Genomic DNA, 46,442 nt, shown 5'->3' with positions numbered 1-46,442 from the left:
GGCAGGTCGTCGCCTGGGAATTCGTATTTGGAGAGCAGCTCGCGCACTTCCATTTCCACCAGTTCCAGCAGCTCGGCGTCGTCCACCAGGTCGCACTTGTTCAGGAACACGATGATGTAAGGAACGCCAACCTGACGGGCCAGCAGGATGTGTTCGCGGGTCTGCGGCATTGGGCCGTCAGCAGCGGAGCACACCAGGATCGCGCCGTCCATCTGGGCAGCACCGGTAATCATGTTTTTGATGTAGTCGGCGTGGCCTGGGCAGTCAACGTGAGCGTAGTGACGGCCAGAGGTTTCGTACTCGACGTGCGCGGTGTTGATGGTAATGCCGCGTGCTTTTTCTTCTGGAGCAGCGTCGATCTGGTCGTAGGCTTTAGCTTCGCCGCCGAATTTTTTCGACAGAACGGTTGCGATAGCCGCGGTCAGGGTGGTTTTGCCGTGGTCAACGTGACCGATGGTGCCTACGTTCACGTGCGGTTTAGTCCGCTCGAACTTTTCTTTTGCCATTTTAATTCTTCCTTAGAACTATGATTTAAGGTCTGTCCGGCCCGGAGGATTGCCCCGGGCCGGTCAATAAACAAGATTACTTCGCTTTGGCGGTGACGATTGCGTCGATCACGTGCTTAGGCGCTTCGGAGTAGTGCTTGAATTCCATCGTGTAGGTTGCACGACCCTGGGTTGCGGAACGCAGCGAGGTCGAGTAACCGAACATTTCCGACAGCGGTACTTCGGCTTTGATGATCTTGCCGCCGCCGCCTGGGATTTCGTCCATGCCCTGCACCATACCACGACGGGACGACAGGTCGCCCATCACGGTACCGGCGTAGTCTTCCGGCGTTTCCACTTCCACAGCCATCATCGGCTCCAGAATCACTGGCTGGGCCTTGCGGCAGCCGTCTTTGAAGGCCATCGAAGCGGCCATGCGGAACGCGTTTTCGTTCGAGTCCACATCGTGGTACGAACCGAAGAACAGGGTCACTTTCACGTCCACCACTGGGTAGCCGGCCAGAACACCGGTGTTCAGGGTTTCGCGCACACCCTTCTCAACTGCAGGGATGTATTCGCGAGGAACGGTACCGCCCTTGATCGCGTCGACGAACTCGAAGCCCTTGCCTGGCTCTTGCGGTTCGATCTTCAGCACCACGTGACCGTACTGACCACGGCCGCCGGACTGCTTGACGAACTTGCCTTCGATCTCTTCGCAGGTCTTGCGAATGGTTTCACGGTAAGCCACCTGTGGTTTGCCGACGGTCGCTTCCACGCCGAATTCGCGCTTCATACGGTCAACGATAATTTCCAGGTGCAGCTCGCCCATACCACCGATGATGGTCTGGCCGGATTCTTCGTCGGTCTTGACGCGGAACGATGGGTCTTCCTGAGCCAGACGGTTCAGGGCCAGGCCCATTTTTTCCTGGTCGGACTTGGTTTTCGGCTCAACGGCCTGCTGAATCACCGGCTCCGGGAACTCCATGCGTTCCAGGATGATCGGGGATGCTGGATCGCACAGGGTCTCGCCGGTGGTCACGTCTTTCAGGCCCACGGCAGCGGCGATGTCGCCGGCGCGCACTTCTTTGATCTCTTCGCGCTGGTTGGCGTGCATCTGCAGAATACGGCCCAGACGCTCTTTACGGTTTTTCACCGAGTTCAGCACGGTGTCGCCGGAGTTGATGGCGCCCGAGTACACGCGGAAGAAGGCCAGCTGGCCGACGAATGGGTCGGTCATGATCTTGAAGGCCAGCGCCGAGAATTTCTCGTCGTCGGCGGCTTTACGGGAAGCCGGCTGGTCGTCGTCGTCGGTGCCGTTGACCGGTGGGATGTCCACTGGGGATGGCAGGAACTCGATGACCGCGTCCAGCATCGCTTGCACGCCCTTGTTTTTGAACGCGGTACCGCACATCATCGGCACGATTTCGGAAGCGATGGTACGCTCGCGCAGTGCTTTCTTGATTTCGGCTTCGGACAGGTCGCCCTCTTCCAGGTACTTGTTCATCAGGTCTTCGGACGCTTCGGCGGCCGCTTCAACCATCTTCTCGCGCCACTCGGCTGCGGACTCGGCCAGTTCAGCCGGGATGTCGCGGTAGTCGAATTTCATGCCCTGGGACGCGTCGTCCCAGATGATGGCTTTCATCTTGACCAGGTCGATCACGCCCTTGAAGTTTTCTTCCGCGCCGATCGGGATCTGGATCAGGATCGGGTTGGCCTTCAGGCGGTTGCGCATCTGCTCGTACACTTTGAAGAAGTTGGCGCCGGTACGGTCCATCTTGTTCACGAAGGCCAGACGTGGCACTTTGTACTTGTTAGCCTGACGCCACACGGTTTCCGACTGAGGCTGCACGCCGCCCACTGCGCAGTAAACCATGCAAGCACCGTCCAGCACGCGCATCGAGCGCTCAACTTCAATGGTGAAGTCAACGTGGCCCGGAGTGTCGATGATGTTGATGTGGTGTTCGGGGAAGTTGTTGGCCATGCCTTTCCAGAAGCAGGTGGTCGCCGCGGAGGTAATGGTGATGCCGCGCTCTTGTTCCTGCTCCATCCAGTCCATGGTGGCTGCGCCGTCGTGCACTTCACCAATTTTGTGGTTCACGCCGGTGTAGAACAGCACGCGCTCGGTAGTGGTCGTCTTACCGGCGTCGATGTGAGCGGAGATACCGATATTGCGGTAGCGCTCAATGGGGGTCTTGCGGGCCATAGTTAATCCTAAATCTTTTAATGGACAAAACCGAGCAGCATTTTTCGATCAAAAAATGTGCCCGGCTTGAACAACAGATAAGCGGCCGGCACTGCCGGCCGAAGTTTTTAGAAGCGGAAGTGCGAGAACGCTTTGTTCGCTTCAGCCATGCGGTGCACCTCGTCACGACGCTTCATCGCGCCGCCGCGGCCTTCCGCAGCTTCCATCAGCTCACCGCCCAGGCGTTGTGGCATGGATTTTTCGCTGCGCTTGTTGGCAGCTTCACGCAGCCAGCGCATGGACAGGGCCAGACGGCGTACTGGACGCACTTCCACAGGCACCTGGTAGTTGGCGCCACCGACGCGGCGGGATTTCACTTCCACCAGCGGCTTGGCGTTGTTGATTGCGGCGGCGAACACTTCCAGCGGGTCCTTGCCCGATTTTTGCTGGATATGGTCGAACGCACCGTAGATGATGTTTTCTGCGACCGATTTTTTACCGGACAGCATCAGAACGTTCACGAATTTGGCGACTTCGGTGTTGCCGAATTTTGGATCCGGCAGAATCTCGCGCTTGGGTACTTCACGACGACGTGGCATTGTATTTCCTTCCTGTCTTCAGTTGAGCGCCTCTGATTTGGCACTCGCGGAGGCCATCAAAGCCTTCCACTTACTCGGTCTCGCGACCGCCTCAACTCATTAAAATGCAAGAAAATTACTTCTTGGCTTGCTTAGCGCGCTTCGCACCGTACTTCGAGCGAGCTTGCTTACGGTCTTTAACACCCTGGGTATCCAGCGCGCCGCGAACCATGTGGTAACGCACACCTGGCAAGTCTTTTACACGACCGCCGCGCAGCAGAACAACGCTGTGTTCCTGCAGGTTGTGGCCTTCACCGCCGATGTACGAAATCACTTCGAAACCGTTGGTCAGACGCACTTTGGCAACTTTACGCAGTGCCGAGTTAGGCTTCTTAGGAGTGGTGGTGTACACGCGGGTGCACACGCCACGCTTTTGCGGGCAGTTTTCAAGTGCCGGCGATTTGCTCTTCACGACCAGTGCGGTACGTGGTTTGCGAATCAATTGATTGATGGTTGGCATCGTTCTTAATCCAACAAAGTTACTACGTTAATAACCCGGACAGCCGTCCGGGGACTAAAACCGTGTCCCGATTCCTTCCGCACATGGGGCGCAAAAAGCCACTCTCGGGGAGCAGCTGTCGAACGCGTATACGATGCGCAGAATAAATTGAGAACTCGCGAGTATATACCTGGCAAGCCCCCCAGTCAACTTCTGTTGCTGAATAATGTGGCAGGCGCCGGCCCTGCACGGGTTTATACTGGATGCAAGTCCACCGTCCGAAGCCGCCCTGCCATGCCGACCACCATTACCCTGAGCGCAGCCGACGAAAAGTTGCTTCAAGAGCAGCTTTCCACCGGCCGCTATAAGGACGCCAATGCCTTGGTGGCGGCCGGCCTGCAACTGCTTGCAGAACAAGACCGCCAGTTGCGCGACTTCATCCAGGAAGGCCTGGAAGGGGAGATGCTGGATGGCGATGCCGTGTTCGCCGCGCTGGAAGCGAAATACGGCAAGCCGCAGCCGGCCGGCTCAGGCAGCTGATGCGTCTGCTCATCTCCCGGCGCGCCGCGTGCGATCTGGATGAGATAGCAGGATATATTGCCCGTCACAACCTGCAGCGTGCGGCCAGCTTCGTTGTCGAGCTGCGCCAGCAATGCCAGGCGCTCACCCGCATGCCGCTGGCGTTCCGGGCGCGCAGCGATGTATTCCCCGGACTGCGCATTTGCTCCTACCAGCGCTACTTGATTCTGTACCGCGCCGAAGGGGGCGCCGTGCACGTGCTGAGGATCGCCCACAGTGCGCGCGACCTGCGCGCCCTGCTTCAATAATTCCTTGTCTCAAGGCCATCGATTGCGCGGATAATAGCTAGCATTTTTCCTCCTCTTGTCTGTATGCAAGCCTTGCTGCGCCCGGCCAATGCCCTCGTTCTGCTGACTTATCTGGCCCTGTCGGCCGTGCCCTTCGTGCCCCTGCTGCTGGGCAAGCCGGTGGAGGGGCCGTGGCAGATCGTCGGCATCGAATTCACGGCCTGGGCGGCGGCCTGGGCGCTGTTCCGCCGTCCGGCGTATTTCCACTGGCTGCTGCTGCCGGCCTTTCTCGCGCTGCCGACCGAGATTTACCTGATCGTCTTTTACGGCCAGGGCATTTCCACCCACCACCTGGGCATCATCGCCGAAACCAGCCCGAAAGAGTCGCTGGAATTCCTCGGCCAGAAAGTGTGGCTGATGCTGGCCGTGATGATTGCGGTGGCGGCATGGTGGGTCTTGAGCTTCCGCGCCGCGCGCAAGACGCGCGATCTGGACTGGAACGATGCCTCGCGCAAGCTGGTCCTGGGCATGCTGGCCGTGCTGACGGCCGTGGCGGCCTATGGCTGGGAATTTGGCGTGGCGCCAGCCAAGCCGGCCTCGGCCAGCGTGGCGGCCGCCTCGGCGCCCCCAGCCAGCGGGTCCGACAGCGAGGAAGAGGAGGAGGAAGAGGAAGCCTCGGCCGCCAGCGCCGGTCTGGACTACACCGGCTGGCAATTGCCCGCCCTGCCCCACTGGGCCAAGGTACCGGTCGATGTCGACGCCTTCATCAATTCCTGGCCCTTCGGCCTGGTCGCGCGCGGCTGGGACTTCTATAAGGAACGGCGCTATCTGGCCGACCTGGACGAGCGCAGCCGCCGCTTCAGCTTCGGCGCGCAGCAGCGCGAGCGCGACAGCGTGGCCGAGGTGGTGGTGGTGGTGCTGGGCGAATCCTCGCGCTACGACCGCTGGAGCCTGAACGGCTATCAGCGCGAAACCAATCCCCTGCTCGGCAAGGAAGCCAATCTGGTGACGCTGAGCGATGTCATCACGCCGGTGTCGGCCACGCGCCTGTCGGTGCCGGTCATCATTTCGCGCAAGCCGGCCGTGCAAAGCCTGAAGGACGGCTTCACTGAAAAATCCTTCATCACCGCCTACAAGGAAGCGGGCTTCAAGACCTGGTGGTTGTCGAACCAGATCTCCTTCGGCAAATTCGACACCCCCGTTTCGGTCTTCGCCAAGGAAGCCAATGTGGTGCAGTTCATGAACCTGGGCGGCTTCACCAACGGCTCGAACTTCGACCAGATCCTGTTCGACCCGCTCAAAATCGCGCTGGCCGATCCGGCGCCGAAAAAGCTGATCGTGCTGCACACCCTGGGCAGCCACTGGAACTACAGCCAGCGCCACCCGCAAGCCTTCGACAAATGGCAGCCTTCGCTGTACGGCGTGGACAAGCCGGTCTACACCGACCTGAAGATCAAGCCCCAGCTGAATAACAGCTACGACAACTCCATCCTCTACACCGACTGGTTCCTGGCGCAGACCATCGGCCAGTTGAAGGTCGCGGCGCCGATGGCCGCGCTGCTGTATGTGGCCGACCACGGCCAGACCCTGTACGACAACAGCTGCCGCCTGGCCTTCCACGGCCACAACACCCAGTACGAATTCCACGTCCCGGCCTTCGTCTGGTACTCGCACCAATACCAGGACCGCTACCCCGACAAGGTGCAACAGTTGCAGCGCCACCGCAAAGCACCGCTCGCCACAGAGAACATGTTCCACACCCTGCTCGACCTGGCCGACATCCGCTACCCCGGCGACAAGCTCGAATGGAGCTTCCTCAGCAGCCAATTCAAAGCCCACAAGCGCGTCGTCGACAGCTACGGCTGGACCGACTACGACAACGCCAGCCTCAAAGGCGACTGTCGCGAAATCATCGCCGGCAAACCCAAGGCCAGCAAGCGCGGCAAAAAGTAAGACAGCCGAGCCCGTGTCCACCCTGGTGCCAGGCACCAAGGGGACACAGGCTCAGCAGTATTGCGGCCTGTTTTGCAGATGGGCCCGTGTCCGATCGGTGCCTGGCACCAAGGTGGACACGGGCCGGACTGTTGCCCTATTCGAAGCGCAGGCAGTCGACGGGTTGCAGGCGGGAGGCGCGGCGGGCGGGGTAGTAGCCGAAGAAGATGCCGACCAGGCTGGCGAAGCCGCAGGCGACCAGCGCGGCCTGCAGATTGATGATGACTTCGAACTTGCCGGTGGCGGTGATGGCCGCCGCCGCTCCCGCTGCCAGACCGACACCGACCAGGCCGCCGACCAGACAGATCACCACGGCCTCGGTCAGGAATTGCAGTAGCAGGTCACGCGGCCGGGCGCCGATCGCCATGCGGATGCCGATCTCGCGCGTGCGTTCCGTCACCGACACCAGCATGATGTTCATGATGCCGATGCCGCCCACCAGCAGCGAGATGGCGCCGATCAGCCCCAGCATCGTCGCCAGCGCGGCGCTGATGGTGCGCGCCGTCTCGGCGAAGGAGGCCAGATTTTCGATGCGGAAGTCGTCCGGGTCTTCGGCGCGGATGCGGTGGCGGTCGCGCAGGATTTCGCTGATGTCTTCGATGCCTTCGCTTAGATTGCCGCCCGATTTCCCTTGCGCCATGATGTAGTGCACATTGTTGGGGAATTGCGAGCGCACCAGGTGGGCGCTGGCGGCGGTGATCGGCACCAGTACGTATTCGCTGAGGTCGCCGCCATCGACCTGCCGTCCTTCGCCATACAGCACGCCGACCACCTGGAAGGCGACGTTCTCGATACGGATGAACTGGCCGAGCGGGTCTTGCTTGTAGAAGAACTGGTCGGCCAGCTTGCGGCCGATGACGGCCATGCGCGCGCCGGAACGCACGTCGGCATCGCTCAAGGCGCTGCCTTTATCGATGCGCCAGTTGCGCATGCTGAACATGGCCGGGGTCACGCCGAACACGGTCTTGGCCGTGCTCTCGTTGCCGGCGGTGAGCTTGAAACTGCCTTGCAGCACGGGCGCGGCGCCGGACAGCGAGGTCAGGGTGTTGAGCGATTCGGCATCTTGCATGGTCAGCGAGGGCATGGCGCCGTTGCGCATGCGCTGGGCCTGGGCGCGGTCGCCACCGGGCGCGATGAAGACCAGATTGGTGCCCAACTGTTCCAGCTCCTTGCCGATGAAGCGCTGCATGCTGTCGCCCACGGCCAGCAGCAGCGCGACCGATGTGATGCCGATGACGATGCCGAGCATGGTCAGGATGGTGCGCAGGCGGTTGGCCCGCATCGAGCGGAAGGCTTCGATCACTACTTGAAAAAGAATCATCTTGCGTATGCTTTCAGGAGACGGCCAGCATTTGCTGGGCGTGGCTGGCGGCCAGCTGTTCCAGCCCGGGCGCGGCCGGACCGTCGTACAGCACGCGGCCGTCGGAAACGCGCACCAGGCGGCGCGCATAGGCCGCCACGTCCGGCTCGTGCGTCACCAGCAGGATGGTGATGCCGGTTTCCTCATTCAGGCGCTGCAGCGAGCGCATGATTTCGACGCTGGTCTGGGTGTCCAGATTGCCGGTCGGTTCGTCGGCCAGCAGCAGCGGCGGATCGGCCACCAGGGCGCGCGCGATCGCCACGCGCTGCTGCTGGCCACCGGAGAGCTGGCTGGGCGTGCGCTTGGCCAGATCCTTGAGCCCCACTTTTTCCAGCTCGACCAGGGCCTTGGCTTGGGCCTTGCCACGCGCGACGCCGGCATAGATCAGCGGCAGCGCCACATTCTCGGCCACGCTCATGCGCTTGATCAGGTTAAAGCTTTGGAACACGAAGCCGATGGTGCGGTTGCGGATGACCGCCAGCTCGGCGCGCGACAGGCTGCGCACGTCGACGCCATTGAGCAGATAATTGCCGTCGCTGGCCAGGTCGAGGCAGCCGAGGATATTCATCAGCGTCGATTTGCCGGAACCGGACTGGCCCATCACGGCCAGGAAATCGCCGCGCGGCACCTGCAGATCGATGCCGTGCAGGACGGGCGTCTCCACGCTGCCCGAGAAGTAGCTCTTGCGCACGGCGCGGATATCGATCAGCGGCTGGTTGCCGCCTACCAGATGGGGCGCCATTACGGGTTGCCTTCGCCGTTGTCCTTGCCTTCGCCCGCCAGCTTGCGGGTGATGACCTTGTCGCCCTTTTTCAGGCCGCCGTCCAGGATTTCCGTATAGCGGAAGTTGGACAGGCCGATGCGCACATCGACCGGCTTGGCCTCGTTATGCTCGTCCAGCCGGTAGACCTTGAAGGTGCGCGCGATATCGCCCTTGCTGCGGAAAGAGATGCTGTCTTCTTCCGGCGCCGCCACCGGCGCGGCCGCCTTGGCCGAGGCGCTGGCGGCCTTGCCGTCCTTGGCCGCCGCCTTGGCCTGCTTCTTCTGTTCGGCCGCCAGCTCTTCGTCGCTGAGACGGAAGCGCAGAGCGGCGGTGGGGATGCGCAGCACGTTCTGGCGGTCGCCCACCACCAGGCGCACCTGGGCCGTCATGCCGGGCTTCAGCAGCTCGTCCTTATTGTCCACGTCCAGCACCACGTTGTAGGTGACGACGTTCTGCACCACGTTCGGCGCCAGGCGGAACTGGCGCATGCGCGCATCGAACTCCTTGTCCGGGTAGGCGTCGACCACGAAGCGCGCCGGCTGGCCTTCCTTGAGCATGCCGACGTCCGCTTCCGAGACATTGGTGTCGATCTGCATCTTGGTCAGGTCGCGCGCGATCTGGAACAGATTGGGCGTGTTGAAGGAAGCCGCCACCGTCTGCCCCAGATCGATGGTGCGCTTGATGATCACGCCGTCGATGGGGGCGCGGATCACGCTGTTATTCAGGTCGGCGCGGGCGCGCGCCAACTGGGCCTTGGCCAGTTCGATATTGGCCTTGGCCACATCGACTTCACGCTTGGACTGGTCGAGCGCCAAGGTCGACACATAGTTCTGCGACACCAGGGTCTGGTTGCGCGTGAAGGTGGCCTGGGCCAGGCGCATCGAGGCTTCGGCCGAGGCCAGGCTGGCTTCGGCCTGGCGGATCTGGGCTTCGAAAATGGTCGGCTCCAGCTTGAGCAGGATCTGGCCTTTTTTCACGCGGTCGTTGAAGTCGGCATTGAGTTCGCTGACCGTGCCCGACACCTGGGAACCCACATTCACCAGCGCCACCGGATTGATGGTGCCGCTGGCCGTCACCAGCTGGGCGATATTGCCGCTGTCCACGGCCGCCGTGCGGTAACGTTGCGGCGCCTCCGCCGGTTTGTTTTGAAACAACACCGCACTCGCGCCACCGACCACCACCAAGGCGGTAATCAGGACGGCCAAACGCTTCTTCGTGAATATTTTCATGGGTATCTATGGGATGATGATGGGCGCAAAACCGCCAGTTTCCGCGCTCCGCCGGCGTTGCGGCTTAAGAACGGATGAAGATGGGCGTGCGGAAGTCTCGTGTATGAATGAAATTGTTATTGCAGCAAAACTCAACTTAGCACTACCATAATATTTCCGCAAGAAAATTAAAAGAAAAACCATGGCGCCAAGGCGCTGTTCTGGAGGAGATGATGGACAAACCTGCGAGGCTGGCCTCCATCGACGTCTTGCGCGGCATTGTGATCGCGCTGATGGCGCTCGACCATACGCGCGATTTTTTCGGTCCCACCAGTTTCAATCCGGAAGACCTCGACAGCACTACGCCGGCCTGGTTCTGGACCCGCTGGATCACCCACTTATGCGCCACCACCTTCGTGCTGCTGGCGGGCAGCTCGGCCTTCCTGCGCGGCCAGGCTTGCGGCACGGCGGCGCTGTCGCGCTACCTGGCCAGCCGCGGCGCCCTGCTGCTCGTGCTGGAGGCGAGCTGGATCAGCTTCAGCTGGCAATTCGGCTTCAACGTCATCATTCTGCAAGTACTATGGGCCTTGGGCGCCGGCATGCTTCTGCTGGCCCTGCTGGTCTGGCTGCCGCGGCCGGCGGTGGCGGCCATCGCCGTCCTGCTCATCCTGCCGCACAATCTGCTCGACGGCGTGAAGCTGGAATCGGTGCTGTGGCTGGCCTGGCACCAGGGCGGCTTCGTGCCGCTGACCAGGCAGTTCGGCATCGTCATTATTTATCCGCTGATGCCCTGGCTGGGACTGATCGCGGCCGGCTATGCGCTGGGACCGGTCTTCCACTGGGCGGCGGCGCGGCGCCAGCGCTGGCTGCTGCTGGCGGGCGCGGTGCTGCTGCTGGTGTTTATCGCCCTGCGCGCCGGCAATCTGTATGGCGATCCCGATCCCTGGTCGCCACAGGGCAAGGGCTGGATGTTCGACCTGATGTCCTTCCTTCGCGTGCACAAATATCCGCCGTCCCTGCTCTATCTCTGCGTCACGCTGGGCATCGCGCTGCCGCTGCTGGCCCTATGCGAACGCCTTCAGCCGCCGCGCGTACTGCTGCTGTTCGGCCGCACGCCGCTGTTTTTCTATGTGATCCATATCGCGCTGATCCACTTCCTGGCTGGCCTGTATATGCTGGCGCGCTATGGCGGCTTGCCGCAGGGCGGACCGGTGGCCGCGCAACTCCCGCCCGGCTATCAGCCCTCGCTGCCGGTGGTGTACGCCAGCTGGCTGGGCGTGCTCTTGCTGATATATGGATTGACCCTGCTATGGCGCCGCCGGCGTCCCGCTCCTCAAACCTGATGACCAAGGATTGCAATTGCTGAAGAAAGCCCTGCTGGCCAGCGTGTTCGCGCTGGCCGCCCTGCCCCATGCCCGCGCGGCCGATAGCGCCGCCCCCTGGTCCGCGCTGGCCAAAGCCGATCTCGATTTTGTACAGCAAAGCATCCGCGACAACCATCCCGGTCCGCTCGACAAGGAAAACGCTTACTTCAAGGCCTGGCTGGAACGCGGCTATGCCGAAGCCAGCGCGCAGGCGGCGCAGGCGCGCTCGCTGGGCGATGTACAGAAAATGCTGGCGCGCTATATCGCCGGCTTTGCCGACGGCCATATGGCGCTGGGTTTCTACCACCAGAGCCGCAGCATGCGCTGGGCGAATCTGATCGTACTGCGTCAGGGTGGCCGCTACCGCGTCGTGCACAGCGGACAGGCCGATGTGCCGGTGAGTGCGGAGCTGCTGTCCTGCGACGGGCGCGCCATCAATGCCATCGTCAAGGACGACCTGGCGCCGGCCTTCCTGAATAATCCTGAACTGGACTGGATCAAGACGGAGCTGGCGCCGTCCGTGCTGCTGAACGAGGAAGTGCATCCGCATGCGGAATACGCAACCTGCCAGATCGCGGTAAACGGCCAGGCGCGCAGCGTGGCGCTGCAATGGAGCGACATCGCGCGCAACGCCTTCTACGACCAGCTCGATCGCGTGCGGCCGGCAATGGACAAGAAAAGCAGCATCACCCAAGTGGGTCCGAAACAATATTGGGTGCGCCTGCCGCAGTTCCAGCCCAAGGCGGCCGAGATCGAGGAACTCAAGGAACTGACGAAGCAAGTGGCCGGCCTGCGCGACGCGGAGCTGGTGGTCTTCGACACGCGCGGCAACAACGGCGGCAATTCCGCCTGGGGCAACGATATCCTGGCCGCGCTGTATGGCGAGGCGTATATCAATCAGCTGCGCAGTCGCGACCATGGTTACGCCGAATGGCGGGTCAGCGCCGACAATCTGGAACATATCCGCAAGCTCATCCTGCCGATGCTGCGCAAGCAGTATGACGAGCAGAATCCGGTCTACCGGGTCTGGGCGGGCATGGCGGAGCGCATGCAAGCCGCCCTGGAGCAGGGCCAGCCCTTCCTGCGGCAAAGCGACGAGGATGGAATTCTGAGCGCGCCCGATGACAAGGCCGCGCCGCTGTCGAAGGCGCGCGCCGCCCTCGTCACCAAGTCGGGCTGCGGCAGCGCCTGTCTCGATTTCGCGGATGTGGTGCTGACCCTGCCGGGCGCTGTCCACCTCGGCGAAACCACGGGCGCCGATACCGTGTATATGGAGGTGCGTCCGCTGGTGCTGCCCAGCGGCCTGGCGCGGCTGGTTGTGGCGCAGAAGGTCTACCGCGACCGGCTGCGCGCCCACAATGCAGCGTATGTCCCCAGCCTGCCATTCGATGGGCCGATCCACGACGACGCGCTGCTCAAGCCCTGGGTGTTGAAGCAGCTTACGCAGTATGGTGCCGGCGGCGGCAAGGCTTCACAGTAAGGCCAGCGCCGGCGCGGACGGCGGCGCTTCGGCGTCCGCCAGCACGCCGCTGCAATCGCCGGGATGGGCCATATAGTCGCTGAGCCAGTCGAATACGCGCGCGGCGCGGGCTTCGATGTCCGCGCCGAAGTTGCGCTCGGACAGCAGGCGCAGTCCATTGGTCTGGTTCAGCAGACCGCCGCGCAACCGCAGGCCATGCTCGCCATCGCGCTGCACGCACAGGGGCTGCAACCGCGCCTGCAGCAAGGGACCGAGCACCAGATTGTGCGAGGAGACGACGACCGTGCCGCGCGCCGTCAACTCATGCAGCACGGCAGCTGCGGCGGAAATCGATTCCAGGTGGTTGGTGCCGCGGAAGATTTCGTCGATGATGAAGAAGACAGGCTGGCCTTGTCCGCCCAGGGCCAGCAGCTCCTGGGCGCGGCGCAATTCGGCCTGGTACAGGCTTTCGCCGCCGCCCAGCGAATCTTCGCCCTGCATGCTGGAATACAGCGCCACCCGCGGCAAGGACGCCGCCGCCGCGTAGCAAAAGCCGAAGGCGCGGCCGGCGATCAGATTCAGGCCGATCGAGCGCAACAGCGTGCTCTTGCCCACGCCGTTCTGGCCGGAGATAAAGGCGCCGCGCCCTTCGTCCAATTGCAGCGACAGCGGCGCCGCCTCGTCCAGCAGCGGATGATACAGCGCTTCCAGTGCCAGCGCGCCGGGCGCTGCCTGCTGCACCCAGCAATGGCGCGGCGTTTGCGCCAGGTGGCGCGCCAGGGCCAGGTCGGCATCCAGATCGGCCACCAGCGCAAAGCTTTCGCGCAGCAAGGCGCGCTGCCGCATCACGGTGGCGCGCGTGGCGTAGTAGTGGCGCACATTGCGCAGCATCAGCCAGTTGGCATACTCGCTCGCCAGCGGCAAGCGCTCCAGCACGGAGCGCACCAGGCGATGGCGCAGACGGTTGATCTGGGCGACGGCGGGGACGAAGGCCGCCAGGCCGGCGCTGTCCGCACTGTCCGCCCCGGACGGGACGAGCTGCGGAGCGGCGGCGCCCACTTCGGCATGCACCTGCAACATCAGGCGCAGGCTATACAGCACGCGGTTCCATTCCTGCACGCGCTCGTGGTGGACGGCCTGCACTGCCATCAGCAGCAGCCAGCCAGCCACCACGACGATCCACGCCGGTACCCAGAAAAAAGCCAGCGCCACGCTGCCGAGAAACGCGTAGGGCAGCACGCCCAGCCAGCGCGCCCAAAGCGGCGTGGCGGGCAGCTCGGGGCCGAACAAGGCGGTGCTGGGTTCCGCGTCGGCCTGGCGCAGCGGTTGGCAATGCTCTTGCAAGCGCTCGCGCAAGCCCGGCTCCGCGCCGAAGCGGTGCAAGCGCTGCAAGGACTGGGGCGAGGCCTGTTGGCGGCGCAGGCGCGCATGCAGCATCTGGCGGCCGAAGATGCTGGCGCCGGATGCCAGCCGTTCGCTATACGCGGGCAACAGCATTTCGCGCCAGGTCTGCTGGTCCAGCATGGCCGGCTGCGCGTCCTCGGTGAGGACGTGGTAGCGCGCCACGTCATGCTCAATAAAGGGGTAATCGACGACCTCGCTGCGCCCCCACAGCCAACCGGCCAGTTTATTCAGCATCCGCGCTCCAGAAAAAAATGTTGCCAACAAGATAGGGGGTGATTGCCAGAAAATCAAGCTATCCGTCCGGACAACGGACGCGGCGGTGCTGTCCGGACAGTGGGCGGACAAGGCGGACTCTGAATAAAATCAAACACTTAAGACATGGCACATTTTGTGCATCAGCAAGTATCATCTTTTTACAACACTTAGCTGCCATGATCCGCGATACATCCCGACAAGATACCGTCATCGCCGCCCCCAGCGGCCAGAAAACGCGCCGCCGCGCCCTGCTGCTGGGCGGCGCCGTCCTGCTGCTTGTTGCCAGCGCCGGCCTGCTCAAGACCTGGCGCGGCAGCGAGCATTCCGTCAGCGCCGCCCGCCTGCGCATCGCCGAGGTGGGCCGCGGCACCCTGGTGCGCGACGCCGCCGTCAACGGCCGCATCGTAGCCGCCGTCAGCCCCACCCTATTCTCCACCGCGCCAGCCACCGTCACGCTGAAAGTGCACGCGGGCGACACCGTGAAGAAGGGCGATGTGCTGGCCGTGCTGGAGTCGCCCGACCTGAGCGACGCGCTGAAGAAGGAGCAGGCCAGCTACCAGGAACTGGTGGCCGAAGTGGAACGCCAGCAGATCCTGGCGCGCAAGCAGAAGCTGCTGGCCCAGCGCGAGGCGGACACCGCCGAGATCGACCGCATCTCGGCCAACCGCACGCTGGAACGCTATAACAGCGTGTCCAACGAAGGCGTGGTGGCCAAGATCGATTACCAGAAGGCCAAGGACGCCGTGGTGGCGGCCGATATCCGCGCCAAGCATACGGCGCAGGCGGCCGAGCTGGAAAAGGACAATGTCTCGCTCGAACTGAAAACCAAGAGCGCCCAGCTGGAACGCCAGAAGCTGTCGCTGGCGAACGCCCAGCGCCGCGTCGACGAGCTGACCGTGCGCGCGCCGGTCGATGGCTTCATCGGCACGCTGTCGGTGCCCAACCGCAGCGTGGTGCAGGCCAATGCGGCGCTGATGACCCTGGTCGACCTGTCGCAGCTCGAAGTCGAGCTGGAAGTGCCGGAAACCTATGTCAACGATCTGGGCCTGGGCATGGGCGCCGAAATCGCGGTGGCCGGCGTGCAGACCACCGGCAAGCTCTCGGCCCTGTCGCCGGAGGTCGTGAAGAACCAGGTGCTGGCGCGCGTGCGTTTCAACGGCAGGCAGCCGGACGGCCTGCGCCAGAACCAGCGCGTGACGGCGCGCCTGCTGATCGACGAAAAGCCGAATGTGCTGATGCTGCAGCGCGGTCCCTTCGTGGAGTCGGAAGGCGGACGCTTTGCCTATCTGGTGCGCGACGGCGTGGCCGTGCGCACGCCGATCAAGATGGGCGCCACCAGCGTCTCTTCCGTGGAAATCCTGGGCGGCCTGAAGCAGGGCGACAAGGTCGTGATCTCCGGCACCGAAACCTTCGAGAACGCGGCCCGCGTCTCGATCAATCAATGAACATTGAAACAGCACTGAAAGGAAACGCCATGCTGCGCATGCAAAACCTGAGCAAAGTCTACCGCACCCATATGATCGAAACCCACGCCCTGCGCGGCTTCGAGATCGAAGTCAGGCAAGGGGAATTCGTCACCGTGACCGGTCCTTCCGGCTCCGGCAAGACCAGCTTCCTGAACATCGCCGGCTTGCTGGAGGAATTCAACGACGGCGAATACATCCTCGACGGCGTCAACGTCAAAGGGCTGGACGACAATGCCCGTTCGCGCCTGCGCAACGAGAAGCTGGGCTTCATCTTCCAGGGCTTCAACCTGATTCCCGACCTCTCGCTGTACGACAATGTGGACGTGCCGCTGCGCTACCGCGGCTTCAACGCGGCCGAGCGCAAGCTGCGCATCGAGGAAGCCCTGTCCAAGGTCGGCCTGGCCTCGCGCATGAAGCATTATCCGGCCGAGCTGTCGGGCGGCCAGCAACAACGCGTGGCGATCGCGCGCGCGCTGGCCGGCGCGCCCAAGCTGTTGCTGGCCGACGAACCGACCGGCAACCTGGATACGCAGATGGCGCGCGGCGTGATGGAACTGCTGGAAGAGATCAATGCCGAAGGTACGACCATCCTCATGGTGACGCACGATCCGGAACTGGCCACGCGCTCGCAGCGCAATGTACACATCATCGACGGTCAGGTGTCGGACCTGGTGCGCAAATCGGCCTCGCTGGTGGCTTGAGGGGATGGGCATGCTGCAATACTACTTCCTGCTTGGCGTGCGCAATCTGCGCCGCAATCCGGCCCTGACGGCGCTGATGGTGCTGATCCTGGCCGTCGGCGTGGCGGCCAGCGTTTCCACCCTGACCATCTTGCATATGATGTCCGGCAATCCGATTCCGCACAAGAGCGAACGCCTGCTGGTGCCGATGGTCGACAACGCGCCCACCGAGGGCTATACCGCTGGCGACGAGCGCAACGACGACCAGCTCAGCTACCGCGATGCCGCCAACTTCCTGGCCAGCAAGCTCGGCGACCGCCGCACCGCCATCTTTGGCGTGGGCGGCACGGTGGAGCCGGCGCGCAAGGACATGAATGTGTTCAATGTGGGGGGGCTGGCCAACACCCATGACTTCTTCACCATGTTCGAGGTGCCCTTCCTGCACGGCCAGCCTTGGAGCGAGAAGGAAGACGCGGCCAACGCCGACGTCGTGGTGCTGAGCCGCCAACTGGCCGAAAAGCTGTACGGCGAGGCCAACCCGGTGGGCCAGCGCCTGATGCTGCTGGGCTTCCCCTACCAGATCGTGGGCGTGGCCGACACCTGGAATCCGGTGCCGCGCTACCACCGCCTGGTCGGCGGCAGCGGCGCCTTCGGCGAAGCCGACGAATTCTTCATCCCCGTCGCCAGCGCGATCCGGCATGAGGCCTCGTTCAATGGCAGCATGAATTGCAGCAAGGGACGCGATCCCGGTTTCCAGGCGCTGCTCGATTCCGAATGCACCTGGATCCAGTTCTGGTTCGAAATGCACGATGCCGGCGGCCGCGCCGACCTGCAGAACTATCTGGACGCCTACGCCGCCGAACAGCGCAAGCTGGGGCGCCTGCAACGCGCCGCGCCGAACACTGTGTACAACGTGATGGAGTGGCTGGAACAGCAAAAGGTGGTGGGCAACGACAGCCGCGTGTCGGTCTGGCTGGCCTTCGGTTTCCTGCTGCTATGCCTAGTCAACACCATCGGCCTGCTGCTGGCCAAGTTCTCGGTGCGCGCCGCCGAGGTGGGCGTCCGCCGCGCCCTGGGCGCCTCGCGCCGCGAAATCTTCCACCAGTTCCTGATCGAGAGCGCCGTGGTGGGCCTGGCCGGCGGCGTGCTCGGCCTGCTGCTCTCGCTCGGCGCCCTGACCCTGATCGGCCAGAGTTCGGACCAGCTGAAGGTGGTCGCGCACATGGATTGGTCCATGCTGCTCACCACTTTCGCCATGGCCGTCGGCGCCGCCATCCTGGCCGGCCTGCTGCCGACCTGGCGCGCCTGCCTGGTCACGCCCGCCCTGCAGCTCAAATCCCAATAAGGTTGACATGGAAATCCGTCCCATCTTCTCCGCGCTGATGCGCAACAAGACCGGCCCGCTGCTGGTGGCGATCCAGGTCGCCCTCAGTCTGGCCATCCTGGCCAACGCCCTGCATATCGTGAACGTGCGCCAGGCCGTATCGGCGCGCCCCAGCGGCATCGTTGCCGAAAACGATGTGCTCAATCTCTTTGCGCTCAGCCTGAAAATTGGCGGCCACGAAGAACAGCTGGCCTTGCAGCAGGCCCAGGCCGCCGCGCTGCGCGCCGTGCCCGGCGTGCTGTCGGTGGCGCGCGTGAACCAGTATCCGATGTCGCAGTCCGGCAATTACAACAGCATCACCAACAGCCGCAGCCAGCTCAAAAAAACCGCGATCACCAGCCTGTATCTCTCCGGCGACTCCCTGGTCAAGACCTGGGGTCTGAAACTGGTGGAGGGGCGCGACTTCACGCCGGCCGATGTCTGGAATGTCGATGAAACGGCCAGCAAGGACTATCCCGACACCATCATCATCACGCGCGCCCTGGGCCAGAAGCTGTGGCCCGAGGCCAGCAGCTATACCGGCAAGACCTTCTACTTCGGCAAAGGGGAAACCGCGCGCGCCGTCACCGTGGTGGGTGTGGTGGAGCGCCTGCAGACGCCGAACGCGCAGGTCGGCATCGAGGCCGACTATTCCAGCATCGCGCCGGTGCGCAATACCGGCTGGGGTAGATCGCGCTTCACCATCCGCGCCGAGCCGGGCCAGCGCGAGCGCGTACTCATGGAGGCGGAGGAAGCCCTGCTCAAGCTGGAGAACAAGCAGGTGGTAGTCGAGAGCACGACAATGGAGGGGCATCGCGCCAACCGCTACCGCGCCGACCATGCGCTGGCGTGGATGCTGATCACGGTCAGCGTGCTGCTGCTGCTGGTGACGGCCAGCGGCGTGGTGGGCATGGCCAGCCTGTGGGTGACGCAGCGGCGCAAGCAGATCGGCGTGCGGCGCGCGCTCGGTGCGCGCCGCATCGACATCCTGCGCTATTTCATCACCGAGAATGTGATGATCACCAGCGCCGGCGTCGCCAGCGGCCTGCTGGGCGCACTCGCGCTCAACCATCTGCTGGTCAGCAAATTCGAGATGGAACGTCTGCCGGCCGGCTATCTGCTGGCGGGGGCTGGCCTGTTCTGGCTGCTGGGCATTGCCGCCGTGTATGGACCGGCCTGGCGCGCGGCCTCGATTTCGCCGGCGCTGGCCACCCGCAGCGCCTGATGTGATGCTATGCTGCCGCCATGCCTACCGTACTGATTATTGACGACAATGCCGCCGTCGGCGTGGCGCTCGAAGTCCTGTTTTCCCTGCATGACATCGCGGCGCTGCACGCGGCCTCGCCGGCCGAAGGCCTGGCCGTGCTGGAGCAGCGCGGCGCCAGCATCGACCTGGTGCTGCAGGATATGAACTTCACGGCCGACACCACCTCGGGCGAGGAGGGCGTGGCCCTGTTCCGCGCCATCCGCCGCCTGCATCCGGACCTGCCGGTGATCCTGCTCACCGCCTGGACCCATCTGGACGCGGCGGTGGACCTGATCAAGGCCGGCGCCGCCGATTACCTGGCCAAGCCCTGGGACGACCAGCGCCTGATCGCCACGGTGCAGAACCTGCTCGAACTGGGACAGGCCAACCGCGCCTTGCAGCAGTTGCGCCAGGGCGAGCTGCGCCAGCGCCGCGAACTGGAACGCTACGATCTGCGCGGCATGGTGTTCCAGGACGCGGCCACCGAGCGCGTGGTCAGCCTGGCCTGCCAGGTGGCGCGCGCCGACGTGCCGGTGCTGATCGCCGGGCCGAACGGCGCGGGCAAGGAACGCATCGCGGAAATCATCCAGGCCAATTCGGCGGTGCGCGACGGCCCCTTCGTGGTGCTCAATTGCGGCGCCCTGCCGTCCGAGCTGATCGAAGCGGAACTGTTCGGCGCCGAAGCCGGCGCCTACACCGGCGCCTCCAAGGCGCGCGAGGGCAAGTTCGAGGCCGCCGATGGCGGCACCCTCTTCCTCGATGAAATCGGCAATCTGCCGCTGGCCGGGCAGATGAAGCTGTTGCGCGTGCTGGAGACGGGACGCTTCGAGCGCCTCGGTTCCAACCGCGAGCGCCAAGTCAAAGTGCGCGTGATCAGCGCCACCAACGCCGATCTGCCGGCGATGATACGTCAAGGCAGCTTCCGCGAGGACTTGTTCTACCGCCTGAACCTGATCGAGCTGCGCCTGCCGCCGCTGGCCGAACGTCCGGCCGACATCCTGCCGCTGGCGCGCCACTTCCTCGGCGCGGACAAGCACCTGCAACCGGCCGCCGAAGCGGCCCTGCTGGCGCATGGCTGGCCGGGTAATGTGCGCGAGCTGAAAAACGTGATGGCGCGCGCCAGCCTGCTGGCCAGCGGCGACAGCATCAAGGCCGCCGACCTGGGACTGCCAGCCGCCACGGCGAGCCAGGCGTCCAGCATGCCGGGCAGCGCCGCCAGCGAGGCGGAGCCGAGCCGCGAAGACATCGTGGCCGCCCTGGGCCGCGCCGGCGGCGTGGTGGCGCAGGCCGCCGCCGAGCTGGGACTGTCGCGCCAGGCGCTATACCGCCGCCTCGAACGCCTGGGCATCGCCCGCGCCTGATGCCGATGCCAGAGAACACGGAGACGCCACAGCCGGCCGCGCCGGGCGCCGGGCGCGCGGCGGCAGCGGACGGGAAGGCGGTCGCGCCGGCAAGGCGCCGTATGCGCCTGTCGCTGCTGACGCGCTGGACGGCCTTGGTCGCCACCCTGCTGACGGTGGGCATCCTGATCGCGCTCGGGCTGATGCGGCTCTTGCCGGACAATCCCGGCATGGTGCTGGCCATCTGCCTGCTGTGCGTGCTGCCGCTGTCGATCATCACGATTCGCGCCCAGTTGCAGCATATGCTGTCGCTGTTCCGCGCACTGACCGGGACGGTGACCGCCTACCGCGACGGCGACTTTTCCTTCAGCCTGCACTGGCAGCAGAACGATGAGCTGAGCGATCTGGTCACGGCCCATAATGCGCTGGGCGATGTGTTGCGCGAGCAGCGTCTGGCCCTGGTGCAGCGCGAGCTCCTGCTCGACACCATGGTGCAGAACACGCCGGTCGCCATGCTGCTGCTGCGCGAGGCGCAGCAGGTGGTGTTCGCCAATATCGCGGCGCGCCAGTTGCTGAACGAGGGCAAGCGGCTGGAAGGCCACCGCTTGGCCGACATCCTGGCGCGCAGCGCGCCCGCCCTGGGCGACGCGCTGGCGCGCGGCGGCGACGGCCTGTTTACCAGCGGCGAAGGCGAGGAGGAGGAAGTATTCCACCTGGCGCGGCGCGGCTTCAGCCTGAATGGACGCAAGCACGAACTGCTGCTGGTGCGCCAGCTGACGTCCGAGCTGCGGCGTCAGGAAGTGCAGACGTGGAAAAAGGTGATCCGCGTGATCAGCCATGAACTGAACAATTCGCTGGCGCCATTGACCTCGCTGGCCAACTCCGGGGCCGAGCTGGTACGGCGCGGGCAGACCGAGCGCCTGCCGCAAATCCTCGGCACCATCGAGGAGCGCACGCGCCATCTGGAAAGCTTCATCCTCGGTTATGCGCGCTTTGCCAAGCTGCCGGCGCCGCGCCTGGAGTCGCAGGATTGGTCCCATTTCATGGCGCGCCTGGGCCAGCAGGTGCAATTCCAGCTGCTGGGCGAATTGCCCGCCGAGCCTTGCTGCTTCGATGCGGCGCAGCTGGAACAGGCGCTCTTGAATCTGCTGAAGAACGCCCATGAATCGGGTTCCGCGCCAGACGCCGTCGCGCTGGACCTGCGCCGCGTACAGGGGCTGGTCCGCATCGAGGTGCTGGACCGCGGGCCGGGCATGAGCGAGGCGGTGCTGACCAATGCCCTGGTGCCCTTCTATTCGACCAAGCGCAGCGGCACGGGCCTGGGCCTGGCGCTGGCGCGCGAGATCGCCGAAGCCCATGGCGGGCGCATCGCGCTGGCCAACCGCGAGGGCGGCGGCCTGGCCGTCACCTTGATTTTGCCGCTGCCGCCAGCCTGATTTGCCACCAGGAAATACCATTCCTATTGGAATCAATAGTCAATAAAATATTGACAATATCACGGTGATAGCGTACCTTTGCGCCTCGAAAGTAGTATTGCAACAATAAATCATTTCTGTTAGGAAATTAAATGAACTTCAAAGCAATTGCAGTCGCAGCCGCTCTGCTGGCTTCCGTGGGCGCAGCCCAAGCGGACAACATCAACAAAGACGTCAACCTGACCGGCGGCCCAGTCAAGTTCACCACCGACTTCGGCACCTCCCACGTGAACGGCCTGTTCACCGACACCTTCACCTTCAAAGGCTACAACGGTAAAGGTCTGGCAGCTGGCTTCTTCACCAACTTCACCGCCTTCGGCACCGACATCGACTTCACCAGCGCCACGCTGAACGGCATCTCCCTGGATGTGGAAAACATCAAGAAGTACTCGGGCGCCAGCTTCGACAACGTCGGCTTCGACGGCGTGCTGACCCTGGTGGTTTCCGGTGTTTCGAAAGGCGCCGCCAGCTACTCCGGCACCCTGGACCTGGTCGCCGCACCAGTACCAGAGCCAACCACCTACGGCATGATGCTGGGTGGCATGGGCGTGCTGGCCTTCCTGGCACGCCGCCGCAAGCAAGGCTAATCCAGCCTGACGGCACGGGGCGCTGCGGCGCCTCTCCCAAAAAAGGGACGCTACGGCGTCCCTTTTTTTCGCCCCAACAGCCCAGCCCGTGTCCACCTTGGTGCCAGGCACCACGGTGGACCCGGACTCGGCTCTTAGCTGGTAAACTGCCGGCCATGCAGAAACTCCGCTTCGACCAGCCCGGCCACCCTCCCGCCACCATCACCGAATTCGAGGGCGTGCGCTCGCTCCACCTGGGCACCTCCTGGGTGCAGGGCGCGATGCGCCTGGCGCGGCCCGACGCCATCGAACTCGAATACGTGCAGATGATGATGATGTGGATGCTGTTCCTGCCGCAGCCGCGCCATATCGTGCAACTTGGCCTGGGCAGCTCGGCCCTGACCAAGTTCTGCTACCACCGCTTCCCGCAGGCGCGCGTGACGGCCGTGGAGCTCAATCCGAACGTGATCGCCATCTGCGGCGCCCTGTTCGGCCTGCCGCCCAATGACGATCGCCTGAACGTGCTGGAAATGAATGCGCTGGACTTCGTCATGAATCCGGCCAACCGCAATAGCGTCGACGTGCTGCAGGTCGACCTGTACGACGAGGAAGCGCGCGGCCCGGTGCTCGACACGCCCGAGTTCTACCAGGCCTGCTACGACAGCCTGACGGCTGACGGCATCATGACCACCAATGTGTTCGGCGACTTCCCCAACTACGATAAGAACCTGCAGGCCATGGAGCTGGTGTTCGACGCGGTGGTGTGGCTGCCCGAGGTGCACGACGCGAATATCGTGGTGATCGCCTTCAAGCAAGCGCCCTCGCTCGATTTCAGCGTGCTGTACGAGCGCGCCGGCGCCATTAAGAAGAGCATGAACCTGCCCGCCAAGTCCTGGGTCAACGGCTTGAAAGAGTGGATGCTGGACCAAGAGTAACAAAAATTTCCGCCGATCTAAGACCGGCGGCATTTCTCAGCTCAGCCATGGTTTGTCGCGTAAACGCCGCAAACAGCAGACCGTTTTGACGAGGATCATGGCGATCCGCCGTTGAGAATACGGCATTTCTTCGTATAAATCACGAAATATTGCGTAAAGTGCATATAACGCAACAGCACTGTTGCGCGCGCCTTCTCGCCCTCCCATCCCCCACTGTAGTATTTCCTCGGCACTGACAGTCGATCAGTCCACCGCTTGCTTCCCCTTGTTCAATAAAACCATGAGAGAACGGTCCATGAAGAAAGCACCAACGCCCCAGCTGTCCGCCCCCTTCCAACGCACCCTTCTGGCCAGCGCCCTGCTGCTGGCCTGTAGCCAGGCCTTCGCCCAGTCCCAGCCGCCCGCGTCCGGCGACAATCAGACCGTGGTCGTGCTGGGTTCGCGCTCGACCGCCAAGACCGCGCTCGATACCTCGTCCCCGGTTGGCCTGATCAATATGAAGGATATGCAGACGGCCGGGCCGCTGGAGCTGGGCAAGCTGCTGCAGACGCTGGACCCTTCTTTCAACTTCTCCTCGACCTTCATCAGCGACGGCACCGACATCATCCGTCCCGCCACCCTGCGCTCGCTCGGCCCCGACCAGCTGCTGGTGCTGGTGAACGGCAAGCGCCGCCACCAGCAGGCGCTGGTCAATGTGCAGCAGACCGTGGGCCGCGGTTCGGCCGGCACCGACATCAACGCCATCCCGCTGTCGGCCATCCACCATATCGAGGTGCTGCGCGACGGCGCCGCCGCCCAATACGGCTCGGACGCCATCGCCGGCGTGATCAATATCGTGCTGAAATCGAATGTCGGCGAAACCGCCGTCAGCGCCACCATCGGCACCACCAAGGAAGGCGACGGCGACCTGTATTCGGGCAGCGTGAACCGCGGCTTTGCCCTGGGCCAGGACGGCGGCTTTATCAATCTGACGGCCGAGGGCCGCAAGCGCGGCGAAACCAACCGCGCCGGCATCGACATCCTGCGCGCCGATCCGCCACGCGTGACCCAGCGCATCGGCGACAGCGACGCCAAGGACGCGTACCTGTGGTGGAATGCCGGCCTGCCCATCGACAAGGAGAGCGAGTTCTACGCCTTCGGCGGCGTCTCCAAGCGCAAGGGCGATTCGGCCGGCTTCTATCGCGGCATCCTCGACAAGAGCGACAACCGCATGGTGCCGGAAGTCTATCCGAACGGCTATCTGCCGAATATCCGCACCACGGTCAAGGATCTGTCCTTCGCCTTCGGCTACCGGCGCGACCTGCCCAAGGACTGGAAGCTCGACCTGAGCATCAACCATGGCCGCAGCGAGCTGGGTTTCCATGAAAAGCAAACCATCAACGTCAGCTACTTCTATGAACCGCTGCCCGGGGCGAATATACCGCCCGGCACGTTCGACCGCAGCAAGGTGTATGGCGCGTCGCCGCTGGAAGCCGATACCGGCACGCTGAAGTTCGACCAGACCACGCTGAACCTCGATATCAAAGGTCCGGTGCACGTGGGCGGCGCGGAAATCTTCCTTGCCTCCGGCTTCGAGTACCGCCAGGATAACTACCAGATCGTCGCCGGCGATCCGGTGTCCTACCAGTTCGGCCGCAGCAACGATCCGAAGAAGGAAATCCTCACGCCGAGCGGCTCCATGGCGCCGCCGGGCACCCAGGGCTTCCCCGGCTACACCCCGGCCACCGCTGTCGATAATGGCCGCCACAATATCGCCCTGTACCTGGACGCCGAATACCGTCCGGTGCCGAATCTGCTGCTGGCCGGCGCCGTGCGCTACGAAAAATATTCGGACTTCGGCAACACCACTACCGGCAAGATCAGCGCGCGCTGGGACCCCTCCAAGCAGTTCGGCCTGCGCGCCAGCGCTTCCACCGGCTTCCGCGCGCCGGGCGTGCAGCAGGAGTTCTACAGCTCCGTCTCGACCAACCTGAATGTGGATGGCTCGCTGACCGAAACCCTGACCGCGCGCCAGAACAGCGCCGTCACCAACGCGCTCGGCATCAAGCCGCTGAAAGAGGAAACCTCGCGCAACGCCAGCGTCGGCATGGTGCTGCGCCCGGCGCAGAACATGTCGCTGACGGCCGACCTGTACCAGATCAAGATCAAGGACCGCATCGTGTTCTCCAGCGTGATCGAGCCGGAGAAAGGCGGCGGCCCGATCGCCAATGTGCTGATCCCGCTCAAAGTCGGCCAGGCCCAGTTCTTCACCAACGCCATCGACACCACCACGCGCGGCCTGGACATCGTGGCCGACCACACCACGAAATTCAGCGGCTCGACCCTGGTGCTGTCCGGCCAGCTGGGCTTCAACAAGACGGAAGTGAGCAAGCGCCATTCGCCATCCAGCCTGCTGAGCGGCGACCTGCTGTTCGACAAGGCGCAAGTGACGCTGCTGGAACACGGCCAGCCGCGCCGCCACCATGTGCTGGCCGCCGACTACAGCACCGGCCCCTGGAACTTCAATGCGCGCGCCAACTACTACGGTTCGGTGCAGGCCGAGTTCTTCAGCCCGCTGCAGACCTGGGAAGCCAAATGGCTGCTCGATGTCACCGGCCGCTACAACTTCAGCAAGAAAACCAGCCTGACGGTCGGCGTCAACAATGTGTTCGACACCTACCCGTCGGAATGGACCAATGGCGGCAACTTCCCTAAACTGGGCTTCAAGTATTGCTGGGAAACCTGTCCGTTCGGCGTGAACGGACGCTCGATGTACGCCCGTTTCGACACCGTGTTCTAAGCAGCGTTCAAGCCTTGCGGTTGGCGGCGTAGGCCGCCATGTGGACGATCGCCGCCAACCGCTTCACCAGCCCTTCCATCGCCTCGGCCGGCACCTGGGCGTAGCCCAGCATCAAGCCATTCCATTCCGTCCTGCCGCCGATCGCATGGCGGCTCAAGGCATTCACGCAAATCCCCTCTTCCATCGCGCGGCGCGTGATTTCCACGTCGGATAAGGCCGCGTCGCGGAAACGCAGCGACAAGTGCATGCCGCTCGATGCGCCATGCACTTCGGCGATCTTGCCCAAATGAGTTTGCAGGGCCGCCACCAGTGCGTCGCAGCGCTGGCGGTACAGGCGGCGCATGCGGCGCAGGTGCAGGGCAAATTGGCCGCTGCGGATGAATTCCGCCAGCGCCAGCTGTTCCACGCCGCGGCCGCGCAGCGATGATTGCGCGCGCAGCATCGCCATCGCCACGCTCAGCCTCTTGGGCACCACGATGTAGGCGATGCGCAGGGCCGGGAACATGGTCTTGCTGAAGGTGCCAAGATAGATCACCGGCGCGTCAGGCGCCAGTCCCTGCATGGCCGACAGCGGCGCGCCGTCGTGGCGGAATTCGCTGTCGTAATCATCCTCCAGGATCAGGGCGCCGGCACGGCGCGCGCCTTCGATCAGGGCCAGGCGGCGCGGCAGCGAGAGCACGCTGCCGATCGGATACTGGTGCGAAGGCGTGACATAGACCAGGCGCGGCGGCCGTTCGCGCCAGTCGCGCGCTGTGGGGGCGATGCCTTCCTGGTCGACGGCAATGCCTTCGATCTTGAGCGTGGCGGAACGGAAGGAAGCCAGCGCGCCGCTATAGCCTGGGTTCTCGATCCACACCGTGTCGCCGGCGTCGGCGCAGGCCTGGGCGCACAAGTCCATCGAGCTCTGGCTGCCGTCCGTGATGAAGACCTGGCTGGCGTCGCACACCACGCCGCGCGAAGCGCGCAGGTGGTCGGCGATGGCTTCGCGCAACGCCGCTTCGCCCGCCGCTTCCGCGTAGTTCAGCTGCGCCGGACCGGCGGCACGCCAGGCGCGGTCCAGCATGCGCCGCCACAGCGTGATCGGGAAGTGCTCCAGGTCCGGCACGCCGGGGGCGAAGGCATCGCTGCGGTTGGAGGCGTTGTGCAGCGGCCGCAGGTCGTGCACCCGGCGCGACAGGCTGACCTGGGGAATCTCGGCGCCGCGGCGCGCCGCGTCATCGGGCGCAATGCCGGCCACGATGGTGCCGCGCTTACCGCTGGTGACGAAACCTTCGCTGGCCAACTGCTCGTAGGCATACAGCACGGTATTGCGCGCCACGCCAAGTTCGCTGGCCAGGGTGCGCGTGGCCACCAGGCGCGTGCCAGCGGCCAGCGTGCCGCCGCGGATGGCCGAACGCAGGCATTCATGCAGCAGGCGCTGGCGCGGCCAGCCGCGGTGGGCGTGCTCGCGCGCGAAGTTTTCGATCAGCAGGGTGTAATCCATGGCATCGTGGTTCTAAAAAATTATGCATTGCTGGACCTGTTGCTAGAGCCAGGGCAGCCATTATATTGTGCCTTCCTGGCAAGCCGCCAAGCCCATGATTCCAACCGAGGAGAAAATGAACCAGCCGTCCGCCCCCAGCCAGCGCACCCGCGTCCGCCGCAGCGCCAACTACGCCGCCTACGACCAGGCCAGTGTGCACGCCATCGTCGATGCCGCCTACATCTGCCATATCGCCTTCCAGGATGCGCACGGCGCGCACTGCATTCCCACCGCCTGCTGGCGCGAGGGCGATCATCTGTACATCCACGGCTCAAACGGCAGCCGCATGGTGAAGCAGCTGCTGGAACAGGACAGCTGCGTGACGATCACCCATCTGGATGGCCTGGTGCTGGCGCGCTCCGCCTTCAACCACACGATGAACTACCGCTCGGTCATGATTTACGGCCGCTTCGAGATCGTCGAGGGCGAGGCCAAGCGCAGCACCATGGACGTCTTCATGGAACGGCTGGTTCCCGGCCGCCAGCACGAGACGCGGCGCGGCAACGACAAGGAATTCGCCGCCACCACCGTGCTGCGCATCGCGCTCAACGAGGCGGCTTGCAAGACGCGCAGCGGCGGCCCGAACGACGACGAGGAAGACATGGGCATCCAGGCCTGGGTCGGCGAGCTGCCCTTCAAGCAGGTGCCGGCCGCGCCGGTGCCGGCCGCCGACTGCCCGGTGGCGGCGCCGGACTACGTGCGGCGCTGGGGCGGCGAAGCCGGGTAACACGGCCGTGGGATGGACGGCCGCTTCCCTGCCGCGAATCCCCTTGACCCGCCTCCGCACTTGGCCGATGATCGCGCAGGCGGCCGGTTTTCCCGGCCGCCGAACCCACATCAAGCAACGCTCCCCGAGCATCAATAATAAGGAGGTTCTGCATGAAGCATTACGTTCTGGCCGCTGTTCTGGCCTGCGGATTTACCGGCGCCGCCGTCGCCGACGAAGCCTTGAAAGCCGCCATCGCCAGCGGCACGCGCACGCCCGCCAATGTGCAGCGCGACGCCGCCCGCCACCCTTACGAAACCCTGAACTACTTCGGCATCAAGCCGAATATGACGGTGGTCGAGCTGGCCCCCGGCGGCGGCTGGTATACCGAAATCCTCGCCCCCTACCTGCGCGACAAGGGCAAGCTGATCGCCGCCGGCAATACCCCGAACTCGGCCAGCGAAGCGGTGCGCCGCAACGCCACCCGCTTCCAGGAAAAGCTGAACGCCAAGCCGGACGTTTTCGGCAAGGTGCAGCTGGGCGCCTTCGAGCCGCAGAACGGCGTCTACAACTTCGCGCCCAAGGGCAGCGCCGATATGGTGCTGACCTTCCGTAACATCCATAACTGGGCCGAGTCGGGCGACGAGAATATGAAGAAGCTGTTCGCCAGCGTCTACGACAGCCTGAAACCGGGCGGCATCTTTGGCGTGGTCGAGCATCGTCTGCCGGCCAACCGTCCCGCATCCGAGCAGACCTCGTCCGGCTATATGCACGAGGCCTATGTGATCAAGCTGGCCGAAAGCGTGGGCTTCAAACTGGCGGGCAAATCGGAAATCAACGCCAATTCGAAGGACAAGGCCGACCACAAGGGCGGCGTGTGGGCGCTGCCGCCCACCTTCACCAACAAGGATGAAGACCGCGCCAAATACGCCGCCATCGGCGAGAGCGACCGCATGACGCTGAAATTCGTCAAGCAGTAATGCCGCCCGGGAGAAGGGATGCGCTAACATGAGAGCATGACAGCCACCCTTCTCCGTACTGCCATCCCCCTGCTGCTGCTCGCCTTCTGCGGCGTTCTGGATGCAGCGCCAGCTCCCCTGCGCATCGTGCTGCCGATGATCCATCCCAGCGCGCAGGAGCACGCCCACTACTTTCCCAAGCTGCTGCGCCTGGCCTTGGATAAAACCGCCACCACCGATGGCCCCTACACCCTCGAACATTATCCGCACGAGCTGACCAGCCCGCGCCAGCAGACGGAAATCAAAAAGGATGGTGTCATCAATGTGATGTGGGACGGCAGCAACCCGCAGCGCGAACGCGAGCTGCTGCCGGTGCGCGTCTCCCTGCTGCACGAGCTGAACGACTACCGCGTCTTCCTGATCCGCGCCGACCAGCAGGAACGCTTCCGCGCCGTGCGCACGCTGGACGATCTGCGCCAGTTGAAGGCCGGCGTGGGCGTGAACTGGCCATCGGCCGATGTCCTGCGCCGCAACGGCCTGCCGGTCGTCACCTCGATCAGCTACGAATCGCTGTTTCCCATGCTGGTGGTGAAGCGCTTCGACTACCTGCCGCGCGGCGCGCATGAAGCCTGGGGCGAGCAGGAACTGCATGCCAAGGAGGGGCTGGTGCTGGAGTCCACGATCTTCCTGCACTACCGCGTGCCGCACTACTTCTTCGTCAGCCAGGCCAATCCCCGGCTGGCCGAGCGCATCGAGCGCGGCCTGAAGCTGGCGCAGAAGGACGGCAGCTGGGACAGGCTATTCAACAGCATCCCCGCCTTCCGCCGTGGCCAGGCCGAGATCAATGCGCACAAGCGGCGGGTGTTCGAGCTGCAGGCGGCGGAGTGACGCCTGCCCTGCAAGCATCCTAGCGCACGTTGCCCAGCATCTCGCGCAGTTCGAGGCGGTTATACGCCACGCGCAACGCATCGCGCGCGCTGACCTCTTTCTTGTTCACCAGCTGCAGCAGCACCTCGTTCAACGGCCGCGACATATTGTCTTCCTTGCGCTTCATGTAGTCGGCGATCATGTGCAGCTTGTCCGGGTCGGTGATATAGGGCGCGATCTGCTGGTTGTGGTTGAACACCATCTCGCTGGCCAGCACGTAATCGCCGCCATCCTCGGACGGCAGCAGGCTCTGGAAGACGACCCCGAGCAGGGAGCTGGCCAGCATGGCCGAGCGCTGGCCGCGCTGCTCCAGCGGGAAAAAGCTGAGCAGCTTGCTGATGGCGCCGATCGCATTGCCGGTATGCATGGTCGCCAGCACCAGGTGGCCCGACTCGCCCGCGTGCAGCACGGTTTCGGCCGTGTCGTAATCGCGGATCTCGCCCACCATCAGCACATCGGGCTTCTGGCGCAGCGCTTCGCGCAGGCCGCTGGAGAAACTGGCGGTATCGACCGGCACTTCTTTTTGCGAGACGATCGACTGTTTACGCTGCAAAGCATATTCAATCGGCTCCTCAATTGTCACGATATGGCCATTGCGACTTGCATTAATGTAGTCAAGCATGGCCGCAATCGTCGTGGTTTTACCAGAACCGGTCGGGCCTGTCACCAGAATTAAACCCTTATTTGATTCAAGCATGGTGCGCACATACGACGGCAATCCGGTCTGCTCGAGCGCCAGCGGTTCAAGCGGCAGGCGGCGCACCGATAAGGCCACTTTGGTGCCAGCCCCCAGGCGGTAAATATTGCAACGCAGGCGGCAATTCGGCAGCAGGAAGGGACGGTCCAGCGCCTTTTCCACGATTTTATCTTCCCAGTCCTCGTCGATGCTATCCAGCAAAGGCCGCAGATCGCCAAGGGTCAGCGGCGCATCGTGGAACGGTTGCCAGCCGCGTGGCGTTTTAACCATAGCCTGCGCGCCCTGCTCCAAATGAATGTCGGAAAAGCACTGCTGCCCGCCAACCAGTTGCATGAACTTCTGCTGAAAATCACTGGCACTCGAAAGTTCGTTGGACATCAGGTTCCCCTCTAAAATGAAATGGATTCAAGCCACGCAATTCTACACAGGACTGCACCAAAATCGCACACTCGTCTCATATTGATGAATGTGTGCACGATTAAAACAAGCTCCGTAAATGAGCAGGTTTGGTTTACTATTACTTAACTACATTTTGCTAAATGCCAATTACTAAGTTGCAAATTATAAGTTGTAAATAACAAGCCAATGCCGCGCCTAACCGCCCGGCGGCAGGTGGGGAGGAGTGCGGTAAAAGAGCCGTTTAAAGCGGCCTTCAAAAACAATAAGTTTGGAAAAACATGAAAATCGCATGCCATACTCAAAATGCCGCAGTATCCGAACAATTGAAGAACGTCCTCACCAGCGCCGGTTTCGAGGTGCAGCTGTTTTCCTCGGAAGCGGCGCTGCTGCGTGGCGTGCGCCGCGACGAGGTGGACCTGATTCTGATCGACCTGGCGCAAGAGCCGGACGCGGACAACAGCACCCTGTCCTGGCTGAACATGCGCAGCGGCGACGCGACTCCTGTGATGATACTGTCGCCGCTGGACAACGCGGAGCTGGCGGCCCTGATGCTCAACGCCGGCGCCGACGAATTCGTGCGGCGCCCCTTCGCCGTGGTGGAGCTGGTGGCGCGCGTGAATGCCCTGCTGCGCCGCAACGGCACCCCGCACCAGCGGCGCAGCATCGAGTTCGCCGGCTATACGCTGGAGCACGATAGCGGCCGCCTGTTCTTCCTCGGCCAGCTGATCGAACTGACGCCGCGCGAATTCAGCATGGCCTGGCTGTTCTTTTCCTCGCCCGGCGTGTACATCTCGCGCAGCACTATCGGCGCCGTGATCTGGAGTACCGACAGCGAGGTGGCCGGCCGCACCATCGAGCAGCACGTCTACAAGCTGCGCAAGAAGCTGCAGGTCGGCGACAAGCGCATGGTCATGATCCGCACTGCCTACACGCAGGGCTATCGTCTGGAGCTGTGCGCGCCGGAATAGCGCGCGCCGCTTATTGCGCCATGCCGTCATTGGCCGTCTCCTGTGCCGCCAGAACCGCTTTCGGCAGGTTCTTGTGCACCTTCATTGCATACTTGATGCGCAGCGCAGGGCTGCGCGCGTTGTAGGCGCCCACCGCTTCCCACGTTACGCCCATGCGCTGCATGTTCTGCGACAGGATCCAGGCTCCGACCTGAATGCTGGTGCAGGCGTCGTACAAATCCTTTTCCTCCAGCCCATGCTTGCGCAGGGTCGGCAGCCAGCTGCTGTTGATCTGCATCAGGCCGATGTCGTAGCTGCCGTTCTTGTTGCGGTTGATGGCAGCGGGATTCAGTCCCGACTCGGTCTTGGCGATGGCGTACAGCAGGTGCGGATTGACGCGGTACCAGGCGGCCGCCTCTTCCCAGCATGCCTGCGCGGGCAGGCATAGCAGGGCGAGGGCGGCAGCCAAGGCCATTGCGCGCCGTTTACCTGGCAGCATTGATGTCATCCCGTCCATTCGCGTAGTGGAATCTATTGTCAGTGCCGCAAATCAGCGGCCTGGTAGCGTCATCCATCGCGATGGTGCCGTGTGGGTAGTAGAGGACCTCTTTTTGGTCATACGAACTCCACTTCAGGTAATTGCACCGTCCGCCCGGCGACTGCCGGTCCGACAGGGTGATGGTTGGCGATCCCATCCAGACTGATGCCTCGACGATGCTGGCTTCCAGCCCACGCCCCACCTTGGCTTCACGCGCCACTTCCAGATTTCGTCGCGCGATCAGGTTCTTGGCGCTTTCGATATGGTCTGCGGCATGGATGCCGCCATCCGATTCAATGTGATTAGTCGCGTGCAGGTCCCGCGCCTTCACGCGTCCAGGCACATCGAGATTGCCATCCTGGTCCACCGCCAGCGCCACCCATGCGCTGCCGTTGAAGGTGAAGGCGCGGCTCAGATTCTTCACCATGCGCACGTCGCCAATACTGCTGCCTGACGCTGGTAAATCAGCCCATGCCATAACCGGTTCACGCCAAGAAGAAGCCGAGCGCCACTTGCCACTGCCGTCGCAGGTAAGCAGGGTAAGCGAACTACGGTCCATTGCCAGAGCCACGTCATTGGAATCGTAGGCACATGTCTCGCCAGTGGCGGCAAGCGCCTTGCCGCCCAGGCGCAACGGCGTCGTCATGCGGTTCAAATCCGGTCGGCCTGGCACTGCGTCACGGTAAAGAAAGTCGGCCCTCATCTGGCTTGCTGCGTCATAGAACAGATTCGACACCAGATGGCCCGCATCCGCGGCATTGCCTTGCAACACCGCTGTCGAACCACCGGTACAGACCTTACCGCGATAAGGGTCGGTAGGCATGCGCCACGATGCACCACGCGCCACACCTGGTTCGCGTGCGGAGATATAGCCGCTACCCATCCCTGCATGCATGGACGCCGCCGCCAGGTCTTTCTCACCAATCGCGCTGCCGCCGCTTGTAACAACCAGCGCATCGAAACGTCCCTGCGGATTGGCAGGATCGGGCTGGCGGATCAGCAGACAGGTATTCTGCTGATAAGCATTCTTGTCTGCAAATCCCGCCGGGAGGAAGCGCCCAGCACGCATCTGCTCCAAGCTGACCGCCAGCACCGTGGATGGGGATGCGGTGTTGTTCTTAATGGTGTCATAGTTGGCCTCGATATAGCGCTTAGCTGCATGCACGACCTGAGACTGATAGTACGCCGCCTGCTGACTTTGCAGATCGTCGATTGAGGCATCGGCCATGCGGCTCAGGCCCACCATCAGCAAGGCCCCGATACCCAGCGCACCCAACACCTCGATCAGACCCACGCCTGATTGTTTGCGGAGCGTCCTCATAGCGACACCGCCAGCCAGACAGGTGCGCCATCCGGTACTCCCTTGCCGATCAACGCCGACAGGGAGATACCCGTGTCGCCATAAATCGGCGATTGCAGATTGGACGAGCCAATGCGGTAACTGCCCGCCAGTATCGAGTTGCGAGACAAGTGCACGATTTCACTCGTTATCTCGCGCCGCGGTAATTTCTGAGCGTAGATATAGATGGTGCCGTTGGTATCGCGATAGTTGGCCCAGGGCGGCGATGGCGGTGCGTCAAGCACTGCCCAGTCGCGCAGCATGTGTCTATCCCTCAACGTGGACAGGCTGACGCTGGTTGATAGCTCGTTATACTTGCGGAAGTAGGCGACTACCGCGGTGCGGTAATTCGCCATGCTTTCCGCGCTGGCTTCCGTCAGATGCTGTTCCATGACTTCAGCCTGGCGGTTAGCCAGCACCGTGTAGCCGCCGGCTGCCGCCATCATTATGGTCAGTATCGCGATATTCCACATGCTGCCTCCTATGCTTTGCTTAGCTCAGCCGTCTCAAATGCTCGTGAATTTCAATTCATTTGCGCTATCGTTAGCACACATTTCGGCGGCTCGCGAAATAGAAATGGGGAAGGTCGTCTGGGTCTCATTTCCCAAAGTGATTCCAGACCATCCATTGCTGCCATTGAGCATGTTGATGCAGACGTCCTTGGGTACCTTAGGGTAGATAATCTGGAAACCGCCAGCGACAGCCGCTACAGACACGGTCCCGCCCCAACTATTCGCAAGTGCGACCTTGTTCTCGGTGCCGGTCCTCGCCAACGTACCCGGAACAGCATTTGCCTTAATCAGGTTTTCTATCATTCCCGTTTCCGTGTACAGTTGTCCAACATACAACTTACGCACGGCGGTGCGTAGGGCAACAGTTTCCTCAATAGCCTGATTTGTTTTTGCTCCAGTGAAGGCACCACCTAACAGCGATACGGCGCCCAACACCACCACCGCGGCAATGCCCAGGTAAGCGATGCCTTCCAACAGCGAAGCGCCGCGCTGGAGCTGAGGCAAAGTCAGCGGCTGCTGCGCCGAGCGGCGGGAATTGGTGAAAACAGGGGTTTGGTTCAGTTGGCACAGGTGGGTCATGATCAAGTCTCCAGTTCAGGTAAAGTCACACATAAATGCGCTGCGGGCAGCGCCTGATTCCATACTCAAAAAGGTCCGCGTCAACCTACTGCGCGGGTGGCATTCGCGATCTCCTGCTGAATGCCGAAAAAGCCGGTTACCAGCCATCCAATCACCAGTGCCAAAGTGACGATGGCGAAACCGTTCAACACCTTCATACGCAGAGCGACTGCCTCCACGCCTTCTTCCATCCATTCGGCTGCCAGCAGCTTCAGGGCCTCGGAAAAACCTTTGTACTCGGCATACACGCACAGGTCGTCGATGATGGCCGGCGAGGGGAAGCCATAGCCGGCATGGCGCAAGGCTTCGCCGCAATTGAGGCCGGAGCGCACGCCCATCAGGGCGCCGTCGAGCCGCTCGCGTAGCCAAGGCTGGGCCTTGAGCGAGAGCCGCGCCAACGACTTCTCCACCGTCACACCCGCCGCCTGCAGGGCCGCGAAGGCCAGCAGGAAGCCGCTGCCAGCGATCAAGCGGTAGATCGAGAACGGCGCGAAGCGGTCGAAGAACACGCGTACATTGCCGCGCCAGACCGGCAGCGAAAACAGCAGCGCGGCAATCAGCGCTACCGTGCCGCCCACGGCCAGCAGCATCCATTCCTGCACCCACACCGACATCTTGTACAGAGACAGTGCCGCACCATGCCAGCGCGTAGGGTCGGCCAGCTTGGTGAACTGCGGGATCACCATCGCGCCAAACAGCCAGATGTAAAGGGCGATCATGGCGACGACGGCCATCGGGTAGGCCAGGCCGCCGACGATCTCCGTCTTGATCTTGCGGCCGGCCTGCACCACCTCGATCAGGGCCATCAGGCTGCCCTCCAGGCGGCCCGACTGCTCGCCGGCCAGGATGATCATCTGCTCGGTATCCGGCACCCACCAGGCCAGACCGTCGGACAGCAGCTGGCCGTTCTGCACGGAGCGGCGGCAATCGTCGAGCACCATGGCCAGGGCAAAGTTGCCGTCCGGTCCCGTATTGCGGCGCGCCAGCTCTTCCAGGATGCGCAGCAGCGGTAAGCCGCCCGCCAGCATCTTGGCGATCTTACGGTAGAGGCGCACGCGCTGGTTGGCGGTGAATTGCGGGCGCGCCCAGTGGCGCATCAGATCAGCGCGCATCACAGCCCTCCTCCACCACGTGCAGGCGACGGCGCGCCAGTGCGGCGCCGGCGTTCAAATGGCCCAGCACCTGCTCAGCCATGCGCGGGTCGACCAGGCCGGTCGAGACTTTTTCGATCGCATGTTCCAGCATGGTGCGGCCGCCCAGGTCGCGCAGCCAGTAGCTCTGCGCCGCCGACTTCTCGCCGCGCCGGATGTAGTTGAAGAACTGTTCATCGGGCCTGATGACTTCGGCCACCACGGTGCGGCCGATGGTGCCGTGGCCACCGCAATGCTCGCAGCCCGGGCCCGTCACGAAGACGCGGCGCAGGTCGGCCACCACGTCGCGCAGGCGCCCCATCACGGCCGGCGGCAAGGATGCCCCCGCTTCCGCCAGCGGCACCTTGCAGTGCGGGCAGAGGGCCTTGACCAGGCGCTGGCTGATCAGGCCCGTCACCACCGTGTGGTCGGTGACCTGGCCTGGCGACAGCCCCAGGTCGAGCAGGCGGTCGGCGATGGCCAGCGCGCTGTTGGCGTGAACGGTGGTCCAGACCTGGTGGCCCGTCATGGCGGCGCGCACCGCGTTCTGGGCCGAGGCGCGGTCGCGCACTTCGCCCACCATGATGGTGTCCGGGTCGAGGCGCATGGCGTTGGCGATGGCGGCGGCGAACATGCGGGAACGCTCGTCCTCCGAACCGGCATTGGTGACCGCCGTCTGCACCGCGCCGTCAATCGGGTATTCGACCGGATCTTCGATCGTCAACACGTGACGCCGCCCCTCGGCCTCGGCGATCTGACCCGACAGCACGCGCTGCAGGGTGGTTGACTTGCCTGAGCCGGTGGGACCGCCAATGATGTTCATGCCAATCGGCTGTTCCTTCAACTGCTGCAGCATCTCGGCCTGCGCCTCGCTGAAACCGAGCGGACACAGTTCGCTGTCGCCCGCCTCCACGTACAGCAGGCGCAGCACCATCAGTGTTCCTTCGCTGGTAGGCACTGTGGCGATGCGCACGCCGTGCAGTTCGGGCGGCAGCTTGTCGCGGTCGGCGATGCTGGCGTCCTGGCGTTCGGTCGGCTTATAGGAACTGTCGGAAACCGAGGCCATGGCGCCGTACAGGGTAGCCAGCAGACGCTCACCATATTCGCGCGTCTGGCCGCCGACCGGGGTCAGGTCGCCGCGCACGCGGAACAGGATTTCGGTGGCGCGCTGGCGCACGCGGATGTGGATGTCGGAAGCGCGCGCCGCGCAAGCGCGGCTCAGCAAATCCTTGGCCGTCACCTGCATCATTGAATGTTCCTGGCGGCGCTCAGCCAGCGCACCGCCGCTGGCGTACAACTGGCGCAACTCGTCGATCTTGGCGTGTTCGACACGGAAAGGCTTTTGCATGCGCTGCAGGCGCGCCTGGTAAGACAGCACATGGACGTTCATATCCTGGCCCACGGCCACCAGCAGGCGGCCATCGGACAAGAGGCACAGCAGCTTGCGCTCCTCGGCGCTCGCCTCGAACTGCCCGGAATGGCTCAGCACCGTCGCGGCCTGGACCGACGCATCGGCAGGCGAGGCGGCTGACGCCAGGGCAGGCAAGGCAAGACGCAGCTTCATCGCGCGCCTCCACGCGCTGCCGGCGCCTGCATGGACAAGCCGGGGGAAGGCGTGGCCGGGTTGAAGGCGTTGACCTTTTGCGTATAGCCCGACAGGCGGATGCGCTTGCGGGCCGCCGTCAGCACCATCACCTCGTTGCTCTTGATCGAGAGGATGCGCATGCCGCCCGGCAGCGTGCTGCCGTTCTGTACCTCGACCATGCTGCCGTCGGCCATTTCCAGCGTGGCGAACATATTCTCGCCCACCCCCTCCACCGCACGCACCACCGGGTCGCCCACCACCGCCGTCTGCGTAATCATGGCGCCCACGGTCTGCTTGGCGGCAATCTCGTTCTGCTTGCTGATAATGGAAGACTGCACGTCCAGTTGTTTTTCGCGGGCACGCAGCAGCAGCGTTTCCGCCTCGATGCGGGTCAGGCTGGCGGCCGTGGTTTCGGCGCGTGCAGCGCCGGCCGGCAGCAAAGCGCCAGCGCTCAGAAGCAGCGCAAACATGGCGCGGCAGTATTGTTCGGATTTATTTTGCATAGATGACTCCTTCAAGTAACCACGCCATACCGCGATAACTGATTTTCTCGACACGCACGCCGGGACGCTGCAACACGGCGGCCAGCTGCTGGGGCGCGACGCCCTTGGCGTCGAGCTGGAAGCCGTAAGCCTGCCAGGCTGGCGCGCCGCCTTGCGGCGAGGCCGGCGGCACACTGCGTTTGTTCAGCCGCAGTTGCAGCCCCAGGCCCTGCATCTGCGCCAGTAGGGGCTCAACCACCTGCCGCTCGACCAGCAGCTCTTCGCCCTGGGCCTGCACCGCCACGGCCAGCGCCCCGCTCCATTGCGCCTTCTCGCCGCCGGCATCGATCACCGCCTGCGGCACCTCTTCGCGCAAGGTGGCCACCGTCGCCGCGCTGCGCGACCAGGCGTAGCTGAACTGGCCGCCCTGGCATACATACTCGTCCAGCTGCCAGCCGCCGGGGGTAAGGTGCTCCAGCCGATTGGCGCAAGCCTGCACCGTGGCCGCCGGCATAGGCTGAGTGGCCCAGGGCTTCTGCACGGTGGCCTGTTCCGCTTCACGCTGCGCCTGCAGGGCCAATTCCGCCGCGCGGCGCTGCGCCTGCCAATGCTGCCAGCCCAACACGCCGCCACCGACACCGACGCACAGGGCCACGCCGGCAGCCAGGCGCCACAGCTGGACGCGCTGCGGCGCGATCTGGCGCAGACGCCACCAGCGATGCACGCGCAGGCCGCCGTCCTTGCGCTGCGGCAGCAGGCTTTCGATGCGGCGCGCATTGAAGTTATGGAAGCCCTGCCCCGCCAGGCTTTCATCGCCGATGACGACATTCCAGCCGCCCAGCGCATAATCGCCATACAGGCGGTCCAGCACTTCCTCCTTGCTGCCGGCGAAATCGCCATTCGGCAGGAAGTTGGCGTCGCGCACGGCGAAGTAAGCCCACTGGCCGTCCGGCAAGGCCAGTGCCGCCAGCCAGTTGTGCACCGGTTGCAGCAAGCCGTCGTAGTAGGCGCCTTCCAGCGCCACGGTTTTGGAGACGGCCGCGCCCAGCGAATGCAAGGTACGGCCAGCGCTCTCGCTGCTTTGCGCATAACCGGCTTGCGCCGTGGACTGGTCGCGCCGCACTACCATCAGGTCGGAACCGATCTTGCGGCCCAGTTCCTTCGCCTCTTTATTCAGCTCGCGGGGGCGCGACAGCGACTGCCAGAACAAGCCGCAGACAAAGCGGGTCTTGTCGATCTGGAGAATATGGAGAGCCATGCGATGCTCCTCAGGCTCCGGCCATGGCCACTGGGGTGATCAGGATCACGATCACTTCCTTATTGCTCTTGGCCGCCACACCGCCGCCCAGCAGGAAGTTGGAAGCCTGGCCCACGCCCTGGCGATCCACGTTCTCGTCGGTCTGCTCGAAGCCGCCAATGACCAGCGTCTCGCCCGATTTCATCGACACGCGCTGCAGGAAGTTGCGGGTGTCGATTTCCGGCGATTCGATGCGGGTGCCGTTGGTACCCTCAATCGGGCGGATGCGGCGCAGGGTGGACATGTCGACCGAGAACTGCAGCATCACCGTGCCATTGTTCAGCACATGGGGCAGGATGCTCATATTGAAGCCTGCCGTCACCACGCCCGGCACCAAAGTGGTGGTGGCTCCCACTTGGGCCACGATGGAGGTCTGCGAACTTTGCAGATAGCTGGTCTGGCGCGCCACCTGCACCGGCACCGGCTGGTTGTTCAGCGTGACCACCGACGCCGTGGTCTGGCGCCGCACCTTGCCCTGTTCAGCCAGCGCTTTCATGATCAGCGAGCTGCCGGCGAATTTGGAATTGCCTACGATACCGGCGGAGAAGACCCCAGCAGCGTCGCTGGCACCGGCGAAGGTGTTCACCACGCCGTATTTGGTTTTCAGGTTTTTGTACACCAGGTTCCAGTTGATGCCATATTCGTCGCCCTGGTCCAGGTTGACCGACAACACGGTGACATTCATCACGATCTGGCGCGACAAGGCCTTGTTGGCGTTCTCCAGATAAGCGGCAATGCGGTCCAGCGTATCGGGCGTATCGACCACGGTGATCGATCCAGTGGCCGGCGCGGCCAGCACTTTGCCGTAAGGCGAAAGCATGAGTTTGACCGCGCTTTCGATGCCGGCGTATACCGACAGCTTGGAAACGACGCCGGTATTCTGGCTGTTGCTGGCGTTGACCGAGCTGCCGCCCGAGCCGCCGCCCGAACCGCCCGAACCCGAGCTGCCGGAACCGCCGCCAACGCCGCCGGTCGAAGCCGAACCGCTGGTCACATTAGCGGCGAAGGATGCGTCGCCGGGAACGGCGCTGATCTGGAAGGTGCGCGCATCGGTGTGATAAAACTGGATGACGCCGTCGCCATACTTCCACGACACGCCGAAGCGGGCGGCAACGGTATCGAGCATGCCTTTAAACGAGCCGTTTGCATACGTGAAGCGGATACCGCCTTGCAGATCGGGCTGGAAGCTGACGTTGGCGTCGCCGCCCGGGTTCTCGCCGCCATTCGCATTGGCGCCGCCCGCGCTAGCCGCGCCGCGTGGCGACATTTCCGCCAGCGCGCCCTCGCCCGGCGCTCCCGGCGGCAGCGGCAATACCGGCAAGCTGGAGGAAGGACGGACCGCGGGCAAGGCGGGCAGGCTGCCGCGTCCACGCTTGAACGAGCCAGCCGCGATGGTGGCGGCGTCGGCATTGACCCGGCTCGGAATGCCCGAGCGCAGCGTCAGGCGCTCCGCCAGTTCGGCCAGGGAGTGGATGCTGCGATCGAAGGTGGCCGGCTGATAGAACACCGGCGGCAGCGAGGGCTGGCCCAGCTTGACCACGTTTTTGCCGAGCCAGATACCGTCTTCATGCACCACGCGCGGCGCGGCGGGCATGACGGCGCCGCGCGCATTGTGGCCCACTTCCTTGACCAGGCCGGAGGTATTGGCGTCCGCATCGTCGATATTGGACGAGACGCGGTCCGCCAGGCCGGAGCAGCCGCTCAGGACCAGCATCGCACAGGCCAGCAGCGGCAGGCCGCGCTTGAGAGAGAGGCGGCGCATCATTGCACACCCCGGCCCATGATGCGCAACACTTTATTACCCTTGTAGAAAACGGCTTTCATTGGCATCTCCGCGCTATCCAGACTAGTGATGACGGTGCCGACGGCCTCCTCGAAGGAACCCGACACCGTGGTGCGTACCTGCACCGCATAATCGACCGGCAGCTCCCACAGCAGCTGCCATCCCGCCGCCGCCGCCCAGCGCGCCAGCGCCGCGTTCAGCGTTTGGTCGGAAGGGGCGATATCCCAGGCATCCTGCGCGGCGCGGACGGCCGGCAAGGTTGCCGCTACCGGCGCCGCCGCTGCCGCCACAGCGGCGCCACGCCCCTTGCCGGCATTCGCGGCACGCTGCGGCGTTTTGGCCAGCGCCACGCGTGGCTTGACCTTCTCCGGCTGGGACGCGGCAATTTGCGGCGCGGCCGGCTGCGATGCGGCCTGGGAAGCGGCAGCGGCCGGCGCCGCCGGCTGGCTGGCGGCTGGCGTGGCGGCCGGCTTGGACGCCGCCGGCTTGCCGGTTTCTACGGCGATGGCCAGTGCGCCGCAGCAAAGCGACAGGCCAAGTACCGCGCAGGTGCGCCTTGCGGCGCCATTCAATGTGGTGAGGCTCAAAGCATTCCTCCTGTGTGCCATCGCTGGCATGTGACATCAACAAAACCCGTGCTGCTCCCCTGAGCGCCTGCACAGCAAGCGTTACATGAGTGGAGAAAATATAGTCGAAAGTGCATTTTGAATTTCTCAACAAGGCTCAACAAAACGGCAGGCTTTTTGAGCTTTACCTGGCGACTTGCAAAACAGGATTAAATAAGCAGGTCTTTTTTCTCTAAAAATCAAGCGCTTAGATCCGCAACGGCCGCATCCTTTTTCACTTTCTGCCTTGAAATTTTGAATGTTATTATTAAGCTAATATTTTCACTGCTACCTAACTACAAGGCAAAGCATGGCACCGGACGAACGCAGAGCCCACGCGCAGGTCATGTTTGCGCGACATCCGAAACTGTTTCCAGCGGATAGAAGGCCTTTCATTCTGGATGGAGTCGTATCGCTCGGCATGAGTCCATATGAAGCCCATTTGGCGGCCGGGGCTTTTAAGTACAAAGTTATTCTCGACAAAAATAGATGGCCTGCCCATACCGACCCTCTGGAAGCCATGTGGGCGCAGTCCTTATCCGCCGACGACAGTGAAATCTGCATGACTTTCGATAACCCATCCCAATTCCCGGGCGAAGCCAGCACAGTATTTCGAGTTTATTTTGAGCGGGGTAAGGCAAACAAAATAGAAAAGGTGGCGGAATAAGCCATGCGTAGTCCAGAGAGGAAGACGTCCGCTATCCGCCTCCTTTTCGCGGCGCTTGTCCTGCTTGCCTTAGGCGCCTGCACTGGCAGCCGGGCAATCCCGCGCCCCCCTCTTGAATTGCCTTCCGCCACGGCGCAAAGCGGGCAAGAGGTGCTTTTTGAAATTGAGATTATCGAAAAAGATCAGTACTTACTCGGCATCAAATTCCTGGAACAAAACACGCCCGGCGATGCGGCCAGGCTCGCCCAACTTCTGGGCGCCTCCGCATTGGACAGCTCGGGAAAGTGGATCGAACAAGGGGTTCCCGCGTCTTTCCAGGTGCGCATACGCAAAAAGAATAAGAACGAAGAAATATTGAATGAACTGGTGGACCGTCCCAAAACCCGGGCGGCATACGGCGGAAGGGTCGCCGACATTTCCCGCATCAACTTAGAACCGGGCGTTTATCTCGTCAGCCTGCAATACCTGCGTCTTGCTCCGGCACTCAGTGCCATCCCAGGAAAAATATTCTTCAGCAAAGCCCACCACGGAAAATAAGGAAGTCGAATGAGGACAATAACTATCAATGTTGCAGGAAGGGGAACCCTGCTGGCAAATGGAGAAACATCCTCTGTTGGCCATATGTGGTTTGAACTCAACGACGGCGCCGGCGGGCCAAGCCAAAGCTATGGTTTCGCGCCCGACGCAAGCCACCATGGCGATCCATTCGCCCCCGGCGCGGTTTACCGGGACGACAGCAAAAACTATAAAGGCAGGGACTACTTCAGAACTATTGAGATAAGCGAAGCACAATACAATGAAATTAAGAAATTTGCGGAAAACCCTGAAGCCGCCGGCTTTAGCCGCTACTACAATGGCTTGAGCAATAGCTGCATCGACTTTACCTGGAAGGCCTTGCAAAAAGGCGGCCTTAATACGATGGGCTATGAGGGCGACCTGTGGCCGACCCATAATATTGACGACATCAAGAAAATTGGCGATCCATTTCATCCCCCCGGCTCGAGCGGTCTTACCAACCTGGGCGGCATTGGCGGCCTGGGCAGCGGCTTGGGCGCCGCGCTTGGCTTGGGCAAAGGCGGCGCGGATGCCGCAGCGTGGGGCAGCACGCCGCCCCGGCGCGATCCGCTCGTGCTCGATCTGGACGGCGACGGCATTGAAACCACCAGCACCCGCGACGGCACGGTGATCCTGTTCGACCACGATGCCGATGGCGTCAAGACGGGCACCGGCTGGATCAAACCCGACGATGGCTGGCTGGTACTCGACCGCAATGGCAACGGCACCATCGATACCGGCCGCGAACTGTTTGGCGTCGATACGCGCAAAGCCAATGGCCAACTGGCCAGCGATGGCTTTGATGCGCTCAAGGATTTCGATGCCAACCGGGATGGGAAAATCGATACCCTGGACAGCGTATTCGCCAACCTGCGCATCTGGCGCGACCTCAACCAGGATGGCGTCAGCCAGGCCAATGAGCTGAGCACGCTGGCCACCCACAGCATCGTGTCGATCGGCGTCAACGCCAATGCGGTGCGTACCGATCTCGGCAATGGCAATGTGCAAACCGCCTCCGGCGCGTTTACCCGCGTCAATGGCAGCACCGGCGCAACGGGCGAAGTCAACGGCGCCACCGCCAATCTGGATTTGCTGGTCAATACGTTCTACCGCCAGTTCTCCGACCACATTGCCCTCAGCAGCCAGGCCAGGGCGCTGCCGGAGCTGCATGGTTCCGGCTGGGTGCGCGACCTGTCGGAAGCGGTAAGCCTGTCGAGCGACCTGGGCAATTGGGTGCAGGGCTATCTTCAGCAAACCACGCGGCAAGGCCAGCTCGACAGGCTCGATGGCTTCATCGAGAAGTGGGCCGCCACGGCAGGCTTGAAATCGCTGAAGGCGCAGGCCGATGCGCTGGCGCCCAGCGGCGTCAAACTGAACTACAACCTGGGCGGACTGGCTGCCGGCTCGGCGGCCTACGACGGCTTCGTGCGCAAGCTGGGCGTGGTGGAATGCTTCATGGGCTTCACTTACGGCGGAGCCAACGGGGAAGCCCGGCTCACCGCGCTGGATGCATCTTCCGGCAACATAACAGTCATTTTATCAACGGAGCAAATGGCAAATATTTCGTTGGCCTATGAGCGATTCAAAGGTGATATCTATGAGTCATTAGTGCCAGAGACTCATTTGAAGTCGTATACGAAGTTACTACTTGAAGACTGCCAAGGACCTGCAAAATTTGAAATGCTTGAGACTGCATTTAAGCAAGCAATTGCAACAAACCAGCAGGAAGGCATCATTGAACTTATTGAGTTCATTAGCGCGGTTGGAGAGGCACGTTTGGCGAGCATTGGTTGGACAGCGATCCAATTCCTTGCTACTCAAATCAACAATACCTCAGCCCTGAGGCCCTTCACAGAAGAACTAAGCAGCTGGACTGTCCGGTTTGCTGCTCCTTCTGAGCATGAGGTTACAGGTACTTCTCGGTCAGATCTTTTGGTGGGAACTGCAGGGACTGATAATCTTTCTGGACATGATGGGAATGACTTGCTCAGCGGCGGAACCGGCGACGATACGCTCAATGGCGGCCAAGGCAACGACACCTATGTCTTCAACCTGGGTGATGGTTTAGACATCATCAACGAATACGACACCAACAACGGCAACAGCGATACATTACAATTCGGCGCGGGCATCAAGGCCGATACGGTTCTGATCAACCGCAGCAGTAATGGCCGCGATCTCATTCTCAACGTGAGCGCCACCGATAAGATCACCGTAGTCGACTACTTCAATTCTTCAGCCAACCGCATCGAGAAAGTCGCCTTTGCCGACGGCACGGTCTGGGATATCGCAGCCATACTCGACCGGCAGAATGGTACCGAAGGCGCGGACAGTTTGACTGGCCTGAACGGCTATGCCAACCGCATCAACGGCCTGGGTGGCAACGACTCGATCTCCGGTGCCGATAAGGATGATGTGCTCATTGGCGGCGCCGGCAACGATACCCTGGCCGGTGGCGTGGGCAACGATACCTATGTCTTCAACCTGGGCGATGGTTTAGACATCATCAACGAATACGACGCCAACAGCGGCAACAGCGACACATTGCAATTCGGCACAGGCATCAAGGCTGATGCGGTTCTGATCAACCGCAGCAGTAATGGCCGCGATCTCATTTTCAACGTGAACGCCACCGATAAGATCACCGTAGTCGACTACTTCAATTCGTCAGCCAGCCGCATCGAGAAAGTCGCCTTTGCCGACGGCACGGTCTGGGATATCGCAGCCATACTCGACCGGCAGAATGGCACCGAAGGTGCGGACAGTTTGACTGGCCTGAACGGCTATGCCAACCGCATCAACGGCCTGGGTGGCAACGACTCGATCTCCGGTGCCGATAAGGATGATGTGCTCAGCGGTGGCACCGGCAACGACACCCTGGCCGGTGGTGCTGGCAACGATACCTATGTCTTCAACCTGGGCGATGGTTTAGACATCATCAACGAATACGACGCCAACAGCGGCAACAG

41 protein-coding genes are annotated in these 46,442 nt (G+C 63.0%); 21 read left to right on the top strand and 20 right to left on the bottom strand.

The genetic code is table 11. The annotated features are described in order from the left end of the window. The 4 genes from FHS03_RS27135 to rpsL all read right to left on the bottom strand — a co-directional run. The coding region (locus FHS03_RS27135; RefSeq protein ID WP_183444021.1) for a GTP-binding protein at positions 1-506 on the bottom strand (506 nt) is incomplete at its 3' end. 76 nt (positions 507-582) lie between these two features. Then, on the bottom strand, positions 583-2,688 hold the full coding sequence (gene fusA, locus FHS03_RS27130; protein WP_183444020.1) for an elongation factor G: 2,106 nt from the start codon (positions 2,686-2,688) through the stop codon (positions 583-585). Between the two features lie 107 nt (positions 2,689-2,795). Further along, entirely contained in the window at positions 2,796-3,266 is a 471-nt protein-coding gene (gene rpsG, locus FHS03_RS27125) for a 30S ribosomal protein S7 (RefSeq protein WP_050409780.1), read from the bottom strand. Between the two features lie 115 nt (positions 3,267-3,381). Beyond that, positions 3,382-3,765 carry a 30S ribosomal protein S12 gene (gene rpsL, locus FHS03_RS27120; protein ID WP_050409781.1) on the bottom strand — a complete coding sequence of 128 codons (384 nt, stop codon included), beginning with the start codon at positions 3,763-3,765 and terminating at the stop codon, positions 3,382-3,384. A 273-nt stretch (positions 3,766-4,038) separates the two neighbouring features. On the opposite strand from rpsL, the gene FHS03_RS27115 reads away from it, so the two are divergent. From FHS03_RS27115 to FHS03_RS27105, 3 genes are all read left to right on the top strand, one after another. After that, the gene (locus FHS03_RS27115; protein WP_183444019.1) at positions 4,039-4,284 is read left to right on the top strand and encodes a ribbon-helix-helix domain-containing protein; all 246 of its coding nucleotides are present in this window, start codon (positions 4,039-4,041) and stop codon (positions 4,282-4,284) included. Further along, positions 4,284-4,571: a type II toxin-antitoxin system RelE/ParE family toxin gene (locus FHS03_RS27110; RefSeq protein WP_183444018.1), complete on the top strand. Its 288-nt coding sequence runs from the start codon at positions 4,284-4,286 to the stop codon at positions 4,569-4,571. The genes FHS03_RS27115 and FHS03_RS27110 overlap by 1 nt, the downstream gene beginning before the upstream one ends. 63 nt (positions 4,572-4,634) lie before the next feature. Further along, entirely contained in the window at positions 4,635-6,503 is a 1,869-nt protein-coding gene (locus FHS03_RS27105) for a phosphoethanolamine transferase (protein ID WP_183444017.1), read from the top strand. 136 nt (positions 6,504-6,639) lie between these two features. Here FHS03_RS27105 and FHS03_RS27100 read toward each other — a convergent pair whose 3' ends face one another. From FHS03_RS27100 to FHS03_RS27090, 3 genes are read right to left on the bottom strand one after another with little or no spacing between them, the layout of a single operon-like run. Next, positions 6,640-7,863, bottom strand: coding sequence for an ABC transporter permease (locus tag FHS03_RS27100; RefSeq protein WP_229426466.1), 1,224 nt, complete (start codon positions 7,861-7,863; stop codon positions 6,640-6,642). A gap of 13 nt (positions 7,864-7,876) precedes the next feature. After that, complete coding sequence (locus tag FHS03_RS27095) at positions 7,877-8,644, bottom strand: ABC transporter ATP-binding protein (protein ID WP_183444016.1); 768 nt, start codon at positions 8,642-8,644, stop codon at positions 7,877-7,879. Further along, the gene (locus FHS03_RS27090; RefSeq protein ID WP_183444015.1) at positions 8,644-9,894 is read right to left on the bottom strand and encodes an efflux RND transporter periplasmic adaptor subunit; all 1,251 of its coding nucleotides are present in this window, start codon (positions 9,892-9,894) and stop codon (positions 8,644-8,646) included. The genes FHS03_RS27095 and FHS03_RS27090 overlap by 1 nt, the downstream gene beginning before the upstream one ends. A gap of 209 nt (positions 9,895-10,103) precedes the next feature. On the opposite strand from FHS03_RS27090, the gene FHS03_RS27085 reads away from it, so the two are divergent. Both FHS03_RS27085 and FHS03_RS27080 read left to right on the top strand, forming a co-directional pair. Next, positions 10,104-11,216, top strand: a complete 1,113-nt coding sequence (locus FHS03_RS27085) for an acetyltransferase domain-containing protein (protein ID WP_183444014.1) — start codon at positions 10,104-10,106, stop codon at positions 11,214-11,216. 16 nt (positions 11,217-11,232) lie between these two features. Continuing rightward, positions 11,233-12,717, top strand: coding sequence for a S41 family peptidase (locus FHS03_RS27080; RefSeq protein ID WP_183444013.1), 1,485 nt, complete (start codon positions 11,233-11,235; stop codon positions 12,715-12,717). On the opposite strand, the gene FHS03_RS27075 is transcribed toward FHS03_RS27080, so the two are convergent. After that, the gene (locus FHS03_RS27075) at positions 12,709-14,334 is read right to left on the bottom strand and encodes a MutS-related protein (RefSeq protein WP_183444012.1); all 1,626 of its coding nucleotides are present in this window, start codon (positions 14,332-14,334) and stop codon (positions 12,709-12,711) included. The genes FHS03_RS27080 and FHS03_RS27075 overlap by 9 nt on opposite strands. 197 nt (positions 14,335-14,531) lie before the next feature. Here FHS03_RS27075 and FHS03_RS27070 point away from each other — a divergent pair, with 197 nt between their 5' ends. The 9 genes from FHS03_RS27070 (at position 14,532) to FHS03_RS27030 (ending at position 26,205) form a co-directional block, all read left to right on the top strand. Next, positions 14,532-15,800, top strand: coding sequence for an efflux RND transporter periplasmic adaptor subunit (locus FHS03_RS27070; protein WP_183444011.1), 1,269 nt, complete (start codon positions 14,532-14,534; stop codon positions 15,798-15,800). A gap of 29 nt (positions 15,801-15,829) precedes the next feature. After that, positions 15,830-16,522: an ABC transporter ATP-binding protein gene (locus FHS03_RS27065; protein WP_183444010.1), complete on the top strand. Its 693-nt coding sequence runs from the start codon at positions 15,830-15,832 to the stop codon at positions 16,520-16,522. Positions 16,523-16,532: 10 nt separating this feature from the next. Further along, positions 16,533-17,846: an ABC transporter permease gene (locus FHS03_RS27060; RefSeq protein ID WP_183444009.1), complete on the top strand. Its 1,314-nt coding sequence runs from the start codon at positions 16,533-16,535 to the stop codon at positions 17,844-17,846. Positions 17,847-17,853: 7 nt separating this feature from the next. Then, a complete protein-coding gene (locus FHS03_RS27055) occupies positions 17,854-19,089 on the top strand; it encodes an ABC transporter permease (protein WP_183444008.1) in 1,236 nt (411 codons plus the stop codon). Between the two features lie 20 nt (positions 19,090-19,109). Next, on the top strand, positions 19,110-20,471 hold the full coding sequence (locus FHS03_RS27050; RefSeq protein ID WP_183444007.1) for a sigma-54-dependent transcriptional regulator: 1,362 nt from the start codon (positions 19,110-19,112) through the stop codon (positions 20,469-20,471). 101 nt (positions 20,472-20,572) lie between these two features. Beyond that, entirely contained in the window at positions 20,573-21,886 is a 1,314-nt protein-coding gene (locus tag FHS03_RS27045) for a sensor histidine kinase (protein WP_183444024.1), read from the top strand. A gap of 131 nt (positions 21,887-22,017) precedes the next feature. After that, complete coding sequence (locus FHS03_RS27040) at positions 22,018-22,512, top strand: FxDxF family PEP-CTERM protein (RefSeq protein WP_183444006.1); 495 nt, start codon at positions 22,018-22,020, stop codon at positions 22,510-22,512. Positions 22,513-22,667: 155 nt separating this feature from the next. Further along, complete coding sequence (locus FHS03_RS27035) at positions 22,668-23,426, top strand: spermine/spermidine synthase domain-containing protein (RefSeq protein WP_183444005.1); 759 nt, start codon at positions 22,668-22,670, stop codon at positions 23,424-23,426. Positions 23,427-23,721: 295 nt separating this feature from the next. Then, positions 23,722-26,205 (top strand): TonB-dependent receptor plug domain-containing protein, encoded by a 2,484-nt coding sequence (locus FHS03_RS27030; protein ID WP_183444004.1) that lies wholly within the window; start codon positions 23,722-23,724, stop codon positions 26,203-26,205. Between the two features lie 7 nt (positions 26,206-26,212). Here FHS03_RS27030 and pdxR read toward each other — a convergent pair whose 3' ends face one another. Further along, positions 26,213-27,688: a MocR-like pyridoxine biosynthesis transcription factor PdxR gene (gene pdxR, locus FHS03_RS27025; protein ID WP_183444003.1), complete on the bottom strand. Its 1,476-nt coding sequence runs from the start codon at positions 27,686-27,688 to the stop codon at positions 26,213-26,215. Positions 27,689-27,803: 115 nt separating this feature from the next. Between pdxR and FHS03_RS27020 the strand changes: the two genes are divergently transcribed. From FHS03_RS27020 to FHS03_RS27010, 3 genes are all read left to right on the top strand, one after another. After that, positions 27,804-28,454: a pyridoxamine 5'-phosphate oxidase family protein gene (locus FHS03_RS27020; RefSeq protein WP_183444002.1), complete on the top strand. Its 651-nt coding sequence runs from the start codon at positions 27,804-27,806 to the stop codon at positions 28,452-28,454. A 152-nt stretch (positions 28,455-28,606) separates the two neighbouring features. Further along, complete coding sequence (locus FHS03_RS27015) at positions 28,607-29,413, top strand: class I SAM-dependent methyltransferase (RefSeq protein WP_183444001.1); 807 nt, start codon at positions 28,607-28,609, stop codon at positions 29,411-29,413. A 36-nt stretch (positions 29,414-29,449) separates the two neighbouring features. Continuing rightward, the gene (locus FHS03_RS27010; RefSeq protein ID WP_183444000.1) at positions 29,450-30,280 is read left to right on the top strand and encodes a hypothetical protein; all 831 of its coding nucleotides are present in this window, start codon (positions 29,450-29,452) and stop codon (positions 30,278-30,280) included. A 19-nt stretch (positions 30,281-30,299) separates the two neighbouring features. Here FHS03_RS27010 and FHS03_RS27005 read toward each other — a convergent pair whose 3' ends face one another. Next, positions 30,300-31,394, bottom strand: a complete 1,095-nt coding sequence (locus tag FHS03_RS27005) for a type IV pilus twitching motility protein PilT (protein WP_183443999.1) — start codon at positions 31,392-31,394, stop codon at positions 30,300-30,302. 299 nt (positions 31,395-31,693) lie between these two features. On the opposite strand from FHS03_RS27005, the gene FHS03_RS27000 reads away from it, so the two are divergent. Next, complete coding sequence (locus FHS03_RS27000) at positions 31,694-32,383, top strand: response regulator transcription factor (protein WP_183443998.1); 690 nt, start codon at positions 31,694-31,696, stop codon at positions 32,381-32,383. A gap of 10 nt (positions 32,384-32,393) precedes the next feature. On the opposite strand, the gene FHS03_RS26995 is transcribed toward FHS03_RS27000, so the two are convergent. The 10 genes from FHS03_RS26995 to FHS03_RS26950 form a co-directional block, all read right to left on the bottom strand. Beyond that, complete coding sequence (locus FHS03_RS26995; protein ID WP_229426465.1) at positions 32,394-32,861, bottom strand: lytic transglycosylase domain-containing protein; 468 nt, start codon at positions 32,859-32,861, stop codon at positions 32,394-32,396. Further along, positions 32,848-34,221: a shufflon system plasmid conjugative transfer pilus tip adhesin PilV gene (gene pilV / locus FHS03_RS26990; protein ID WP_183443997.1), complete on the bottom strand. Its 1,374-nt coding sequence runs from the start codon at positions 34,219-34,221 to the stop codon at positions 32,848-32,850. The genes FHS03_RS26995 and pilV overlap by 14 nt, the downstream gene beginning before the upstream one ends. Beyond that, positions 34,218-34,712, bottom strand: coding sequence for a type IV pilus biogenesis protein PilM (gene pilM / locus FHS03_RS26985; protein ID WP_183443996.1), 495 nt, complete (start codon positions 34,710-34,712; stop codon positions 34,218-34,220). The genes pilV and pilM overlap by 4 nt, the downstream gene beginning before the upstream one ends. A gap of 33 nt (positions 34,713-34,745) precedes the next feature. Further along, complete coding sequence (locus tag FHS03_RS26980) at positions 34,746-35,330, bottom strand: type 4 pilus major pilin (RefSeq protein WP_183443995.1); 585 nt, start codon at positions 35,328-35,330, stop codon at positions 34,746-34,748. Between the two features lie 80 nt (positions 35,331-35,410). After that, on the bottom strand, positions 35,411-36,481 hold the full coding sequence (locus FHS03_RS26975; protein ID WP_183443994.1) for a type II secretion system F family protein: 1,071 nt from the start codon (positions 36,479-36,481) through the stop codon (positions 35,411-35,413). Then, positions 36,471-38,063 (bottom strand): GspE/PulE family protein, encoded by a 1,593-nt coding sequence (locus tag FHS03_RS26970; protein WP_183443993.1) that lies wholly within the window; start codon positions 38,061-38,063, stop codon positions 36,471-36,473. The genes FHS03_RS26975 and FHS03_RS26970 overlap by 11 nt, the downstream gene beginning before the upstream one ends. Continuing rightward, entirely contained in the window at positions 38,060-38,587 is a 528-nt protein-coding gene (pilP, locus tag FHS03_RS26965) for a type IV pilus biogenesis protein PilP (protein ID WP_183443992.1), read from the bottom strand. Before pilP ends, FHS03_RS26970 begins: the two co-directional genes overlap by 4 nt. Continuing rightward, on the bottom strand, positions 38,577-39,824 hold the full coding sequence (gene pilO2, locus FHS03_RS26960) for a type 4b pilus protein PilO2 (RefSeq protein WP_183443991.1): 1,248 nt from the start codon (positions 39,822-39,824) through the stop codon (positions 38,577-38,579). Before pilO2 ends, pilP begins: the two co-directional genes overlap by 11 nt. A 10-nt stretch (positions 39,825-39,834) precedes the next feature. Next, the gene (gene pilN / locus FHS03_RS26955; RefSeq protein WP_183444022.1) at positions 39,835-41,625 is read right to left on the bottom strand and encodes a PilN family type IVB pilus formation outer membrane protein; all 1,791 of its coding nucleotides are present in this window, start codon (positions 41,623-41,625) and stop codon (positions 39,835-39,837) included. Further along, positions 41,625-42,233 (bottom strand): TcpQ domain-containing protein, encoded by a 609-nt coding sequence (locus FHS03_RS26950; RefSeq protein ID WP_229426464.1) that lies wholly within the window; start codon positions 42,231-42,233, stop codon positions 41,625-41,627. The genes pilN and FHS03_RS26950 overlap by 1 nt, the downstream gene beginning before the upstream one ends. A gap of 328 nt (positions 42,234-42,561) precedes the next feature. Here FHS03_RS26950 and FHS03_RS26945 point away from each other — a divergent pair, with 328 nt between their 5' ends. The 3 genes from FHS03_RS26945 to FHS03_RS26935 form a co-directional block, all read left to right on the top strand. After that, positions 42,562-42,918: a hypothetical protein gene (locus tag FHS03_RS26945; RefSeq protein ID WP_183443989.1), complete on the top strand. Its 357-nt coding sequence runs from the start codon at positions 42,562-42,564 to the stop codon at positions 42,916-42,918. Between the two features lie 3 nt (positions 42,919-42,921). After that, positions 42,922-43,455, top strand: a complete 534-nt coding sequence (locus FHS03_RS26940) for a DUF5625 family protein (protein WP_183443988.1) — start codon at positions 42,922-42,924, stop codon at positions 43,453-43,455. Between the two features lie 9 nt (positions 43,456-43,464). Beyond that, on the top strand, positions 43,465-46,442 hold a 2,978-nt coding region (locus tag FHS03_RS26935), incomplete at its 3' end, for a calcium-binding protein (protein ID WP_183443987.1).

Source organism: Pseudoduganella violacea, from assembly GCF_014191875.1.
Lineage (GTDB): Bacteria > Pseudomonadota > Gammaproteobacteria > Burkholderiales > Burkholderiaceae_D > Rugamonas > Rugamonas violacea_A.
This window is presented reverse-complemented; position numbering and strand designations above follow the sequence as displayed.

Excerpts from the sequence above, each read along its gene's own strand:
- FHS03_RS27110 (WP_183444018.1), top strand. The coding sequence starts at position 4,284 with ATGCGTCTGCTCATCTCCCGGCGCGCCGCGTGCGATCTGGATGAGATA.
- FHS03_RS27075 (WP_183444012.1), bottom strand. The coding sequence starts at position 14,334 with ATGCTGAATAAACTGGCCGGTTGGCTGTGGGGGCGCAGCGAGGTCGTC.
- FHS03_RS27015 (WP_183444001.1), top strand. The coding sequence starts at position 28,607 with ATGAAGCATTACGTTCTGGCCGCTGTTCTGGCCTGCGGATTTACCGGC.
- rpsG (WP_050409780.1), bottom strand. The coding sequence starts at position 3,266 with ATGCCACGTCGTCGTGAAGTACCCAAGCGCGAGATTCTGCCGGATCCA.
- FHS03_RS27065 (WP_183444010.1), top strand. The coding sequence starts at position 15,830 with ATGCTGCGCATGCAAAACCTGAGCAAAGTCTACCGCACCCATATGATC.
- FHS03_RS26970 (WP_183443993.1), bottom strand. The coding sequence starts at position 38,063 with ATGAAGCTGCGTCTTGCCTTGCCTGCCCTGGCGTCAGCCGCCTCGCCT.
- FHS03_RS27070 (WP_183444011.1), top strand. The coding sequence starts at position 14,532 with ATGATCCGCGATACATCCCGACAAGATACCGTCATCGCCGCCCCCAGC.
- fusA (WP_183444020.1), bottom strand. The coding sequence starts at position 2,688 with ATGGCCCGCAAGACCCCCATTGAGCGCTACCGCAATATCGGTATCTCC.
- FHS03_RS27085 (WP_183444014.1), top strand. The coding sequence starts at position 10,104 with ATGATGGACAAACCTGCGAGGCTGGCCTCCATCGACGTCTTGCGCGGC.
- FHS03_RS27010 (WP_183444000.1), top strand. The coding sequence starts at position 29,450 with ATGACAGCCACCCTTCTCCGTACTGCCATCCCCCTGCTGCTGCTCGCC.
- FHS03_RS27100 (WP_229426466.1), bottom strand. The coding sequence starts at position 7,863 with ATGATTCTTTTTCAAGTAGTGATCGAAGCCTTCCGCTCGATGCGGGCC.
- FHS03_RS27000 (WP_183443998.1), top strand. The coding sequence starts at position 31,694 with ATGAAAATCGCATGCCATACTCAAAATGCCGCAGTATCCGAACAATTG.
- rpsL (WP_050409781.1), bottom strand. The coding sequence starts at position 3,765 with ATGCCAACCATCAATCAATTGATTCGCAAACCACGTACCGCACTGGTC.
- pilV (WP_183443997.1), bottom strand. The coding sequence starts at position 34,221 with ATGAGGACGCTCCGCAAACAATCAGGCGTGGGTCTGATCGAGGTGTTG.
- pilN (WP_183444022.1), bottom strand. The coding sequence starts at position 41,625 with ATGCGCCGCCTCTCTCTCAAGCGCGGCCTGCCGCTGCTGGCCTGTGCG.
- FHS03_RS26940 (WP_183443988.1), top strand. The coding sequence starts at position 42,922 with ATGCGTAGTCCAGAGAGGAAGACGTCCGCTATCCGCCTCCTTTTCGCG.
- FHS03_RS26980 (WP_183443995.1), bottom strand. The coding sequence starts at position 35,330 with ATGACCCACCTGTGCCAACTGAACCAAACCCCTGTTTTCACCAATTCC.
- FHS03_RS27030 (WP_183444004.1), top strand. The coding sequence starts at position 23,722 with ATGAAGAAAGCACCAACGCCCCAGCTGTCCGCCCCCTTCCAACGCACC.
- FHS03_RS27040 (WP_183444006.1), top strand. The coding sequence starts at position 22,018 with ATGAACTTCAAAGCAATTGCAGTCGCAGCCGCTCTGCTGGCTTCCGTG.
- FHS03_RS27050 (WP_183444007.1), top strand. The coding sequence starts at position 19,110 with ATGCCTACCGTACTGATTATTGACGACAATGCCGCCGTCGGCGTGGCG.
- FHS03_RS26975 (WP_183443994.1), bottom strand. The coding sequence starts at position 36,481 with ATGCGCGCTGATCTGATGCGCCACTGGGCGCGCCCGCAATTCACCGCC.
- FHS03_RS26945 (WP_183443989.1), top strand. The coding sequence starts at position 42,562 with ATGGCACCGGACGAACGCAGAGCCCACGCGCAGGTCATGTTTGCGCGA.
- FHS03_RS27095 (WP_183444016.1), bottom strand. The coding sequence starts at position 8,644 with ATGGCGCCCCATCTGGTAGGCGGCAACCAGCCGCTGATCGATATCCGC.
- FHS03_RS27055 (WP_183444008.1), top strand. The coding sequence starts at position 17,854 with ATGGAAATCCGTCCCATCTTCTCCGCGCTGATGCGCAACAAGACCGGC.
- pdxR (WP_183444003.1), bottom strand. The coding sequence starts at position 27,688 with ATGGATTACACCCTGCTGATCGAAAACTTCGCGCGCGAGCACGCCCAC.
- FHS03_RS27045 (WP_183444024.1), top strand. The coding sequence starts at position 20,573 with ATGCGCCTGTCGCTGCTGACGCGCTGGACGGCCTTGGTCGCCACCCTG.
- FHS03_RS27060 (WP_183444009.1), top strand. The coding sequence starts at position 16,533 with ATGCTGCAATACTACTTCCTGCTTGGCGTGCGCAATCTGCGCCGCAAT.
- FHS03_RS27090 (WP_183444015.1), bottom strand. The coding sequence starts at position 9,894 with ATGAAAATATTCACGAAGAAGCGTTTGGCCGTCCTGATTACCGCCTTG.
- FHS03_RS26995 (WP_229426465.1), bottom strand. The coding sequence starts at position 32,861 with ATGCTGCCAGGTAAACGGCGCGCAATGGCCTTGGCTGCCGCCCTCGCC.
- FHS03_RS27020 (WP_183444002.1), top strand. The coding sequence starts at position 27,804 with ATGAACCAGCCGTCCGCCCCCAGCCAGCGCACCCGCGTCCGCCGCAGC.
- pilM (WP_183443996.1), bottom strand. The coding sequence starts at position 34,712 with ATGTGGAATATCGCGATACTGACCATAATGATGGCGGCAGCCGGCGGC.
- pilO2 (WP_183443991.1), bottom strand. The coding sequence starts at position 39,824 with ATGGCTCTCCATATTCTCCAGATCGACAAGACCCGCTTTGTCTGCGGC.
- FHS03_RS27035 (WP_183444005.1), top strand. The coding sequence starts at position 22,668 with ATGCAGAAACTCCGCTTCGACCAGCCCGGCCACCCTCCCGCCACCATC.
- pilP (WP_183443992.1), bottom strand. The coding sequence starts at position 38,587 with ATGCAAAATAAATCCGAACAATACTGCCGCGCCATGTTTGCGCTGCTT.
- FHS03_RS27115 (WP_183444019.1), top strand. The coding sequence starts at position 4,039 with ATGCCGACCACCATTACCCTGAGCGCAGCCGACGAAAAGTTGCTTCAA.
- FHS03_RS27005 (WP_183443999.1), bottom strand. The coding sequence starts at position 31,394 with ATGTCCAACGAACTTTCGAGTGCCAGTGATTTTCAGCAGAAGTTCATG.
- FHS03_RS27105 (WP_183444017.1), top strand. The coding sequence starts at position 4,635 with ATGCAAGCCTTGCTGCGCCCGGCCAATGCCCTCGTTCTGCTGACTTAT.